We start from the raw sequence: 57,671 nt of genomic DNA on the forward strand, positions 1-57,671 counted from the left end.
CAGCGCCGATGGTACTTGGACCGCAGGGTCCTGGGAGAGTAGGACGCCGCCAAGCGATACATTATATTTTTGTTTCATGCGCGTGTGGCGGAATTGGCAGACGCACTAGACTTAGGATCTAGCGTCTTTGACGTGGGGGTTCAAGTCCCTCCACGCGCATTACTTTCTGTGGGAATAATGTATCAACTTATTTTCAATTAAAAAGCTGTATTCCTTAAATAGGAATACAGCTTTTTTTCATCCGCTATAATTGAAGCAAGTATCGAAAGCAAGGTTCAAAACAGAAAGACCCTCGATTTGGCGGTCAGGGTCAATTTTGTTCGCAGTAGTCTGAGAACGGGCAGCTACCCCTTTTTTTTGTTACATGCCCAGTATATCCGAAATTGGTCTAACTGAAATGGATATGAAATTGTTTTAAATGATGAAAACGTTGCTGATTAAGCTTAGACCTTGAAGTTTCAGTTGTACGCGTATATGTAACTGAAAACTAATGTCCTTATTTAATAGTAGGGTTAAAATGGTATTGCAGTGTGACGGATATAGTTCGATTTTTCTGCAACACTTTTCTACACAACTCCGTTGTAAGATATAGAGTTATTTTTAGGAGGACGGCATGTGGGTGTTGGAAAATGGATCACAGTTGGTGTGGCGTGCATCCTGCTCGTTCTACCTGGATGCAGCGAAGAGGAGATCCCGATCATTAAAGAGGGAGTAAGCAGTATTCGGCTGGAATGTGTACAGGTCTGCTTAGAAAGTCAGAAGGCTCCTTTTATAGTGAAAATGATTGAAGATCAAGAAGAAATCGAAAGATTCGTTCATGAAGTAAATCAATCGGAGGCAATGCTTGGCATGGTGGATTATGCCGCGATATTTGAGATGACCGTAAATTATGATGAGGGGGCTGCTCATCGCTTTCATATAAATGTAAGTGATGAGATAGGAAGGACGGGACTTCTCGTGGACTTAGACGGACATTCCAATACCAATGCCTATGAAATTCCCGAGGATGCATATGATGAATTAAGTAGACTTATCTATGACAACGCAGAATAACATGATGGAAAGGAAGAGAAGTGTACATGATGAATAGGCAACTCGGTATAAAGCCGTGGAGGATATGGGTGCTTGGATTTTTATTATTAGTTGTATTGTTAGCCATACTCCGTCCAAGTGAAGAGGTCTACTATGCTTGGCTCGATAAGGAGCATGGAATCTCATGCGGAGAGTATAATTACATAGATGGCATGGGGTGCATCAAGGACGGACAGATGATCTCTCAATCTGGAAGTATTTTTAGTGGGCTGACTTTTATAAAGAAAGAAATGAAATACAAGGGGATTGAAGACGGAACGGTGTATAAGGTGAATACGGTAGGGTTCTTAAATACCTTTTTTTAAAAAGTCTGGGTGAGCATGAAGTTATCAAGCTGCTTCAGGATAAAGGATATACCATCGTTCGCAAATAAAGGACAGGCATAGAACAGCGTTTGAGCGTTTGAATTTCAACAAAGAGGATACCTCCTATAACAGCTATTGGCACCTGCTGGGTGAACCAATGAGTTATAGGGGGTATTTTTAATGACTAGATAAGGGCAGACGTTTTAAGATATAACCAGGATGGTCTTATCCTTTTCGAGCCGGGGGGATACTTTGCGGATTGCGGAATACATTCTTGGGATCATATTTAGCTTTTACTCTCCGCAATCTTGGGAAGTTAGCTCCATAGTAAACCTTCCCGGAATTTTTAATTCCTTGGTCTGGTACGTTTATATAGGACCCTACGATATAGGGTTGTAATTTTTTTCGTGTATTACGAACTAAGGCGATATTTTTAGCAGCATCGGATTGTTTGATCCATGAGCTATTCCATTCCACATAATATTGCGCCTTACGCCAGTAGAACGCAGTTGCTTTAGGTAATACCCGGCTTACAGCTCCGCCCCAGTTGAGGAAGAAGAACCCAGCGGTGGAGTTTGGCTCTGCCTTCTCTAAAAATTCGCGCATGACCTTAATAGCTTTATCGGGGAAAGGACACCGACCGAAACCAGAAGAAAATTGATTACTGAACTTTTGAGTCAGAACCGGATCAGGAACTAATAAGAAGTTCACTACTTCGGGATAAGGTAATGACTGAATGATACTCTGCGTTGGTGTTCCGACGCTTGTGACAGGTTTTAATAAGCGGATGGCCTCTGATTTTGATCCGAGAAACAGGCCTTCCATTGTGACATTTCCACCTTTTTTCGGGCCAATGTTTAATTCACTGCCCAGCCTGGTATCAACGGAAGGTGCCCATCGTTGCCATGCTTTTAATACCTTTTCGAATTGATTCCATGGCCAAGTAATCTTATATACAGTTGCAGTTGATGGAGATCGGCGCACTTTAAATTTATATCTGGTGTAAATCCCAAAGTTCCCGCCGCCGCCGCCGCGGGATGCCCATAGTAGATCAGAATTTTGGTGTTTATTAGCAATAATTACTTTTCCATTCGCATCGACCATTTCAAGCTCGATCAGGTTATCGCTGATAAGACCGATTGTTCGCTGAAGAGGACCGATTCCCCCACCGAGTGTGATGCCACCAATACCAACCGAAGGGCTATCACCAAAGGGGGCTATAAATCCTTGCTTAGCAAGGGTCCTCGCGATTCTACCGACTCTGTTGCCAGTCTCAACAATGACGGTTCCCTTCTTTTTATTTAGCGTGATTTTCTTCATCTCACTTACATCAACTACAATTCCCCCGTTAACCTGTGAAAGGTTGTTTTCCAGCGCATGTCTTCCACTTCTGGCACGAATGGGGACATGATTCTCGCGAGCCCATTTTATAGCGTTTGAGACATCTTGCGTTGTTTGAGCAAAAACAAACACTTTGGGAAATCTGTCAGTATGGGGATCCCAATTTTTACGAGCCAATTCGTAACCCGGATCTCCTCGGAATATAACCTTTCCAGTCAGCTTTGTTTTAGAATTTACCAATAACAGCAGCTCCTCATCTGATATTTATTACACCGATATTCTGTATATCATATGGAGTACATCCGTCTAAGGTGTAGGTGATTTATAATACCTTATAGGGATGTAGCGACGTCCCTGTAACTTGGTTGTGGAATTTTTTTGTGCGAAATGAACTTTTATCATCACTGAGATCTCTTATCTAGGAAAGGGGGGAGAACATGAAAATAAGCCGTCTAGTCAAACAAGCCAAAAATGGAAACAAAGAAGCTTTATTAGAACTAATCGTAGCCGATCAGGACGCTTATTATCGTCTTGCCTATACATACATGGGAAACGAACATGATGCGATGGATGCAATGGAAGATATGATTGTTACTCTTTACGAAAAGATTGATCAATTGCAAAAAGGCGAAGCCTTCTACAGCTGGAGCAAAACCATTCTCGTTAATCGGTGCAAATCATTACTCCGCAAAAAGGAGCGATATCTTCCACTGGAAGACGAACGAGAATCATCACGTACTGTATTAACTGACGATAATCCATATCGTAATACGGAGTCAGAGATGAATATGGAGGAGATGCTATCTCATCTGAATCCACGGCAGCGCGAAGCAATCGAACTTCGGTACATACATGATCTTCCGTATCAGACAATTGCAGAGATGACCAGTACACCTGTTGGTACGATCAAATCAAGAATTTCGCAAGGCATACAAAAACTGAAATCCATAATCGGAGGTGAGCGTTATGAGAACGATCGAGGAGAGATTGCAGGAGCACAAACAAAGCTTGAATATGGTACAGGCCCCGTCAGATCTTGAGGACAGACTTCGAAATGCACTTGAACATGTTCCTGCTAAGAAAAAGAATAGGAATAGAGCTACCACGTGGTTTGCGTCATCCGCCGCAGCGCTCCTTCTGATTTTTGGAACGTATCATTATCCTGCCTTCGCTTATTACGGAGGGAAGTTGCTTAATAAAATAGAGCTGAGCTCTCTTAGCTTTAGTGAAGTGGCGGAGCAAGGATATGGACAAGCGGTTAACAAAAGCACAACACTCGATGATGGCACAGTCATTACCATTAATGGGGTTATTGCAGACGAAAACGCATTGTTAATGTATTACACCATTGATCGAACTGATGGTTCCATATTTACTGACAACGGTACATCACGTTACGACGTGGGCAGAATAAAAGGGTTTTTAACGGATTCAGGTTGGACAACTGGAGGAGGTACCAAGATCAGCAAAGATGAGACACATTACGAAGGAGTATATAAATTTGAGCCGGTCAGTCCCTTCTCTAGAACATTAACCGTTTCATTCAGTGAGTGGTTAGATAATGGAGAACGGGCATCATATCCGATCTCTTTCAAGTTTGAAGCGAATAAAGCGATGAAGAGTATCATTAAAGAGGATATTTCAAAATCTGTTTCTGTCGATCAGGGGGCTGTCCACTATGACTCCATCACGGCTTCGCCTTCTTCAACCATGGTGAAAGGCCACTATGAATTGGAGGAAGAGGGATATCCGAGATTTCCAGGTAAAACAAAGCTTTATGTTAATGGCACAGAGGTGAAAGAATGGGGAATGCGTTCGAAGGGTTTCCCTGAAACGGACATCCCGGGTTTTGAACTTGAATTTGATGTGCTTCCAACAGACAAGATTGAAACGATTGAACTTGTGCTCGCAAGTTTTGAAGCATATCAGAAAGTAGAAAAACCCATATCTCTTGCTTCGCCATCAGATCAATCGATCCGATTGGGAAGCGAAAAGCTATGGATTCGAAGTGTAACAAGAACCGATACAGGCTATGATATCGTGATCGCTAGAAAAGAATTTACTTTTATAGAAAAGAACAATTTATCCGTACAGGCTGGTGGAAAGGTAGTACCCGTATCATCCATTTCCTTATCACGCCCTTGGGATTTGAAAAACGGTAACATCCTGTGGGAACAGACCTATTCTTTTAATACAAAGGATAAACCTGAACTACTGCTGCTGGACGGATTCCAATATATTAAAACCTACAATGAGACTATCACGGTTCCTATTGCTAACAATAAATAAAATATATTAACCCGGAAGATAGGCACTTTTGAAAAAGGGGCTGTGTTCTCCGGGTTTTTTAAATGTAATCATATAATAATTAATTATTGACTTTAAATGGTTACTGACGTAGAATAAGGAAAATTACATATCGATGTAAATGCTTTGATGGAGAAAAGTAATTCAATACCTTCTTACAGGGAGGAAACGCCGGAGATTGAGAGCGTTTCTAGGAAAAGGTGTGAATGAAGTTCGCTCCGGAGCTGTCCCTTGAAACCATTTTTGGTAAGTAGAGGTGTACCGGTTTAACCGTTATGAATTAAAGTGAGAGTTCTTTCTGCATTTCACAGGAAGGCTCTAATATAGGGTGGTACCGCGGTCTCCTCGTCCCTTTGGACGAGGGGTTTTTTTGTTTTTTATTAAGAAGGAAGCCACCATACATCTAAATATAAGGCTTGGTAGCTCAGTTGGTAGAGCATAGGACTGAAAATCCTAGTGTCAGCGGTTCGATTCCGTTCCAAACCATATGAAGACACTAGTTTTAGGAGGAGATATTATGTTTCTTCATGAAGCAACATTAGTGGACAGAAATAAGGTCTCGTTAACAGATTGTCTAACGAATTTGTATGAACGTTACACTACTGTCGAACCATATGTAAAAGCTTTTATTCATGAAGATGATTTAAATACTCGTTTGAAAAGTGATTATAATATTTTATTAGAAAAGTTCCCCGATGAAAAACCTGCATTTTTTGGTATCCCCTTCGCCATTAAAGATTTAATACATGTTGATGGATTCCCAACTCGAGCAGGTTCTATGCTTCCAGTTAACGCTTTGACCACGAAAGAAGGGTCCTTTATTACGAATCTTCGATCGATGGGGGCTATATTCGCAGGGAAAACCATTACCGAAGAATTTGCCTACCATAGCATAATCCCTACACGCAATCCACATAACATTGAACACACGGCTGGTGGCTCAAGCGCTGGATCAGCTGCCTCTGTTGCCTCTGGTATATGTCCAATAGCAGTCGGAACTCAGACTCTCCGTTCGGTAATTGCTCCTGCATCATTTTGTGGTGTAGTTGGATTTAAACCAAGCTATGCCCGTATTCCATCAGATGGAGTTATCTTATTATCACCCTCCTTTGATACAATTGGATTTTTCACACAGGATATCAAAAGCATGATATATGCATGTTCTCATTTAGTTCCTAACTGGCAATCTTTCCATTCAGATAAAAGACCTATTCTTGGTGTGCCAAATGGGATCTTCATGAATCTTATGTTCGATGATGTTAGACGTGCCTTCGAAAACCAGCTGAAAACACTAGAAAAGAAGGGGTACACCATTCACTTTGTCGATATGCCCTGGGATGAACAGTTAGTATCTGGTGATGCCATGATTAGAATGGTACAAGGTGAAATGGCGCAAGTTCACGAAAATTGGTTCCGTCAGTATGAACATTTGTATGGTTCTTCAGTAAAAACGGCAATTAAAAACGGTCAGGCCATACCACTAGAGGAATTAGAACAACTCCGCAATGGGCAAATAAACTTAAGAATTGATTTGGAAAAAACCAAAATAAAAAATGGTATCGATTTGTGGGTTACACCAGCGCAAGGTGGCGTAGCACCTAAAGGGTTTGAAAAAACAGGTTGGGCAGGAATGACGGCAGTCTGGTCTTACGCAGGACTTCCAACGATAAGCCTACCTTTAATCAAAATAGACGGGATGCCATTAGGGTTCCAATGTGTTGGCAGCCATGGGAACGATGAAGCACTATTATTTTGGACAAAGGAAATCGAACGTGATTTAATACCTGAATAAAGCGAGTTTTGGAGGTATATCAATGAAGAACAGCAAAGATCGCCAGAATGGATTGGAGGGATGAGATGACCAGCAAGAAAGGATGGCTATATGTTTTATTTTTACTGAGCTCATTAATTTTCGTAGGATTCAACCATCGAGGTTCCATAGTTGGAGATGATCTCTTCAGTGCAATCGGAATCCCGCCTTGGAGCGACCCTGTAACGAGCCAAGGGTTTCATTATTCTACAATTTTCGGAATAGTCATGGTCATAATCAGTGGAAATTTAACCATAAAACATTTTAGGAAGCATTACAAAAAATATGTAGGTAGAACTGTGTTGATCTCTAGTATCATTTTTATTTATGTATATCCACTTCTGACAGAGCAATTGTATTATCTTACTCATGCAAAAAAAACAGGAATTGAAGTTGTCGATTTTTTAGAGAAAGATTCGCGGTGCATGTATGATACGGTAGAAGATATCGTGTCGATTCAATGTACTTTAAGGATTGCCAACTATGGTGGGCATGATGAAAACGTAAAGATTCGTCCCATCTTCCAACAATATGGTGATTCCCAAAGTATGTGGTCGTTTATTGAAGTCAGGCACCATGATATTACCTTGACACCAAGATCTATCGGGATATATAGCATTCGTTTTGAAAGTGAACCTGATGATCGGATAGCTGAGTTGGGTGCAAGTGGCAATACCAATTCCTTGGGTTTGGAATTCGTCAAGGATGATCAAGTGAAAAAGATACCTTTATAAGGCAGCCGGACAACACGACCGGATGTCTTTTTTTACATATTTATGCAGTGATTATACGTTTTAATTAATATATGAATCGTAAGATGAAGTTAATCACACATAAATAATATGGCTTAATCATTGTTTTGTGTGTGATTAATTGGATAAACAAACATCTACCTAGGAGGGAAATTATGAAGCTTCATCTGAAAAAACTGGTTATTTCATCGATCTCCGCCGCTACACTCATCACATTGCCATCCCCTGGTCTTCCTATCGTTCAAGCCGAAGGAGTAGCACTGCAAGGAAGTCAATTGAGCAATGCTGTCACGCTTCCCAATGCAGTTCTTGACCTGAAATTTGAAAATGGGGTGGCTGATAGCTCGTCAAGCTCCTTATCGACTAGCGTTTATGGCAGTCCTGAATTTGTCCAAGGGCGAATTGGACAAGCCATTCGGTTTCAATCGAATGAACAATTTGTAGATTTGGGAAATCATGATGAGTTCCGTTTTGGGGAAAATACGGACTTTTCTATTACTTTTTGGATTAAAACAGAAGGAATTACCGGTGATCCATCCATCATTTCGAATAAAGATTGGAATTCCGGGAGCAATACCGGATGGATTTTAGGTGTAAACGGATCGGGTTCACTGATTTGGAATTATAAAACGTCACAGAGTAACAGGTTAGACTCCAGCATACCGAATGTCGCCGACAATAAATGGCATCATATTGTAGTTTCACATGACCGGACAAACGGAAAGGCCCAATTTTATAAAGATGGGGTCCTCGTCCAAACGGTTGATATTTCCCAAATGAAAGGGACGCTAGATTCTCCTTATACAACGAAAATTGGGCAGGACGGTACGGGCAAATATGGCTCTGCATTAAAAGCACAAGTGGACGATATGCAAATTTATAGAAATGTCCTTACGGATACGAATGTCCGTACTTTGTTTGACAGTGCACCTCCGCTAAAACCTACTCCAGTTCAATCCGTCTCACTGGATCGGACAGAGCTTACTTTGAATTCTGGAGCTCCTATGCCGTTGAATGTGACGCTCTCTCCGATTGATGCGACGGTCCAAGATGTGAAATGGAGCTCTAGTAATGAAAAGATCGCAAAGGTACAGATCGTAGATAATCGTCCGACAATCATAGCAGGGGAACCAGGAGAGGCAACGGTCACGATTCGAACGATCGATGGGAGAAAAACGGCTTCCGTTCGTGTGCGTGTAACAAATTCTATGGATCTAACAGGAGATGGTTTACTCACGAATGAGGACTTGCAGGCAGTTTTGAAAAGGCAAAATAGCAAGGCAGGGGATAAGCGCTGGGAAAAATCAAAAATAGCCGATCTTAATAACGACAAAAAAGTGGACCGCGCTGATGTTAAAATAATGGAAGATAAGCTGAAACCTTATAAAAAAGATTTTTTGTATAAACGGGTAGTATTCATTGGGATTGACGGAGCAGGCAATGGAGTAAAGAATCCACAAGCAGGTGCAACGAATATTAACAAACTAATAAAAGAAGGGGCCGTAACCTATGAGGCAAAAGCAATGCTGCCAACGATCAGTGCACAAAACTGGGGCTCCATGTTTCATGGTGTAGATCCTTCAAGACATGGTTTGACGAATGATATCGTAGGTACTACTTATTATCCAGAGGTGAACGATTATCCATCGTTTATGAAGTTGTTGAAACAGGAACGTCCCATGATTAAGCAGGCTTCATTCGCAACTTGGTCACCGATTAACAAAGGAATTATCGAGGATTCTTCCGGAGCTTATAAAGTGAATGGGGGAAATGATGAAACGACAACTCAAAAAGCAGTGGATTACATCAAATCTGAGGGCTTAAATACACGAAGTATCTTTGTTCATTTGGATGAAGTAGATGGAGCTGGCCACACTTATGGATATTACACTGATAAATTTTATGAGCAATTACAAAAGGCAGATCAGCGTGTGGGTCAAATTGTTTCAGCTTTAGAGCAAACGGGACTCATGAAGGATACGCTAATTATTGTGACTACAGATCATGGTGGTAGTGGGACTGGTCATGGCGGCAGTACACCTGAGGAACAAACGGTATTCTGGACTGCGAAAGGAAGTTCTATAAAACCGGGTACCGTGCTGGGTGAAGTGAGAAACATCGATACTGCTGCGGTGATAGCACATGCACTGCGTCTAACGATTCCAGAAAATTGGGATGCTAAAATTCCGACAGGATTATTTAAAAACAAAAAGTAATTACTCGCTTAAGAAGTCGTCATATTGGCGGCTTTTTTGATTTATTCGGAACGAGCCAGTTCAGGAGGACCTTTCCCTTTACTTATTAAGGTGCGGTTCTTATCATTTCTAGAACAGAATAAAAGGTTGATCTTTAAAAAGAAAGATCAACCTTTTATTACACAATACTATTTATAAACTAATCGACAAATTCGAGGTTGATGTCACCATTATTCGTGCTGACATCCAGAGTCTTAGTACCCCCACCTTTACTTTCGGGTAGATTACTTTTCCCTTTGGAGGCGTTGCTTGAAATACTAAAATCATCATATGAACCCTGAACAGTTCCAGTAATGTCGCCATTTTTTGATTTTAATTTTAAAGTGTCGTCAACAGCGACATTTTCCACCTGTATATTCCCATTTGATATGGATGCATCAACGGAACCTTTCGTATTCACTTCAGACAAAATCATGTCATCATTTTTGGTTTCCAATTTTAGAATCTTATCAACCGCTACGTTAGTCATTTCAATTTTACCATCTGAAGTTGCTACATCGATGGAACCTGCTATATCCACTTCAGAAATGACAATGTCACCTTTGGATGTTTTCATTGTAATCCCGCTAGCAATCCCACTTGGAACTGCGATCTTAACATTACGATGCTCTTTCTCTGTGTCTAGCCCAATATAATCTTTCCAATTTTTATTATTTACAGCTTCCATTGTAAGTTCCTTATTATCTGAAATATTAATATCGTAGGATTCCTTATCATTTTCAAAATAATTGATATGAATCTGATGATCAGTTGATTCTACCAATTCAATCGTGCGCCCCCTGGTAGTCAAAGACAAGTTGGAGACCTTCTCCGCATCTACAGTATAACTTTTCTCTTCGTAAGGAGTTGAGGTGTTTTGGGAATCAGAATCTGTTGTACATGCTGAAATGAAAATTGCTAAACCGAGTGCAACAATAACACCCGAAGTTCGTTTAAATGTCTTCTTCATAATGATAATACCTCTTTCTGAATATAGATTTAATTTTTCTCATTACCCTGATTGTCAAACCTATTATCTTTTTGGAGATCAATTTAATAGGTGAGAATGTAAAAATACCAATACCTACGCAAATCAAACCTCCAAAAAACATAAGTAAACTGAATGGAATATTGTCACCAAAATTGATAATTGAAGCAACAACGCCTGTAATACCAGTCAATAAGAAGGCGAGTTCTATTAAAAATAGTGTGATAATCAATAGCCAGACAATGGCATAAAAAGTAAAGATCAGTGCAAACATAATAATGAATAAAGGTGATGCGAAGACTAATAACGCAATGTCTGATTTTGAAAGCGAGGAATTTGGAACTATAAGTTTTAATAGAGACGTACTATCTAGCATTACCTCTCGAGCAATATCCTCAACATTTCCAAGGCCATTCACCGCTTCTTCCTCGCTCATTCCTTCTTCCATGCGATCGTCAATTATCTCAGAATAAAAATCGATCGACTTACTTATTTCACTTTGAGGCAGATTTTTTAATTTCTCAGCAAGCTCAGATAAAAACTTTGATTTAGTCACAGTCTGCTCCTTCCTTAACAAAATTATGTAGTTTTACAACAGAGTCCCAATCGTTTAGAAAATCATTAATTTTTTCTTTACCCTGCTGTGTTATCTTGTAATATTTTCGCAATCGGCTGTTGTGTTCTACCGAGTAAACAGTGACACAATTCTGGGTCTCCAAACGTTTTAGTATTGGATACAGCGTGGATTCTGAGATCTCAATATGCCCCGATAGATCCTTCACTATTTTATATCCATAAGAATCTTCTTTCGTGAGTACCGTTAACACACATACTTCTAGTAAGCCACGTTTTAACTGCACATCCATAGCATCCCCCCCTCAATATACAAAGACCAATAATAAAAGCGTCGAAACAGTCGTACTTTCATCGAATAATGATAAAAGCTATGTGTAGAATTATACTATGCAATACATAGTATTGCAACTGATGCACAATTGGTGGTTTTAGCTAATGAACGATAAAGTTTGCACGCTGATGGATGAGGCCACTTGTTTCTCTCTTCAACCAGCGGGAAGCGTTCATCATAAAATGAACACTAGTGATTATGCTTAGTTCCTCATCGGATTCAGTAATCGGTTGACGTTTGGAACAACTGTTGATGTTATAATAAGTTTTTTCGTAGGTTTTTTCTTTACCTTTACTCCCTTGGTGGTTGTCCAGATGTATTCACTTTGGGATCGGTATTAGTTTGTTTGTAGTGGATATCCAAGTTGTCCTGATAATGTGAGCAGGTATTTTGTCTAACTTGCCGAATACTTTCAATATTTTTATATAGGGAGAGCTGAAGATGAAAAAGAGTGCCTTGTTGGTCATTGATGTTCAAAATGGAATGTTTGAAGAATCAAATCCGATATACGAAGGAAAGCAACTCCTTAGCCAGCTTCAGGACTTAATCAACAAGGCACGTACTGCTAACGTCCCGGTATTTTATGTCCAACATTATGATGAAGAATTCATAAGGGGGACTTTCCCGTGGGCAATTCATCCTTCTATTGCTCCACAGGAGGGGGAAACGGTCATCCATAAAAGTACACCGGATTCTTTTCATGAAACTGAGCTGGATGAAAATCTTAGAGCAGAGCAAATTGAAAATCTCGTGATTGCTGGAAACCAAACCGAGTATTGTGTGGATACGACAGTACGCCGTGCATTCAGTCTTGGTTATCATGTTACGCTTGTCAAAGACGCTCACCGGACATGGGATTCCAATAATCTAACTGCAAAGCAAATTATTAATCATCACAATATAGTATTGGGAAATGCTTTTGCCACACTTAAAGAAACAGAAGAGATTCAGTTTCCAAATACTTCGTTAGCAGATATAAGGCAAACTCAAGATGGATATGTTGCTCGTTTTGAGCGTCATCTGAAGCACTCTGTTGACATCGTGTGGTCTTCTCTTACGGAAAATGACAAGTTAAGTCAGTGGTTTTCCGAGTTACAAGTTGATGACCTCCGAGAAGGAGGGGGAATTAAGTTTGATATGCAAGATGGAACATTCAAGGAACTTGAAATTACCGAACTCAAACTGCATTCAGTCTTGGAGTATACTTGGGGAGAAGACCAAGTACGGTTTGAATTGTATCCTGAATATGAAGGATGTCAGTTAGTCTTGATCGAGAAAATTCATAAGATGACGAGTCACACCCCCAAAGATCTTGCAGGCTGGCATGTATGTTTGGATGTAATCCAAGCCATGCTGGAGGATACGACAATAGAATCACGTAAAAGTGTTTGGTATACATGGTATAAAGAATATGTTCAGCTAGTTAGAAGTTTTACATAGACGGTAGAAGTCAGTTAAGATAAATACTAGAGAATAATAGTGAGGAAAAGCGAATCACTCGAACTTTCCGAATGCAAAAGGAGCAATACAGGCATGGTCACGATTACAGATATAGCCCGATTGTCGGGAGTCGCCAAAAGTACAGTATCACGGTTTCTTAACGGTGGATCAGTAGGAGCGGCAACCGCAGCAAAAATTGAGCGAATCATTCAAGAAACGGGGTATGCCCCGAACTCTTTTGCTCAAAGTCTTAAGGCCAAAAAAACGAATATCATTGGTACGATTGTACCTCGTCTTGATTCGTTTACTGCTTCGCAGACCATGATCGGCATTGATGAAAAGTTAAAAGAAATGGACTGTGAAATGCTCATAGCGAATTCGAATCAAGATGTGCACCGGGAAATTGAGAATATATTCAGTTTTGCTAGACAAAAGGTGGGCGGGATTATTCTTCTCGCTACCCAAATGAGCGAAGCGCATGCTGAAGCCCTTAACTCCTTGAACATCCCGATTATTTTGGTAGGTCAACAGAAGTCCGGTATACCGAGTATCATTCATGATGACGAGCATTCGGCATATGATATGGGGAATCTAGTATTGTCGAAGAAACACCGGAAAATAGCTTACTTAGGTGTAACGGAGACAGACAGAGCTGTAGGGGTCCTAAGGAAGCAAGGTTTTGCCCGTGCGATGCGTAAAGCACAAGATGCCGATGTTACTTATTATGAAACTAGTTTTGATATGGAAGATGCTGAGCAAATGGCTGAAAAAATTATACGGATGCATAAACCTACCGCATTTGTATGTGCAACCGATAATATTGCTTTGGGAGTACTGAAGGCTGCTACACGGCTCGGTATTAACGTACCGGGAGAACTGTCGATTACCGGATTCGGCGGCTATGAAGTGGGAAGCATTGTGCACCCAGGTCTGACCACAGTTCGCTTTTTCTATAAAGAAGCCGGGAAATTGGCTGCGGCCCATATTCTCAAGCTGGTAAATGGAGAAGAGATTGATGCCGTAACGCTTTCGAAGTACGAAATTATTGAGCGGGGCAGCCTTGACACCATTTCAAAGACAGACTTATAATACATGCTAAGGAACCGGTTCCAGTTCAACCGGTTTTATTTTTAATTAATTTAGGAACCGGTTCCACTAATATAAGTGAGTACATTAATCTGTCCTAAAGATTCACCTTTGATGATTAAAATCGCATCTATTTCTATATTTGAAAGAGAGTTGAGCGTAAGTGACAACAAGGATTACCAATACAACACCTATTCAATCTAAAAAATGGTGGAAAGAATCAGTCGTTTATCAAATTTATCCGCGTAGTTTTATGGATAGCAATAAGGATGGAATAGGTGACCTGCAAGGTATTATTTCGAAGCTGGATTACTTGCAAACGCTCGGCATCGACGTAGTTTGGTTATCACCCGTATATTCCTCACCGAATGACGACAATGGATATGATATCAGTGACTATCGCGGTATTTCTGAGGAATACGGCACGATGCAAGATTGGGAAGAGCTGCTTCAAGCGATGCATGAGCGAGGAATGAAACTGGTGATGGATCTAGTCGTTAATCACACTTCAGATGAGCATCCTTGGTTCCAGGAAGCACGTAAATCCAAGGATAATCCCTATAGAGACTACTATATTTGGCGTCCAGGTACGAAAGATCAAGTTCCGAGTGATTGGATTGCATCCTTCGGCGGTTCAGCTTGGGAGTATGACGAAGTGACAGAAGAATATTTTTTGCATATGTACTCTCCGAAACAACCGGACCTGAACTGGGAAAATCCAAAATTAAGACAAGAAATCTACGACATGATCCGTTTTTGGCTCGACAAAGGGGTGGACGGATTCCGGCTAGACGTTATTAATATGATATCCAAAAAAGAAGTTCTTCCCTCTTACGAAGATTATGTGACAGGAAAGGCAGAACCAGGCGAATTTATTCCTAATGCCCCTGGGGTACATGATTACTTACAGGAAATGTTTCGTGAGGTTCTCTCTGGTTATGATATTATGACGGTCGGAGAGACGCCAAAAGTGACTCCGGAACAAGCCAAACTTTACACTGCCGAAGAGCGTGGTGAACTGAATATGGTTTTCCAATTTGAGCATATGGGGCTTGATAAGGTTCCAGGCTTACGCAAATGGGATTTACATCCTTTGAACCTTAAGGACTTGAAGGAAAATCTAAGCAAATGGCAAATCGAACTCGCAGAAAAAGGCTGGAACAGTTTGTATTGGAACAATCATGACCAGCCACGAATTGTATCGAGGTTCGGTAATGATGGAGCTTACCGCACGGAATCAGCGAAAATGCTGGGTACGCTACTCCACATGATGCAAGGTACACCGTATATTTATCAAGGGGAAGAAATCGGCATGACGAATGTTCGATTTAAGACGATTGAGGAATATAACGATATCGAATCGAAAAATATGTACCAAGAGCGTGTTCATGAGCGAGGAATGAATCCAAGTGAAGTGATGGAATCGATCTACGCCAAAGGGCGTGACAATGCACGTACACCGATGCAGTGGAGTACGGAGGAATCAGCAGGGTTTACCCAAGGCACGCCTTGGCTTCCGCTCAATCCGAATTATCATGAAATTAATGTGGAGCAGTCATTGGCGGAACCTGATTCCGTGTTTCACCATTATCGAAAGCTAATTCAGCTTCGCAAAGATAATCTGGTGATCGTATACGGGAGCTATGAACTGATACTCTATGACCACGAATCTATCTTTGCTTATGTTCGTCGATTGGATGGCGAGACGTTACTCGTCATTAATAACTTCTACGATCAGGAGACTGTGTTCGAATGTCCGGCTAATCTAACTACAGATCGTGCTGAACTGATGATTAGCAATTATCCAGTGGAACAAGGGCAAAAGTGGGATCTTTCCCAAATGGTTCTTCGCCCTTACGAATCTCTCGTATTGAAATGGCAGAATTAATTTATATTTCTTAGGATCATAAAAAAAACTTCCTATTATTAAATAGGAAGTTTTTTTATCTATTCATCTTTCGTCATTTTCTCAAAAACAACGCGCAATACGAGTATCACTACAATAATGCCAATCGCAAAAAATATTCCTGCATAGCTCACAGTTGTCATTATCCCCCTAAAATTCATCTTAATCTAAATAAAAAACATACTCCTGTACATAGTATAAGTCACTTTATTAAATAGAAAACGGAATAAATATGTGAATTTGTTGTCCATATATTTGTGGAAATAAAAAGCCAATTATCGATTCATCGTAATTAACTCAATTAACTTTTGAGCGGATTTACTAAGATAATGCTGTTTCAACCAGATTACAGCCGAACTGGAGGTGTCTTGGGGGCCATTAATTTCATACGCCTGAATATCGTGATTATGGTATCTGTGCAGCGAAGATCTTGGAAGTATCGAGGCTCCGAAACCGGAAGCTACCAGCTCTATCAACATTCCAATATCTGAACATTCACCAACGATGGTGGGTGAGAGCCCCCTGGCCTGGAATTGATCCAAAATTAAGTGATACAGTCCAAGTCCTTCTGTGCTTGGAAGAATAAGCGGGTATTCTGAAATGACCTCATACGAAATGGCTGTGTGTGAATCATCAGTAGAGAGATTGGCTGATTGTTCTTTTCCGGTCACGAAGTATAGAGGCTCTGCGCCCAGCATGGTATAATCAAAAGCTTCTAATGAAATTGGAAGGCGGACGATGGCCAGATCAAGCATCTTGTCTTTAATTAATTTCGCAAGCGTATTGGTTTCATTCTGTTGAATTTTAAAGGTGACTTTGGGATAAAGCGTGCGAAATGTATTGAGGACGCCGGGAAGTCGCTCATCAGACAGCGTATTAATTCCGATCGATATTTTTCCTCGTACTCCAAGCCCGGATTCTTTTACTTCTGCTTTTGCTTCTTCAAGCATGCGAGTAATGCCGAGCGCGTGCTCGTATAGCGTTTTACCGGGAGCGGTAATTTCAAGGTGACGCCCATTACGACGGAACAAGGGTACTCCTAATTCAGTTTCCATCATTTTTAGCTGCTGACTAAGCGGTGGTTGTGACATGTGTAATTTTTGTGCTGCAGAAGTCACCTGTAGTTCTTCAGCCAGCGCAATAAAATAACGTAATTGTTTAATATCCATACGAACGTACTCCTTATCGGAAACTATATGATTTTCATATACTTTTGCAAGGTATTAAATATTTTTAATATAGTTATGCCCATGATAACATGAAAACATAGCTGATGATGGAGGGATAATGTGAGGTTCTTTGGAGTTGGTATGATATGTACAATGTTATTATTGCTCCTAGGCTGTAGTGAAAACAAAGGACAGAAGTTCCTATCAACGGGAATGGCTGAAGAAATGCAGCAAACCGATATAGAGAAGCAGAATACTGATATTAGAAAAGGTGGGGATGGAATGACTACAGAATTGATCATGGCTGCAGAACGCGGAGATACTGATCAGGTGCTCGCGCTGTTGCAGCAGGGAGTAGATATGAATGCTACAGATGGTAGCGGGCGTACAGCGATCATCGCTGCTACACAGGAGAATAAGCCTGAGACCGTCAAAGCATTAATCAAAGCAGGAGCTGATATGAATCTTCGAGATCATCGAAATGATAATCCGCTCCTTTCTGCTGGTGCTTCCGGTATGCTGGAGATCGTCAAGATCATGGTGGAGGCAGGAGCGGATACGAGCATTACGAACCGTTTTGGCGGCACCGCACTTATTCCTGCAGCAGACCGTGGACATGTGGATGTAGTAAAGTACCTGCTTGAGCATTCAGATGTGAATATTAACCATGTTAATAACCTAGGGTGGACAGCTTTGTTAGAAGCTGTGATACTTGGGGATGGTGGAAAAAAACACACTCAAATTGTGGAGATGCTCGTTTCTCATGGAGCGGATGTAAATCTGGGAGACAGCGAAGGGATTACTCCATTACAACATGCGGTGAGCCGAGACTACCGAGCCATGGTATCTATTTTAGAAGAAGCAGGGGCCAAGTAGAGAAAAGCAGATATAGAAATACGTAATTAAGATTTGAAAGATGGGAAATGAAATGATGAATGGATTGAAATCGAAGTTTTCACTTAGTGTGCTACTTGCCGGTGTGCAGTGGCTTTTCTTTTTGTTTACAAATACAGTCATGGTGCCGCTCTCGATCGGCCATGCATTAGGGCTTGCACCTGATGAGATTGCCGGTTCGATGCAGCGCTCCTTTATTCTGACCGGGATTCTTTGCATCGTCCAAGTGATTTGGGGACATCGTTATGCGCTGATGGATGGTCCGGCCGGTGTATGGTGGGGACTCGTTCTTAGTATTTGTGCGTCTGCGCCTGCGATGGGGCTGGACCTTGGAACCGTGGCAGCGAGCTTAACCAGTGGATTTATTTTGTCCAGTGTTCTCGTTATTATTTTAACATTATGTGGTTTCCTTAAAGTGTTACAGCGTATATTTACGCCGATCGTGATGGGCGTTTATTTGCTGTTACTTACTTTTCAGCTGGCAAACACCTTTTTTAAAGGCATGATTGGTTATGACCAAACTGGAAAATGGGATTTGTCACTTGCCGGGTTGTCTCTGTTTATTATTATTGTAGTCGCACTGATTCACATTAAAGGAAAAGGGAAATTTGGACAGTTCTCTTTGCTGAGCGGAATTGTTGTAGGTTGGATCGCTTATGCGATCTTGTTCGGAAGTCAGGGCGGAGCAGGTAATACTGCCGCAGAAGGGACGAATCTCATGTGGCAATGGCTGCCGTGGGGTACACCGGGTTTGGAACCGGGGATCATTATGGTAGGTCTTATTGCTGGTTTGGTGAATATGACGAACACGTTAACGAGCTTAATTGCAGCTGGTAAAATGTATCAGCGTGAAACGACGGAGAAACAGTACAAAAGATCGTTTATTTTCACGAATTTATTTACGATTCTGGGGAGTTGTTTGGGACTGATTCCCTTTGGTACATTTGCTTCGTCAATCGGTTTTCTGGAAAATACGAAGGTACTGCGGCGTGCTGCTCTATTTGCCGGTTCCGTCATGTTTATCTTTGTAGGTGTATTTCCTTCTCTAAGCGGATGGTTAGCAAAGCTTCCTTTATCGGTAGGTAATGCGGTGCTGTTTGCAGCTTATCTGCAAATGTTTGGTACGGCCATTCGTTCTTTCCAAGGGGCGGTTTTCAATCCGAAAACGATCTATCGTGTTGCCATTCCGGTACTAACGGGGATTAGTATTATGAATATACCGGCTTCTGCGTTTACGGAATTTCCACCACTGCTTACGCCGATTCTGTCCAACGGTCTTGTGATCGGTGTAATGCTGGTCATTATACTGGAGAATGTGGTCCGGTGGGATAAATATGAAACGAAGGTGTCTGAAAAAGAAATGAAAAATTCTACGCCTCAGCCTGTTGTTAAGGACAAGGCCGCCGCACCATCATCTGCAAATTAATGTGTACGAATGATTAAAGAATAGACATGGAACGCATTATAGTAAGTATGAATACTGCACGATAACAAACAGCCGTTTCCGGTACGTATCCTGGAGACGGCTGTTTCCTTACATAAAATCAGCTTCAAACACGAAACAAAATGTTTAAAGGAATATGGGTAGCAGTGGAAAATGGAAAATGCTTTAAAATAGGATATACTGAAAGGTACATTTAATAAAAGACATATTTAGTTTAGAGATATGCTTCAGGAGGATACAGATGGGAACTACAGAAGGATCGCTACAAAAGAAATTAAAACCAAGGCATATCAGTTTAATGGCCATGGGTGGTGTTATTGGAACAGGCATTTTCAAGGGAAGTGCAGAAACGATCTCCTTGGCAGGGCCAGGAGTTGTATTGACATATATTTTAGCCGGACTATTGCTACTTATCGTCATGGGAGCTATGGCTGAAATGGCGACGGTATATCCGAACCGCAACATGAAGGATTTTGTCCGAGAGGCCTTTGGAGAAAAAGTTTCCTATATTATGGGCTGGATGTACTGCTTCATGTGGTTGTCCGTTTGTGTTATTGAAATTATCGCTGCCGGTAGTTTTTTGCAGTATTGGTTCACAGATGTACCTCTATGGACACTGAGTCTCGTATGTGCCGCTTTTGTGATCCTTATCAATTTCATGAGTGTAGGGACATTTGGGGAATTTGAATTTTGGCTTGCTGGAATTAAAATCACGATGATTATTATTTTTATTATTCTTGGTGTGTCGCTGATGTTTGGAATCATTCCGAGTGATCATACGCCTTATTTATCGAACTACATGAATTCTGGCGGTTTTCTACCGAATGGTTGGACCTCGATATTCTCTGCTTTGCTTGTGGTCATGTTCTCCTATGGTGGTTCGGAGATGATTGGTCTCACTCTGACAGAAACAGAGAATGCAGAAAAGATATTGCCAAAAGTCGTGCGCAACTTTATTTTACGAATTATTTTGTTCTTTACCCTTCCGATTCTGATCATTTGCGGCTTAATTCCGTGGAATGAACTGGGACCGGAGAGCAGTCCTTTCGTACAGGTTCTTTCATCAACAGGGTTATCAGGCGCGGCCCATGTTATGAATTTTGTCCTGATTACCGCCGTTTTGTCCGCAGCCAATTCTGGGATATACGGTGCTTCACGAATGTTGTATTCCATGGCTGTTGCTGGAGAAGCACCCAAAGCTCTGACGAAAACAAATCGCAAAGGAAGTCCGGTAAATACACTTCTGCTCTGCGCTATTATTTTGTTTGCAGGTTCGATGTTAGGGTTGTTTGCACAAGATCAGCTGTTCCGTGTATTAATGGCAGTTCCGGGGTTCGCTGTACTTCTCGTATGGATGTGCATTGCGTCGTCCCAACTGAAACTGCGTAAGCAATATCCCGTAAAACCGGCTTTCAAATTATGGGGTTACCCTTATCTGACTGGGTTTGCTATCGTATGTCTTGCCCTAATTGCTGTCGGGTTTGTGCTCGATCAGCAGAATCGGTTCAGTATTGGAATATGTCTGACTGTTCTAATTATTCTTATTTTGTCCTCGTTTATGAAATTCCGTAAACAGGAGTAGATCAATTTCATTATATTCATGCCTGCCAGGTCGATATTTATGGATCTGGCCTTTTTTTTGTTAAGGGAAGTATAGTTACACGATGGGCTCTATATTCAAATTTAGAAATGAATAGCGAAATTTTTATTTTGTATAGCATAGGGGGGCTAAAGTATAATAAAGGGATGAAGGAAGGAGCGATCAATGCATGGAAAATCTAGCTGAAGGGCAAGAATCATGTCACACGGATGATCGAAAAAGTCATCACTCTGAAAAAACGAAAAAGAATTTAATCAGTCGTCTTAATAGAATAGAAGGTCAGGTTAGAGGATTAAAAGGGCTTATCGAAAAAGATACGTACTGTGATGATGTCCTTAATCAAATCTCCTCTGTCCAAGCTGCTTTGAACGGTGTAGGAAAACTTCTATTAGAGCATCATATGAAGAGTTGTGTCGTGGAACGTATTCAAGAAGGCGAGAACGAAGTAATAGATGAGTTGTTAATTACGATTAATAAATTAATGAAATAATGTACTATGCGAGGGTTCGAAAGAACCTTTTTTTAGATTCAAATATAGACTAGGGGGGTAATCTAATTTAGTGTTGACATATATAGAGTAGGGGGGTATCCTAATAATCATAAATGGAGTGCATTGGAAGTTTCTTGAGTGGATAATAGGGAACCATCCTGTCCGCTTGATGACGGTGAAAAAGTCACCATTCATGTACAGTAAACGAACTTTGATGAAATCATCTGAAAGTAAATCACAGGTAAAGGGAGATTAAAGATGAAAAATATACTGTTGAATGTTGAAGGTATGTCGTGCGCGCACTGTGTAAATTCGATTGAAGGGGCTTTAAAAGAAATTGGAGCAAACGGAAAAGTTGACCTTGCGAATGGGACAGTAGCAGTTGAATTTGATGAAAGTAAGCTAACTCTTCCGGTTATCAAAGAGGCTATTGAAGAACAAGGCTACGATGTAGCTGAATAACCCCAAATACGAAAGTTGAAATATTGGAGGAGATGAACCATATGAACGTAGAGGTATATACAACGCCGACTTGTGAAGATTGCAGGAATTTCAAAAAATTTCTGAATGAAAATCAGATTGCCTATACTGAGTTTAGTATCGCAGATCATCCGGACCATGCAGATGAGCTTTTTAATCGAACTGGAAAAAGATTAGTTCCTACCATTTTCATTGATAACGAAGTGTTTTTTGGATTTGTATTTAATCGTGAAGTAATTGAGAAAAAACTGCTTTCTTAATGTTTGGGCACGAATAACGAAGACGCTAAAGGAGTGATATGAAATGAAAAAACAATGGATCTTGTTAAGTGCGGCAGCCATGATTGTTTTGACATTAAGTGCGTGTGGAACGAACAATAGTAACACCTCCCATGATAATATGGAGATGGGTGAGATGAATCATTCCAGTTCTGGTGAACTTCCTGCCGGTTTAAAAGAAGCGGTGAATCCTACATTTAAAGTGGGGAGTGAGGTCACGATCCATTCAGATCATATGGAAGGAATGAACGGAGCTGAAGGTAAAGTTGTAGGTGCTTATAGTACAACAGTGTATGCAGTATCCTACACCCCTACTACGGGCGGAGAAGAAGTGAAGGATCACCAATGGGTCGTTCACGAGGAACTGAAGGATAGTGGAGTAGAAGCGTATAAAGTGGGAGATGAAGTAGTTTTGGAAGCATCTCACATGGAGGGAATGAACGGCGCAACAGCTACTATTGATTCAGCAGAGCAAACAACGATTTATATGGTTGATTATATGCCGACTACAGGTGGGGATGAAGTTAAAAATCATCAATGGGTTACGGAGAGTGAGATCTCCAGTAAGTAAAAATAAGTCCTCAAACAAATAACTCTCCAATCTTTGGAGGGTTATTTGCATAGTGATTTACCTATGAGAAGTTAAATAAATTAATTCGGTTCAACATGATAAATTATCTCGAGACGGGGTATATATAGAGTAGGGACCTACCCTAAATATACGAATGGAGAGGAGTTGCGTATGATGACGCATCAAAATTACAAAGAGTGTATAGAAGAGTGCTTAAAATGTATGGTAGCTTGTAACCACTGTTATTCATCCTGTTTGGATGAAGATCACGTTGGAATGATGAAGGAATGCATTCGCCTTGATCGGGAATGTGCAGATATATGTGAATTTGCGGCTCGTGCGATGTCAATGAACAGTAGATATGCGAAAGAAATATGTCTAGCTTGTGCAGATGCCTGCGAAGCATGCGGTAACGAATGCAAGAAACATGATCATGATCATTGCCAGCAATGTGCAGAAGCATGTTTTAGATGCGCCAAACTTTGCCGTGAAATGGCTGCTTAATACAGTGAATTTTCTTCAAAGAGGATTAAACAAAGAGGGGGTTTCTCAGAAGCAGATGTATTTGTTACTGAGAAGACCCCTCTTTAACGTTTAAACAAAATCTAAGTTTGTGAGAAAAAGAGTATTCTTATTTTCTTATTTTCAAGCAGTGCGATTAAAAAGGAGGAGAAATTAACTTGACACATTATAGGGTAGGGGGGTATACTAAACTTAATAATTCTACTGAATTAAATGAAGGAAATCAAAATGTAATCTAACAAAAGTGAGGTGTTTATATAATGGCAACAACTGAGGCGGGAAAATCACAAACTTCCCTACAGATCACAGGTATGACCTGTGCTGCTTGTGCAAACCGCATTGAAAAAGGATTGAATAAACTGGAAGGTGTATCAGAAGCTAATGTAAACTTCGCTATGGAAAGGGCCACCGTAACTTATGACCCGAGCAAAGTGGATGTTAGTAAGATGGAAGAAAGTATTGGAAAACTTGGCTACAGTACGGCTAAAGAAGCAGTAGATTTGCAGCTTGTAGGTATGACCTGTGCCGCATGTGCTTTGAAAATTGAGAAGGCTTTGAACAAATTACCCGGCGTAAGTACAGCCACCGTTAACTTCGCTATGGAAATTGCCCATGTTGAATATAATCCGGTTGACGTTTCTGTTGCCGATATGCAGCAGCGAGTGGAGAAGCTTGGTTATAAAGCTGTTTCAAAACAGGAACAAGGTGACCCTTCGGAGCATCGTGAAAAAGAATTATCAAAACAAAAACGGAAACTTCTTATCTCTGCAATTCTTTCACTTCCGTTGCTGTGGGCAATGGTGAGCCACTTTTCGTTTACTTCGTGGATATGGCTGCCGGATCTCTTTATGAATCCATGGTTTCAATTGATTTTGGCAACTCCGGTTCAATTTTATATCGGTAGACAATTTTACATCGGTGCATATAAATCCTTACGTAATGGCAGTGCCAACATGGATGTCCTAGTTTCACTTGGGACTTCAGCAGCTTACTTTTACAGCCTATATCTAACGATCGTTTGGGCTGTCGAAGGGGGACGTCCGCATCACGGTCCAGAGATGTACTACGAAACGAGTGCTGTACTCATCACCCTAGTGCTAATGGGGAAATTGTTCGAATCTCTGGCAAAGGGCCGGACTTCTGAAGCTATAAAGTCTTTGATGGGATTACAAGCCAAGACAGCAATGGTCGTTCGTGATGGTCAAGAACTGACCATTCCGGTAGAAGAAGTTATTGCAGGTGATATTGTACTTATTCGTCCAGGTAATAAAGTGCCTGTGGATGGAGAAGTTTTGGAAGGTGTCTCATCGGTAGACGAATCCATGCTGACAGGCGAGAGCCTCCCTGTTGAAAAGAAAGCAGGAGATGCTGTTATTGGAGCGACTATTAATAAAAATGGTGTGCTTCGGATTAAGGCAACAAAAGTAGGTAAAGAAACAGCTCTTGCGCAAATCATTAAAGTTGTAGAAGAAGCACAGGGTTCAAAAGCTCCTATTCAACGGGTAGCCGACGTCATCTCTGGAATCTTTGTACCGATTGTTGTGGGGATTGCTGTAGTTGCTTTTTTGGTGTGGTACTTCTTGTTGACACCTGGAGACTTCGCAGGGTCTTTAGAAAAAGCGATCGCTATCCTTGTTATTGCTTGTCCATGTGCTCTAGGTCTGGCAACACCAACCTCCATAATGGCTGGTTCTGGTCGTGCAGCTGAACTTGGGATCTTGTTCAAAGGCGGAGAGCACTTAGAACAAACGCATAAAATTGACGCGATTATTCTGGACAAAACAGGGACCGTGACGAAAGGTAAACCTGAGCTTACCGATGTTTTGACCACTCGAAATGAAACAGAATTTCTTAGACTTGTGGGTGCAGCTGAGAAAAACTCAGAGCATCCCCTCGCAGAAGCAATTGTTGCCGGCATTCTGGAAAGAAATATTGAACTGCCAGGATCTGAAACCTTTGAAGCAATTCCGGGATTTGGAATCAAGGCTATTGTGGAAGGGAAAGAATTGTTGATTGGTACCCGCCGCCTTATGGACAAATTCGGCGTAGAGGCTAAGGCTGCTTACAGCGTGATGTCCACTTTAGAAGAAACCGGAAAAACGGCCATGCTTGTTGCCATCAATAAAGAGTACGCGGGTATGGTGGCTGTAGCAGATACCATCAAAGAAACATCACAGGCTGCTGTCAGTCGGTTGAAGGAAATGGGTATAGAAGTCATTATGATTACCGGTGATAACGAGCGGACCGCGATGGCAATCGCAGCTCAAGTTGGCATTGATCATGTTCGTGCTGAAGTTCTACCGGAAGGTAAAGCGGAAGAAGTGAAGAAGCTGCAAGCTCAAGGCAAGAAAGTAGCGATGGTTGGTGATGGTATCAACGATGCTCCAGCCCTTGCCACAGCAGACATTGGAATGGCAATTGGTACAGGTACCGATGTGGCTATGGAAGCTGCAGATGTAACTTTGATGCGTGGTGATCTATCCAGTATTCCAGATGCCATCTACATGAGCCGTAAAACCATGGCTAATATAAAGCAAAATCTATTCTGGGCGCTCGGTTACAATACACTTGGTATTCCGATTGCTGCCATCGGCCTCTTGGCTCCATGGGTAGCAGGTGCAGCGATGGCATTGAGTTCCGTTTCCGTAGTTCTTAATGCTCTTCGTTTACAACGTGTAAAGATACACAATTAATATTGTAAGTAAATGGGGATGAGCTTTAATGTCTATTAGAAGTGAAGAGGTCGTGGGAGAAACGACGAGAATCGCAGTAGCACCTCCAATTCAAGTGGGAGGAAGTTTGTTTACACCAGAGCAACTTGCAAAAATAGGGCATGTGGCAGGGACAGGTGTCAAAATTGAAATGACGCCTTTTAGGCAGCTTTATTTGGAAGTCCCCCTCGAACAACGAGAGGTGATTAAGGAAGAACTCGAGCGTTCTGGATTGGAAGTATATCCAGCGGGTTTTGTGACCAAAAGCTTAATCGCCTGTAATTTTTGTAAAGGGGCAAAGGAAGCAGGCCTAGAAACAGCACAAAAATTAAATCAGTCCATAGCAGGCATTGAAACACCCATGCCACTTAAGGTTGGTTTTGCAGGGTGTGCCCTCGGGACTAGCGAGCCTTTGTTGAAAGATATCAGCGTTGTGAAAATGCGTAATAACTATGAGGTTTTTGTTGGAGGGGAACCGAAAGGTCTTAAGACTTCAATAGCTCAATCGCTGGTATCCGGGTTAACGGAAGATCAAATCGTTCCCGTTGTTATCACATTAATTAACTTTTATAAGACCCATGCCAAAGGAAAAGAAAAATTCAGGAGATTCATTGATCGGGTTACGCTGGAGCAGCTACAACACATTGTGTCTTAAATAAACTGAGATGAAAGGAGGTGAATCCTATGCAAGAAGTAACCGTTAAAGTAGAGGGTATGTCATGCCGTTCGTGCATTAAAAAAATAGAAGGCGCATTGGATACCATCGGCGCTGAAGGTAAAGTTAACTTTGATGAAGGTACGGTAGACGTGAAATTTGATGAGACGAATACAGAAGTATCCACAATTAAAGAAGCTATTAAAGCAAAAGGATATGACGTTGCCATACTTAATAAGTAAATCATGATGGCTGAATATGATAAATAACAGTAAACAACCGCTTTCCGTTAGAATACCGGGAAACAGCTGTTTACTGTTATTTTTGTAGGCTATCTGTTTGGATTAATATTTAGTAATTGAAACTGCATCTTCTGATGTTTCTCCAGTACTTAGAACTTCCTGTACATACGCTTTAAGTTCATCTGAGTCTTTAACTGCCAGAACAGCTGCACCGCCAACTTTTTTCTCCTCGAGCATATTCATTGGTGGGATTTGTTCACTTGCTTGAAGACTGCTTTGAAACCCAAGGGAAGCAAGTTTCCAGATATCATTAAATTTCAGATTCGTATCAATGTATGGATTAACTTCATTCAAGATGGAAGGAAGCTTGGCGATCGATGTCGTCGTTTTCAGTTTGTCAGCAATCGCTTTTAGCAGGTCGCGCTGGCGTTCCGTTCTAGAGAAGTCGGACATGGCATCATGTCTGAAACGTACATACATTAATGCTTTTTCACCATCAAGATGCTGCATTCCCTGCTTCAGATCAATATCATATTCATGGTTATCTGCCTTGCTTACATAGTACAAATCTTTTTCTACCTCAAAATCAACCCCGCCTACTGCATCCACGAGTTTGATAAACCCTTGAAAATCGGTGTAAACATAATACTGAACGGGAATACCCAAGAGATCGCTTGCCGCTTGCATAGCTATGTTTGGACCATGCGTAATGGCAGTATTAAGGCGGTTATTTCCATGCTCCGGAACGGCAACATACGTATCACGTAAAAGAGAGAACAAGGATATTTTTTTGGTTACAGGATTTATGGAAGCAACGAGCATGGTATCAGACCTCGGAATCTCCCCTTCGGAGAAACCTCTTGCATCTACTCCCATGAGGAGCACGTTTACGGGTTCATCGCCTTCCCATACCGGGGGCTCTGTGGCAGATTCTTGATCTACCTTTTCAAGGTTATAAAACGGGGAGTCAGTCCCTGTTTTTTGCAAATCGCCGAGTTCATTAGCAATAGAGGTGAAATAATAACCTCCAACAAATAAAGCAACAAGTGTAATCAATGCGATAACGGTAAAAATAGTCTGCTTTTTTTTCTTGGTCATCAGGTGATTATCCTTTCAAATCAAGTAAGATTAATTACTAAACTTAATTATAAAAAATGCGGCGATGACGAACTAATGGTTTAACTTACAGTTATCTTACGAAATTGTAATAAAAGTAAGTTAAGAAAATTGTTGATTTTGTGGTATTGTTGAAACACTCAAACCGTGACGTTTTACTGTATGGTTCGAGTATTTCATTCCATCTAGATAACGAAAGAGGAGGTAGAGCTATTGGGAAGGCGTTTGTACATTTTTATCAAATTACGGATGTAAACCGTTTAAAGAATGGATTATGGATAAATGCATATCATATGTATTTCAGAGCGGGTTGTCTTCTTTATGCTACCGACAATCTGAAAATCACTTAGAATGAAAACTTGTGGAGGTGAATCCCTCATCTGAGGGAACTTGTTGGACATTGTAACGATAACGAATTTATTTTTGCTTGTTATTTTGCTTGGACTTACGGCTTTTTTCGTTGCATCGGAATTTGCTGTTGTTAAAATACGTATGTCTCGAATCGATCAAATGATTGCAGAAGGCAATAAAAAAGCGATTGTGGCAAAAAAGGTCGTTGCCGATCTTGACTACTATCTTTCCGCCTGCCAATTAGGTATTACCGTTACGGCACTTGGGCTTGGAGCTCTGGGCAAACCGACGGTTGAACGTTTATTATATCCACTTTTTGATTATTTTCATGTATCTGCCTCGATTTCTTCTGCTGCTTCATATGCCATTGCTTTTATCTTCGTAACCTTTCTGCACGTTGTAGTGGGAGAGATGGCACCGAAGACGTTAGCGATTCAGTATGCTGAGAAGATGACGATGCTACTTGCGGGACCTTTGTATTGGTTTGGTAAGGTTATGTATCCATTCATTTGGGCATTAAACGGATCTTCACGTATCCTTCTTCGTGCTTTTGGTGTTAAGCCGGCAGGACATGACCAAGCCTATTCGGAAGATGAGCTGCGGATTATTATGAACCAAAGTTTTGAAGGTGGCGAAATTAATCAAACGAAGCTTGCTTACATGGAAAATGTATTTTCTTTTGATGAGCGTGTTGCCAGAGACATTATGGTTCCAAGGACGGAACTGATTACGTTAGATATGGATATGCAGTATACAGATATTATCCGTATTCTAGATGAGAATAACTATTCCCGTTATCCTGTCATTGAGGCAGGGGACAAGGACCGAATTGTTGGGGTTGTCAATGTGAAGAAAATGCTGCCCTTTATTGTTACTAAAAAAGAACGGAAGCTTGCTGATTTTATCCGGGAACTTCCCTATGTAGTTGAAAACACGCGGATTCAGGATGCCATGATCAAAATGCAGCAACAACAAGTGCATATGGCCGTCGTTATTGATGAGTATGGCGGTACCTCGGGCATTCTTACCATGGAAGATATACTAGAAGAAATTGTTGGCGAAATTCGTGATGAATTTGATGCGGATGAAGAAGCCGATATACAGAAAACAGGGGATCGGGAGTATGTAATAAACGGACGTGTACTCCTTGCTGAACTGGAGAAACAGTTTGGACTCTTGTTTGAGGGAAATGAAGAGATGGATACCATCGGAGGCTGGATTCAATATCAGAAAGGGTCGACCGTTACAATCGGCGATGAAATTGTACATGGAGAATATGTGTGGACTGTAGCAGAGATGGATAACTACCAGATTAAAAAAGTTATTCTTCGGCATAGCTAGAGGGATTCTCTTTTAATGAAAAGAAGTAAGAACAATTTCTTGGAGGTGAATCCCTCAGTTGAGGGAACGAATTGGACGGAATAATTGCGTTAAACTTATTTTTGGTTGCTGTATTTATTGGACTCACGGCTTTCTTTGTTGGAGCTGAATTTGCGATTCTTAAAGTTCGGATGTCGAGGATCGATCAACTGATCGCCGATGGGAATAAAAAAGCAGTTATCGCCAAAAAAGTGGCTCATGATTTGGATTATTATTTATCAGCCTGTCAGTTAGGTATTACAATAACAGCTCTCGTACTTGGTGCGCTGGGTGAACCGACCGTTGAAAAGATATTGCATCCGATATTTGATCATTTTAATGTACCAGCAGCTGTGGCAACTGTACTTTCATATACGATTGCCTTAGCTATCATTACGTTTTTGCATGTAGTCATAGGCGAATTGGCACCGAAAACGTTGGCTATTCAATTTGCTGAGAAGATGACATTACTACTTGCGACACCACTTTATTGGTTCGGTAAAATCATGTATCCTTTCATATATGCACTGAATGGGTCTGCCCGGCTCTTGCTTCGTATGTTTGGGGTAAGACCTGCTGGCCACGAGTCTGTGTATTCTGAAGAGGAACTGAAGCTGATCGTGACTCATAGTTATGAGAGCGGAGAAATCAACGAAACGGAACTTGATTATTTGGAAAATATTTTTGCATTCGATGAGCGAGTGCTCAAAGAAATTATGATCAAGCGAGATAAGATCGTCACCTTAGACAAAGAAATGTCTTTTGATAAGATGATGGAAGTTCTAAACTTGCATGAATACACCCGTTATCCTGTTATAGAAGAAGGACATAAGGATAAATTTATCGGATTTATTAACACTAAAGAAATGCTGACGAGTATCGCTGCTGGAAGAGAGTGTAGAATGAGTGACTATATTCATGATATGCCTCGCTTTTCACAGAAGGCTTCAATTAAAGATGTTCTAATAAAAATGCAGCAAAGTCGTGTTCACATGGCAGCTGTAACGAATGAAGAAGGGGCAATCATTGGGCTCGTTACGATGGAAGATATCTTAGAAGAAATTGTAGGAGATATTCGTGACGAAGCTGTGTTGACCTAAAAAAACCTGCTAGATCATTTGATGATCTGGCAGGTTTTTTTCATCATGCTCCTCGATATATCGATTCAAAAAAAACAAATGAATATATTTTTATACCATGATAGCATTCGAAATAGGTTAACCATCTGAAGAGAAAGAAGGGAAAAGAAATGATGAATATGAAAGTCGAAATGATTCCAAACTATCGTATTGCCCATGTACGACAAGTTGGTCCATATGGTTCTACTAACACTCAAGCGATGGGAAAGTTAAAAAAATGGGCAGAGGGAAAAAATCTACTTACTGCATCGACAATCCTACTTGGAATTCCACAAGATAACCCTACAGTAACACTTCCTGAAAACTGTAGATATGATGCATGTATTGTCATCTCAAAAGATTTTCAAATGGATGATTCTATTACCGAAGGTGAATTTGCTGGTGGGGAATATGTGGTTTGCCAAGTCAAACATACGGCGGAAGAGATACAAAAAACTTGGGCTGAAATTTTTCCAGCTATACAAAACAGCGGGTATCAAATTGACGACAAACCGATATTAGAAAGATACATTGGCGATATGAATAATGATTTTTGCGAAATCTGTGTACCTATAAAGTCTTAAATTTAAAATAAAAAGCTTGCTTATTTATCAATTGAGTAGTAAAGTGATAATAGAAACAACGATTCGAGGTGATGAAAATGCAGAAAAATACACTAGGTTCACTAATATGGTTACGTCTAGTGCGCTTTACTCACCAGAGCAATCAATTATCGAATGAGTTTTTAAAACAGTTTGATCTAACGACAGCTCAATTCGATGTTCTTATGCAGATATCGGTTTATCAGCCACTGACACAGTCAGAACTTGCTGAGAAAGTAACCGTGACACAGGGAGGAATCTCCCGCATGCTGGTAAGGCTCGAGAAAGAGAAGTATATTGAGCGTCAGCAACAATGGAAAACGAAGACCATTCGTCTAACGGAAAAAGGCGAAAAGGCTTTGTCAAAAGCAACGTTACACCAAATTGCATTTCAATCTTCCTTCTTTGATGAAGTACTAGATGAAGAAGAGAAGAAGACACTATATCGTTTAATGACACGTGTTCACAAGCATAGTCAGAAAAAAGAGTTACCATAGAGAATCAATTTTATAATACCTTTAGTTGCTTCAATCAAGAGTATATATAGATCAAAATGGTTTAGTTGGTCTCTATATACTTTCGATTTCATCGTTGTAATGAGTTATGAAATTGATTCATAGAGGTAATTTTTTTTACAACATCACTTGATTAGTCAATTAATAAAAGGAGGAATAATTATGTATACCATTTCTGGTCATCATCATGTTTCCATGCTAACTAAAAACGCAAAAGAGAATAATCGGTTTTATGAGCAAGTATTAGGCTTACGCCGAGTGAAAAAGACGGTCAATCAAGATGACCCGAGCATGTATCATCTTTTTTACGGGGATTTAACCGGTGGGGCAGGTACTGAGCTTTCCTTTTTTGAAATGCCTCGGGCAGGAGGAACGATTCGTGGAACCAATAGCATTAGCCAAATTGGGTTACTTATTCCTTCCTATGAGAGTTTGGTTTTTTGGAAAAATCGATTCGAGTTACTAGACGTACATCACGGGGAATTCACAAAATATGCGGGGAAAGATGCGCTGCATTTTGAAGATAACGAAGGCCTGCGAATGGTGCTGCTCAATAATGAGGGCAAAGAAATTCCTGAACATTGGTCCGCATGGGAAGATTCCACGGTGCCTGTAGAGCATCGTATTTTGGGGCTCGGCTCCATTGAACTAACGGTACGTTATGTAGATAGATTAGGTAAAACATTGAAGGATATGCTCGGTTATGTAGAGGCATCCCGTTCGGAGCATGAAGTGATATATCAATCCGTAGCCGGACAGACTTTGGGGGAAATTGTAGTTAAACAACAAGATGGCCCTACTGAGAAACCCGGTAAAGGAAGCGTTCATCATATCGCGATTCGTGTGAAGAACGAAGAAGAGCTACGCTACTGGGATCAAGTCGTAAAAGAACATGGTTTCCGTTCCTCGGGAATCGTAGATCGTTTCTACTTCCAAAGTTTATATTTCCGTGAATCTAACGGTATCTTATTCGAAATGGCGACAGATGGGCCGGGATTCACTGCTGATGCAAGTGTGGAGTCACTAGGAAAAGCTCTGGACCTACCCCCATTCTTAGAAGAAAAACGTGCTGAAATTGAAGCGAAATTACAACCAATCGATTGATTACGAAGGAGAGAGATAAAGATGGAACAATATCGTATTGACGCAAACAAAGGTATCGAATTTGGCTTATATTCCATAGGGGATCATTTAATTGACCCCATGACAGGGAAACGTGTTCCTGCCGGGCAACGTATTCATGAATTAATTGAAGCTAGTAAACTGGCAGATGAGGCTGGTCTGGACGTATTCGCCGTTGGTGAAAGCCATCAAGCTGATTTTGCGACACAGGCACATACCGTTATTCTTGGAGCTATCGCACAAGCTACAAAAAATATAAAAATAGCGAGTTCAGCAACGGTACTAAGCACATCCGATCCTGTCCGTGTGTATGAGGATTTTGCAACGCTTGATTTGATATCGAACGGCCGAGCAGAGATTGTTGCAGGACGCGGGTCCCGAGTTGGAGCTTATAGTTTACTTGGCTATGATGTTCAAGATTATGAGGAATTGTTTGAAGAAAAAATGGAACTGCTGATGAAACTAAATGAGGAAGAATCCGTTACTTGGGAAGGCCAGTTCCGGGCACCGCTGAAAAATGCGGGCATATTACCACAACCTTTGCAAGGTCGAATGCCGATATGGCGTGCAGTAGGTGGACCTCCAGCTAGTGCAATAAAAGCAGGACTTGCAGGTGTGCCCATGATGCTGACTACGCTTGGAGGACCTGCAATGAACTTCAAGCCATCCGTGGATGCGTATCGTAAGGCAGCAGAGCATAGTGGCTTTGATCCAAAAATATTACCGGTTGCAACAACAAGCTTGCTGTATACGGCAGAGAACTCTCAGGATGCTTTGCGTGAATATTATCCTTATATCAATGCAGGGATGAGAGCCTTGAAAGGTGGGGGCTATCCGAAGCAACAATTTGCTCAAGCAACGGATTATAGGGATGCCTTAATGATTGGCAGTCCACAGCAGATCATTGAGAAAATGCTATATCAACACGAACTATATAATCAACAACGTTTCATGGCTCAAATCGATTTTGGTGGTTTGCCAATGGATAAAATAATGAAAAATATTGAGCTGATTGCAACCGTAATTATGCCTGAAGTTAAAAAACACACTGCAAAATGAGTAGGGAGGAATAGACATGAAAATTGTAGGAATTGCAGGATCAAGTGTAGGTACCAAAACAAGAACAGCGGTCAATTACACACTGGATAAAGCACGGGAGCAATATCCAGATGCCGAGATTACATTGGTTGACTTATCACAATACGATATGGTCTTCAGTGATGGCCGCAATTATTGGGAATATGAAGGGGATACCAAATATGTAACGGAAACGATTATGGCAGCAGATGCTCTGATTATCGGTACACCTGTATTTCAAGCTTCGATTCCAGCAACACTGAAAAATATATTTGATTTATTGCCTGTAAATGCTTTTCGCGATAAGGTCGTTAGCATACTCGTAACCGCAGGAACACCAAAGCATTATTTGATGGTGGAACAGCAACTGAAACCGATATTAGCTTATATGAAAGCTCAAATCGTGCCGACTTATGTATTCATAGAAGAAAAAGATTTCCACCGCAAAGAGATTGTAAATGATGATGTTCTTTTCCGGCTGGAACGTTTAGTCGAAGACACCGTATTACATGTTCATGCGGTGAAGGTAATGCAAGAAGAAAAAAATGCGAAGTATGATTTTTAAATCGATGTATGAACAGAGAAGGTCCTTGCAATCTTAATGCAAGGACCTTTATTAATAACTACGTTTAATCCGTTTGTTTAATCATCGCAAGCAGCTGTTCTGCCATATAGCTCGGACTGTATGTAAAGTCATGGTTAATCCACTCGACGATCATTCCGAAAATCGCATAGGCTACATAGCTTGCTTGAAGATCACGATTTATTTCTGTGTTCGGTTGATGTTCTTCCGAATTCTCTAAGACTAAATTTTTGAGGGCAGTACATATTTTCGTTTGTCCTCCGCTAAACTTGTTGTTTTTAACGATAAGCTCATAGAAATTCGAATGATTATATACATGGTCAAACACTTTAATTGCGGCCGAGGTTAAATTTGAGATGCTGAAGTGCTCCATATTTTGATAAGGTTCTCGGTAGGAAAAGATTAAGTCGGAGATCACATCATCTATAATTTCCTCTAATAGATCTTCTTTATACTGATAATGTTTGTAGAAGGTTCCTCGATTTAGGTTAGCTTGTTTTACAATATCGGTAATTGAAATCTCTTTGAATTCTTTTTGCTGCATCAAATGTAACAGCGCATCATGCAAAGCATCTTTTGATTTGATAATTCTTCGATCCAGTTGATTGTTTGGGCTACTCATTCAGCAAACTCCTTATATTTCCTCTATTGATAATAAACAGTATTGACCAGAAATGTACGTTAGTGAACAATTCGCAAACCTTTTGATGATTGAAGAGCATCGTATGCTGTTATTATAATATAGATGAGGAAGTTAATGAACAATTGTTCATTAGGCACCTCTATCTGAAAACGCATTCAAAACTAGGAGGAATATAAAATGAGACTTCAGAACAAGGTCGCAGTTGTCACAGGAGCAGCTTCTGGTATGGGCAAAGCAATTGCTATTCTATATGCAAAAGAAGGAGCAAAAGTAGTTGTATCGGATTTGAATCTAGAAGGAGCAAACACCACGGTAGAGGAGATCAAATCCCAAGGCGGAGAAGCGTTCGCTATCAAAACGAACGTAGCTTCACAAGAAGATATCGATACGTTGATTGATACGACGGTAAGTACATTTGGTACTGTAGATATTCTTGTTAATAACGCTGGTATTATGGATAACTTTGAACCTGCCGGCGATATTGAAGATGATAAATGGGAACGTATCTTTGCAATTAATACAACAAGCGTTATGCGTTCTACCCGTAAAGTAATGCCTATTTTCTTAGCAAAACAAAAAGGGGTTATTGTTAACATTGCTTCCGCAGGCGGACTGAATGGTGCTCGTGCAGGTGCAACGTATACGGCTTCTAAACATGCAGTAGTTGGTTTCACGAAAAATACAGGTTTCATGTATGCTCCACAAGGAGTTCGCTGTAATGCAATCGCACCTGGTGGTGTAGAAACAAACATTAACTCTTCTATGACAAGTATCAATGAGTATGGGATTGGTCGTACCCAAGCAGGTATGGCATTAAGTCCTCGTTTTGGTAAACCAGAGGAAATTGCTCAGGTTGCTTTATTCCTTGCTTCTGACGAATCCAGTTTTGTAAACGGAACGGTAATTACTGCTGATTCCGGTTGGACTTCTTATTAAGATAAAGTTTAGTGAATCTCACCCAAAATCCTGCCAAATTCGGCGGGATTTTTTTATTTACGTATGGATAAAATAGCGCTGAATCTCCTGATTTATAATAATGAAATGATGTTATATTAAAAAGAAAGCAGCATCTACTTTTTAAGGAGGAACGTTTATAATCCTTTCATTTCAAAATAAGACACCACAGATTGATCCTAGTTGCTTTATTGCACCAAATGCAACGATTATCGGGAGTGTAGCGATTGGTAAGGATTCTTCTGTGTGGTTTCAGGCCGTACTACGGGGAGACTATGATTCCATCTATATTGGAGATCGGGTCAATGTGCAGGACGGAACGGTTTGTCATACCGATGAAGGCCTCCCCTTACTTGTGAGTGATGAAGTGACGATAGGGCATAACGTGATTCTGCATGGATGTGTCATTGGCAAGGGAGCATTAATCGGGATGGGCTCCATTATTATGAACAAGGCAAGGATTGGAGAAGATTCGTTAGTAGCAGCGGGTTCATTAGTAACGGAAGGGAAGCAATTTCCGCCCCGGTCACTCATTATGGGCACACCTGCCAAAGTTGTGCGTGAACTCAGTGAAGAGGAGATCATTCAGATGCACAGCAATGCCATGCGTTATGTAGAGAATGGTAAGAACTATAAAGCGCAGATGGAACCATCATAGAAATATCTGTATGTTCCTGAAATGAACTTCACTCTAAAGAGCCCTGTCTCAATAGACAAGGCTCTTTTTCAAAATATGCCAAGGTCACATCAACCTCTATGGATAAGAGAGTAAATAAATGCATGATGAGATGCCCCTTGATGGACCATGTAGTCACGTAGCACGCCTTCTTTTTCAAACCCCAGTTTCAATAACAACTGACCCGACGCTTCATTATCGATAAAAGTGATGGCTCCGATCCTGCTTAAGTTCATGGTATCGTGACCAAAGGCGATGGCTTCTCTAATGGCTTCAGAGGCGTAGCCCTTTCTCCAGTGATCGGGATGAATTTCATATCCGATCTCTGCTCGGCGGTGTCTTGGGACCCATGAATGAAAGCCAACGGTTCCAATAAACTGTCCGGTATCTTTTCTTTCGATTCCCCAGCGAATCCCCCGTTTGTCCCTATAATTCGTATCAAACAAGGCCACAATTTCTTCAGCCTGCTCTAAGCTTTCCATACTTTCTCTCCCATAATAGCGAGTCACTTCATCCAAGGAGAGATAGCTATAGATAGGAATCGCATCCTGCATCGTTATCTCTCGTAAGAAAAGTCTTTGGGTTTCTAGGACCGGAAACAAGGGATCACTCCTTTGGTAAAAAGATATATTTCCATCTTACCAGAGAGTGATCTACTGGAAGTAAATTATTGGGAATTTAAGAAAATGAATTTATTCAGGATTGTTCTCTGATCCAGACCTGCATTTCCCCTGGTGTCCGGTTCCCCCATAGCGTATACGGAATAGCAAGAAGGCGCTGCGCTTGTTGTTTCGGCGGTGCAGTAGAGTACAGCGATTCTTTTTGTCCCGTAATTTCTTCTTGCCGGATGCCGTCCATTTCTAAAAACACGACTTCATCATTCCATACGCCCGTTACTTCCCGAATTTCGGCATCGGCAGGCAGACGAACGGTCGTCAGCGGTGAAACGTTGTCCATTTCTTCAAGGCAATATACGAGAGGACCGCGCTGAAGAGCGACTCGCCCTGCATTTGCCCGTACTTTTGAATGGGCATACAGCCGCTTAGGTTGCATATCAAAGTGTATCGCTAGTTGATCGCCTTGTTCCCATGTACGCTTGAAATAAGCGTACCCATCAATTAGGTCAGCCGTCACCTTTTCTCCATTCAGGGTGAAGGAAATCTGCTCAGACCAAGATGGCACACGTACTGCGAGGGTAAACAAGCCGTCACCTTCGACCGTCTCCATTTGTAAGCCTGCAAGGCCATTCCAAGGTAGTTCACTTGTGAGCTTTATTGTAGCTTTGCTAGAACCAAGCGCCACCTGTGTTTCATTGCCGATATACAGATGGGTATACAGCGTGTCATCGCTTGATGTGAAGATATAAGAGCCAAGAGAAGAGATCAAACGGGCAACGTTTGGAGGGCAGCAAGCACAACCATACCATTTTTGACGAACAGGCTTCACATGATGTTTGCCCGGATTTCCTTTGCTAGCTTCTGGCCATACTTCCATCGGGTTAACATAAAAATAATGTTTACCGTCTCCTGCAATGCCGGCTGTCACTGTATTGTATAGTGCCCGTTCCATGACATCGGCGTACTCACTCTTCATCTCTGCCTGAATCATGCGTCTAGCAAAGAAAATAAGGCCAATGGATGCACAAGTTTCCGAGTAATTTGTATCATTGGGCAGATCATAGTCAAAGGTGAAGGCTTCCCCGTGATGTGTAGAGCCGATGCTTCCATTGATGTACATCTGCTTGTGAACAATGTTATTCCATAGCCTTTTACAAGCAGAGAGCAGTTCACTATCTCCTTTTAGGATGGCTAAATCGGCCATAGCTGTGTACATATAGACGGCACGCACGGCATGACCTACGGCTACTTCCTGTTCTCTAACCGGTTTGTGTGCTTGCCAGTATTCGAGGGACGGAGCCTCTTTTTGTACCGCATTTCCTGTCCAGTAAGAGGTACGTCCACGGCTTTCCCATTCGGCGTGAAAGAAGCTAGGCTCCGTACCTCTCTCGTCGATAAAGAAGGAACTGAGATTCAAATATTTATCGTCACCAGTAACTTGATGCAACTTAATCAGGGCAAGTTCAATTTCCTGATGACCATCGTAACCTCGAATCTTGCCAGGCTCTGGGCCAAAGTGAAGATCAATATAGTCAGCTAGTCGTTTCGCAACGTCCAGGATTTTTGTTTTACCTGTGCCTTCGTAATAAGCTACTGCGGCCTCAATGAGATGTCCGGCAGAATACAGCTCGTGACAGTCATGCAGATTGGTGAGACGTTTATCAGGTGCAACGACAGTGAAATACGTATTAATGTAACCGTCTTCATCTTGTGCAGCGGCAATGAGATCAATTACTCCATCCGCTACTTTGGCAAGATCCGGATCAGGCGTAGTCGATAAAGAGAAGCCAACAGCTTCCAGCCATTTATATAAGTCGGAATCCTGAAAAACAAAACCATGGAAGTCGCCTTCTTCTAATCCTGCAGCAATTCGGAAGTTGCGAATCGCACTGCTTGGTTCCGCATCAGGGATAGCATCATTGAGCGCATCCCACTGGTATGGAATGACCGTGCCTTTGACAAGATCGACATAAGGAGCCCAATAGGAATCGTTAATCGTTACGCTTTTTAATGGTAAAGGCTGAGAAGCAAATGGGCTGAATAACTTGTTCATGGTTACACTCTCCATTTCATTGGTTATTTACCTCATCATAAGCGAGAATGATATCTTTGTCGGTAGAAGGTAAGGTATAATAGGTGTCAAAAACTGACCTCATTAAAGAAGAAGGGGGAAATAGAACTTGCTGCCTCTATATTTACAGCAACCCTACAATTTTATTAGAGGAGGACATTTTTTATCGGATGAAACATGGTCACATATGGATCGAACCATTGAAGATTACGAATTGATCATCGGCGTATCCGGAGTGATCTTCATGGAAGTCAACGGGCTCATGTACGAAGTGAAGGAAGGAGATATACTTCTCCTTGAACCGGGGGAAAGACATCGCGGGTACAAGCTTTCTCAGCCCGGAGTTTCTTTTTACTGGTTTCATTTTTTATTGCCTGAACAGGTTCCTTCCGGAGTAGAATCATACGGTCAAATTCCAAGATATTCAGGATGTCCCAATTCGACGAGAGTTCATATTCTGGCTCGTCAACTTCTACATGCTGCGAGCGGGGGCTACCGAATTCGAAGAGCTGGGGACTATTTTCTGACCTCACTTCTCATTGAATTGGCAGAACAGCTTCGGGATGCGGATGAATATACAGCACTTGATCCACAGCTCCCCGAGCTGCTCGAATGGACTCGCCTGCATGCGCTGAGTGAAGATATTTCTGTTGAGAAAATTGCGAATCATATGGGATATAACAAAGATTACTTGTCCCGTATGTTCAAGAAAAGATTCGGCTTTGGGTTGCTAAATTACATTCATCGATTAAAACTGGATGCAGCTAAGGAAGCGTTAACGGGTACAAATTTACATATAAAAGAGGTCGCGGTGCTCGTAGGTATTCAGGATGATAAGCAGTTTGCCAAATGGTTTAAGCGTTTAGCCGGTGTGACACCTACCTCTTACCGAAGGGCGTTCCGTCTGACAACACTGAATAAGGAGTAAGATGATGTACTGAGAGAGTAGGTAGTTAGAAACAAGGGAACCGGTTATGTGTTAAAATAAAGTGAAACTTGTGTGGAACAGGTACTGAAAGGAAAGATAAAGGATGACATATACAGCTGAACAGGTAGCGGAGTGGATGGTTGAGGAAATCAGGTTTAAGGGCAATTTATATCAAGAAGATGCCATTAAATATGTACGGGAGCATTTTGGTGAGGAATTTGTTTTTGTGAATGAGAATGGAAATGCGTCACTTGAGAAAGAAGTGAAGAAAGCTTTTCGTAAACTTCATAAGGGCCGGATTGCATGGGATCGTGATGGATTCATGTGGGGATGGACATAGAAGGGCTGAACGAAAACTTTTAAAAACGTAACATATGATATTGAGATGGATCACCACGACCAGCGTATATGGGCGTGGTTTTTTTGTATGTTAATCGAATGAACTGTCACATATCGAAGTTTTGGATTGTTATATAGATAAAAAAGAAAGGAGGGACTATGTTGAACTCATCTGAACACGGTACGAATGATAACGAGGATATAGAAAATAGAATAGCAGCGATCAAGCAGGGAGATACGGAGAAATACAGGTTGATCATTGAACGCTACCAGAAATCGCTGTATATCTACTGCTATTATTTACTTCAAGATAAAGGACAGGCTGAGGATGCGGTTCAGGATATTTTTCTTAAAGCCTATCAACATATTACGGAATATGAAAAAAAGGTTTCTTTCACGGCCTGGATCTACCGAATTGCCTACAATCACTGTATGAATATTAACAAAAAGCATGCTCGAGACAAACGGCTGTTTCGCATTTTTCAAAACACACAAACCGTTAGACCCTTTGTTCAGCATCAGTCGGATGATTTGCTTGATTTGATCGAAATGCTAACGTTTGATGAGAAACATATCTTGGTCTTACGAGCAGTTGAGGAGTACTCCTATGAAGAGATTGGTCAAGTACTTCATATTACTTCTGCCAGTGCGAGAAAAAGATATGAACGGATTCGAAAGAAACTAATAAAAAAGAAGGGAAAAGGGGGGCTAACACATGAACCTTCGCTCAAAACTACAAGAGGATGAATTGGACGAGTACATGGTTCGTATTCGCCATACGATGATGAATCGAGATCTGTCAGATGACATTATGGCAAAAGTACATAGAGAGCAACGTATAGAATCTCCTAGACGATTGAAAAACTATTTTAAGTTCCTTCGACCGATGATTCCTCTGACAATAATAGCTGCTTTGCTTATTCTCATTGGAAGTATAGTGGTTTCTCCAGCAATGGCTCAATCTTTGCAGCAGGCTCCTTTCATCCGAAGTATTTTTGAATTTGCCGGCGATTTAGGTCTTAATGTTGCGCATAAGCAAGATCTGACGATCCATCCTGCAGTCAGTGCGACTCAGGACGATACGACACTCACGATTCCGGAAATTATTTATGACGGTACGCGGGTATCCTTCAGCTTAGAGCAGACGAATCCTAGTCTGACTGACATCAAAGAAATGCGAGAGCTACAAGATGATATTCAGCATATGGATGTTCAGATTAACGGAAAGGATGTAGACCAATATGCTCCTCGTTATAGCAACATTCCGATCATTACGAAACCAGGAGTCGATGATGATTCTGTTATTGTTGAACTCATGACCATGCAGAACCGAGGCGGAAAACCATTCCCGAGTTCCTTTGAAATGACGGTAACGATTCAAATGGCACAGTTTAAAGAGCCTTTTCTCTTCACCGTACCTGTCAGTGTAAGTACGGGTGAAAAAGCGGCGCTCCTAACGAACGAGCAATCAAAGGCTTATAAGATATTTACGATTACCCTAGAGAAGCTAGAGTTAACACCGATTACAACGAGTCTGATTGTCCGTCAATCTTTTCCTGGTGGTACTTCGTACGATTTTCTAACTACAGGTCTAGATTACGAAGTGTGGGATGAAAAGGGGAATGAGCTTAGCCAGATAAATGGCAGTGGCGGCCAGTTGTCAGATGAAGGCGATTTTATATATGATTTGCGGTTTGAGCCGTTTCCTTCAAAACCAGAGAAAATCATAATCAAGCCGTACTTACCCCAATATAGTAAAGTAGAAAAAGGAGCTTACCTCTATGATCAAGACGGGGAAATTGTAAAGGAAATGATACCTGAACTTGAATTTGAAATTCGTGTGGATTAGAACAATATGATTTATGACGAGCCACGAAAAAAACCTCCAGATTGTGTTCTGGAGGTTTTTTTACGTTGTTATCTTGTTTAATTGTATTGTAGCTTATCCGTACATCTTATTCGTACACGTTACCTGCCCCATAGACGTCATAACTTAGGTTCGTTATTCTTACCCTAGCATCCGTGATCGGTGAAGCACTGAGCGAAATTTGACTACTATACCAGGAGCCATTTTGCGGATAAGAACCTGCTATTGTTTTTTGACCATACCAGTTAACCGCTCCGCTTGAAAGAGGCTTCACGATTTCATACTTTACAGATGCTTTGGAACTTGAGACACGGTCTGACTGATAGCCGTTAATTGTAACGGTCCCTTGCGTGATGTTAAAAGAGCTTGATCCAAGCAACGGAGTACTGCTTTGTAAATCAAAAGAATAGTAGGCAACAGCTGCTCTTGGCGCGGCGAATAACTTACCTTCATCAGGTGTCATTTGGTATACCGGGACCCCATCTTTTATACTCATATATTCGGATGAGTCTGGATTTAGATTGACTTCAAGCGGTTTAATAATGACCTTCCAGCCATCATTCGTGTTGAGGACGGTATAAGGAATGAGCGGGTAGGATTGGACATCCGTATATGTATATTGGACTTCAATTTCATATTCCTGATCATCGACCTTGCTAATACTTTCTACCCTGTAATGATCCAAACTATCTGTAGCAAATCTGTTATAACCTTCTCTTCTACTTTCTTCGTTGATATAATTCAAATCATAAGAATACCGCATCATACGATCTACATCGTTGTTCTGTAATGCATCAAGATATGCATTAGCGATTTGTAGAGCTTCTTCTTGGTTTGAATCTACGGGTGCTGCGGTTACAGCTGTACTCATTGATGTATTCAAGATAAGAAATAATACCAAAACATAGCAAAATCTAGTCGCGTATTTCACATGTAATACCTCCATTATTTGTATAATCCAAGTCATATTAACACTGTATTAAGTAGAGTGTCTATCATTTTCATATATTTAGGTAACTAGAAAGGCTAGGTTTTAAGAATGAGATGCTTAACTACTTCTCAGATGGAGAAGTTTATAACGGATGAGTTAACAGATGGAGAAATTAGTGAGCATATAGAGTCGTGTGAGCATTGTTATATGAATTATCAGGAGATGAGCAGGGGAAGAGGGAAGTACATATCGCTATTTTTAAAAAATCAGGCGGTTTATCAACCCGGCTATTTAAGCCCCGAAAACCTTCACGAGGATAACGTAACAAGTATAGATAAATATCCAAAGAAGCGATTATCAAAATCTGTACGGATTAGAATCGCTGGATATGCATTATCAGGAGTGGTCATTTTGACCCTGCTTGTCCTCATTTATATTGCGTTCCCTAAACCCCCGGACTCTTACGTCGCACTGACCGCCACAGGTATAACAGACGAAGGCTTGTTGCGCGGGCAAACGGCAGGATCCATGTTTAACCCAGAAATTTCCGTAACGGATGGGGGATATCACCTTGAAATCAAGGAAGTGAGTGCAGATAATTTAAGGATCGTAATGGCACTCCAGATTACAGACAAAAAAGGAAATCCTGTACCTGATAAACTTCGTCTTGGTAAAGATAATCATATTGTTGTTAAGGATGGAGAAGGCAATGTGGTGGCAGAACTGTCGGACGTAGGTAAAACCAAGGAGTTCTATTTGTTAAGTGCGGTTTTCCCTGAAGTAGTTAGGACAGATAAGCTTGAAATTGAGGGGAATATTTATTACTTGAATGAATCTGGAACGAATCATGAAGTTCAGAATGGAGACTGGAGTTTCCATTTTACTGTAGACATGACGAATATGAATAAGATAATTGAAGTTCAACCTGTAGATAAAGAATACGAAGTAACGAAAGGTGTTTTTATAAGGGTAAAAGAACTCATTAATACGGCAACCTCCACTAGAATCAACGTAGAGTCGGTATCTCGTGGTAATAAATCCATGGACGTTCAGGAGCTCATGTTTCACTTTGAAGATTCCGATGGTAAAGAGATTCATAATGTGGGTAGTACGAAACCTGGCCATATCAGTGCTTTGCTGGATGTAAGCAGGACAAAGGATCAGAATGCGGGAATAGCTCTTTTCTCATATACGTTTATCGATATTCCGCAAGGTGCCACATTTGTGCTGGATGGAGCGTCTTTGTCTGTCAAAGATGATTCGATGATCGAATTTCGTTATGAAGATCTGACTGACGGAGAAGTGATGTTTGATCGGGAAGGAGATCAAATCTATCTACGTGATTTAGTGATAGATGCAGGAAATAAAGACTCTAATCCAAGCGCGTTCTTAAAAATAGACGGTTATACGACCGGCAATATGTTGGAAGACCAATGGATACTGCAAAAAAAGTACTCCCAAGAAATATACAAGCTGACTTTCCGAGGAGCCTTCTCACCTTCGGGAAAAGGGCAGAACATAGATGAAGGTTCTGAATTTGTAATTGAAGGACTGAATAAACGAACTGATGGTGATATTTTGGTACTCAAGCGAATAGGACGATACAAAAACATAGGAAATATAGAATGGTCTTTTCCGCTATAAGTTTGCTAAATTTTATCCCAATATAAACAAAAACAATAAAATGAATTCCATATGTAAGGGTTACCAGCAGGCAAAATCTATGTGATTAGTGTATAATTTGATTAGGTTTCTTCGTTCTTTATTTTAATAGAGGTGAACTATGATCGAGAAAAAATCACGTTTCTTTCAAAATTTTGAAGAGGCTGCTAGTCATATTATTGATGTATTAAAGTCTCTGATTCACGCAGAGGCTATTTTTATAGCTACGAACGACGGAGTAACAAATAAAATATTAAAAGCATTTAATAAATCGGATGTGCTTGTGCAAGAGGGGCTTTGTCTTCCATATGAACAGTCCTATTGCAGCTTGGTTACTAGAGGGTCCATTGTGATTCCACACACAGCAGAGCATCCCATGACGAAAGATTTGGATATCACTCAAACCATAGGTGATCATACTTTTATAGGGGTGCCTATCAACTACAAAAGTGGGCAACTATACGGAACGCTATGCGTTTTGGAAAACAGTATGACGGTTTTTAGTGAAGAGGATGTAAGAATGCTCTCTTCTATGGCGATGTTTCTGTCCTATATTATTGAACTTGAACGATTGATTGATCTTCAAGTAGACCGCAATCAGAGCTTGCACCAAGATAAGAAAAAGGCTGAATTTCAAGTCCAGAAATTGCGTGATAAAGTACAAGTAGCAGATCAGATGACACAACATAAATCTGAATTTCTAGCCATGATGACTCATGAAATAAGGAATTCGATTAACGGAACAATCGGTATGTCAGAACTACTAGAGACGACGGATCTCACGGAAGAGCAGCGGCAATATATGGATTTGTTGCAATCGAGTAATAACTCGCTTCTCGTACTTGCGAATAATATTTTGGATTTGAGTAAAATAGAAGCAGGCAAAACCGTATTGGAAGAGGACCCATTTGATATGGTGTCTACGGTAGAAGACTTGATCTACACCATTGTTCCCAAGACACTAGATAAGCAAGTAGAGATAATTCTTGATGTCGCACCGGATATCCCTACTTATTTATTGGGTGATGCGGATAAAGTACGGCAGATCCTGCTCAATTTCCTTAGTAATGCGGTGAAGTTTACCCATCACGGTGAAATTCTCGTATCCCTCTGTCTTGTAAACGCCTCGGACGAAGAGCAAGTATATGTGAAATTGACCGTTCAGGATAGCGGTGTGGGAATCTCCGAGGACAAAGTGTCCCAGCTATTTCAAAATTACTATCAGGCTCATGAGACCGACCACGTCCATCATTACGGAGGGACAGGACTCGGACTTGCGATTGCTCAAAATTTAGTCAACCTCATGGGTGGTTCGATTGAAGTTCAAAGTAAAGTTGGAGAAGGGACGAAGATCGATGTCATACTCGGCTTCAAAGAATACATCGGATATGAAAACCTCCCTTTTTCTTCTTCTGTTCTCCAAGGGATGAAAGTACTTATTATTGATGATAATGTCACGAGTAGGAACTCGTTAGGAAGACTGCTGAAGAGTTGGGGAATTGGTTTGGCAGAGGCTGGATCAGCAGAAGAAGCTTTACAGCAGCTACAATCGGGGTTATCTTATGATTTGATTCTGATGGATATTAGTATAGAGGAATCTTCAGACATCAGAACGTATCTTGGTGGGGATGTGCCGATCGCACTTCTTGCTCCTATCGGAACGACGCTGGATGCAGAGCAGAAGAAGAGATTTGAGTTCTTAACATTCAAACCTGTACGTAGATTGCAATTATATAATGCCCTCATCGCCTATCAAACTAGAAAATTGGTAAGCAAATAAATCGAACGAGAATAGATAACACAGGCTCTGAATGTCCAAGGTGGAACATTGAGAGCCTTTTTCTTGGTTTATTTTTACTAATAATAGATTGACAGTGAGTGGTGGGCTCTTTACAATAAAATAGTCTTCATAATAAGTAGACCAGTCACTATATTTTATGGGAATGGGGTATGAAATTGAATTCCAAAAACGACTCGAGAGAGAACATCCTTGCCGCAGCTACGCGTCTTTTTCACCTGCAAGGGTATCATGCGACCGGGTTAAATCAGATTCTGAAAGAAAGTGGAGCTCCAAAAGGTTCCCTGTATTACCATTTTCCGAATGGCAAAGAACAGCTGGCAATTGAGGCAGTACATATGATGGCCGATTTTGTAGAAGCGGATATAAAGAAGAGTATGAATCAAGAAATTAGTGCAGTAACGGGAATTCAGAATCATATTTTTAAGATGGCAGATTGCTTTAACAAGGTAGATACATTGGAAGGAATTCCGATCGGCATCGTTGCTGCAGAAACTTCGCTTATCAGTGAACCTTTACGTTTAGCTTGTCTGGCAGCCTTTGAAAAGTGGGAAGAACTTTATCGCGTAAGCTTGATTAAGGAAGGTTTTGAACCTGACCGGGCTTGCAAGCTGTCTGTGCTCATCAATAATATGATTGAAGGGGCCATTACACGTTCTCTCACCAATAAGAATGGTCAGCCATTGCAGGTAGTAGCGGAGTACATACCGATTTTGCTTAAGAAATAACAGCCTAGGGGCAGGAATTTCATATTCCTGTAAGCATATTATATAGACTGGTCTAAATATAGAAAAATGAATTGGAAGAGGAGTGTTTTTTTGAGTCAGCAAATAATGTCATCTTTAGAACAACCTAAAATCAAGCCGATTCCCATTACGATTGCACTGATGATTGGTGCCTTTATTGGGTTGCTTAGTGAAACAGCTTTGAACATGGCATTTACTGAAATCATGAGTGATTTTGGTATTCAAACCCATGCCGTACAGTGGTTAACTACAGGTTATTTACTTGTACTTGGTATTCTTGTTCCCATCTCAGCCTTGCTGCTGCAGTGGTTTTCCACAAGGCAATTATTTAGTGCGTCTTTACTGTTTTCGATACTTGGCACGCTTGTTGCTGCCATTGCACCAAATTTTGCAGTACTGATGATTGCTCGTGTCATTCAAGCGATTGGAACGGGGTTACTGTTACCGCTGATGACAACGGTGATTCTCGTGATTTTCCCGGCACACAAGCGCGGAACCATTATGGGAACCATGGGACTTGTCATTACGTTTGCTCCGGCTGTCGGACCGACATTGTCTGGTCTCGTCGTCGATAAGCTTAGCTGGCACTGGATCTTCTGGATCTGTCTGCCACTGCTCCTATTTACATTTTTGTTCGGACTGAAATTTATGCAAAATGTATCTACCATTACAAAACCGAAGATTGATATTCTGTCTGTTGTGCTTTCGACTATTGGTTTTGGCGGCATCGTATATGGATTCAGTAATGCAGGAGAAGGAGCAGGATCCTGGGGAGATCCGCTCGTTATCATTCCACTGCTTCTTGGAATCATCGGTCTAACTTTGTTTACAATAAGACAACTCCGCATGGAGCAGCCGATGCTCAACTTGCGCGTATTTAAATTCCGTATGTTTACTTTTGGGGTGCTTATTGTATTTATCTGTATGATGCTTATCCTTTCGGCTTCCATCTTGCTTCCGTTGTACTTGAAAGGCGGACTGATGTTAGCAGCTTTCTCTGCTGGTTTAATGCTGCTTCCAGGAGGAATTATAAATGGACTCATGTCCCCGATTACAGGCCGACTGTTTGATAAGTTTGGACCAAGAGGACTTGTTATGCCTGGATTCATCATTACAACGGTGTTTACGTACCTGTTCTCGAATGTAACGACAGAGACTACTACCATTGCCGTTATTGTGATGCATACCTGTCTCTTTATTGGGGTAGCGATGATTATGATGCCAGCACAGACAAATGGTCTTAACCAGCTGCCAAAAGAACACTATCCAGATGGAGCAGCCGTGATGAATACATTGCAACAAATTGCTGGTGCGATCGGTACAGCAATTGCGATCAGTATTATGTCGGCAGGTCAGACGAAGTATATGACAAGTAATGCTGGAGAAATGACTGATCCGATCTTCATGTCGAAGGCACTGGCGGCAGGGGTACAAAATGCTTTTATGTTCGCCTTTATAGCCTCCATGATTGGACTGATCATATCGCTCTTTGTAAGAAGAGTGAAGGTGTAAAAGAGATTGAAGTGAAACCTGTTGGCTTAATGCCAGCAGGTTTTTTTGTTCTGGAAAGCGTGGCGGAGGAAGAACATTGGATATATAAATTGGATTCCTAAGATGTCTTTCGTTTACCCTTCACAAAAAGGCACTCTGCCATTGTCTTAAAGAGACGCTGGCAGAGTGCCTTTTTATGTAGGATAACCAGTCAATTAACAGGTTGTATCCATACCGGTATTGGAGCGAACGAGAATCTCATCATAACTCGTCTGATTATCTTCGCTGGCGGTTTTTTTGCGAGACACGAGGGTCCCAACGACACCGGCCAGGAAACCGAGCGGGATCGAGATGAGCCCTGGGGTGGAGAATGGATAGATCGGATCACCGACAAAAATGGCTTTGCCTGCTTCCGGATTAAATACATTGGGTCCGATCAGTACAAGACCTACCGAAGTGACAAGTCCGACGACCATAGCCCAGATCGCACCGTTCGTATTGAATCGCTTCCAATAGATCGTATACAGAATGACTGGCAGATTGGCGCTTGCTGCCACAGCAAAAGCAAGGGAGACCAAGAAAGCCACATTCAAGTTCCGAGCGACAAGAGCAAGCAGGATGGACAGAATGGAGATGACAATGGAAGCATAACGAGCCATGTTCACTTGTTGTTTTTCCGTAGCCTGGCCTTTACGTAGAATCTGATTGTAGAAATCGTGGGAGAATGCAGTTGCAGCAGTCAGTACAAGTCCCGCAACGACAGCCAGAATGGTGGCGAATGCTACAGCTGAAATGAAGGCAAACATCATATCACCACCAAGAGCCTGGGCTAGTAATGGAGCTGCCATATTTCCGGCTTTGTCCTGCGCAATAATGTTGGCATTACCTACAAAGGCCGCTGCACCAAATCCAAGGAAGATGGTCATGACGTAGAAGATACCGATGACCCAAGTTGCATACACTACGGAACTCCGCGCTGTTTTGGCATCTTTCACGGTGAAGAAGCGGACGAGAATATGTGGTAAACCCGCTGTACCTAGAACGAGTCCCATAGTGAGCGATAGCGTATCCAGCCCGTCTTTGTATTTAACTCCGGGGTTCAGGAAGTTTTCGTTCAGCGGTGTTGCTGATTTCATATGCTCGAACATGCCTGTGATACTGAATCCGAATTTGTAAAGTACCATGATGGAGATGACAAAAGTTCCACCCATGAGTAGAAAAGCTTTTACAATTTGTACCCAGCTGGTCGCATGCATCCCGCCAAAAATAACGTAAACGGTCATAAGAATACCTACGATAATAACGGAGGTCGTAAAATTAATGCCTAGCAGCAGTTTAATCAGAGCACCTGCTCCAACAAGCTGTGCAATCATATAGAAAATAGAAATCGCAATGGTATTAAATGCAGCAAATCCACGGATTCGCTTGGCGTTAAAGCGGACGGCAATCATATCAGCAAAAGTGTATTTACCAAGGTTCCGCAGAGGTTCTGCAACGAGAAATAGAACGACGAGATAGGCAACTAGAAAACCGATACTATAAAAGAAGCCATCAAATCCGGAAAGAGCGATCATGCCTGCAATCCCTAAGAAGGAGGCTGCCGACATATAGTCACCTGCGATGGCAAGTCCGTTTTGCCAGCCCGTCAGACCACCGCCCGCAGTATAAAAGTCACTTGCAGAATTCGTTTTTTTGGATGCCCAGAAGGTGATGAGCAAGGTGAATGCGACGATGACAAGAAACATGGTAAAAGCAGCATAATTCATAGGTTCGTGCGCTCCTCTTCTACAATTTGGCTGGACAGCTGATCAAATCGGCTTGCTTTTTTGTAGTAGATCATGCAGAAAGCCCACGTCATAATAAATTGCAGGAAGGCCAGAACCCAGGCCCAAGTAATACTGCCGATAAACGGCTTATTTAGTATGGTCGTGTAGGAGGTAAGAATGGGTAGGGCAAAATAGAAGCAGAAGAAGAAGATCGTGAAAGGGATAATGAATTTTTTCTTTTCCTGGAGAAGTGTCTGGAAGTAAGTAGACTTTGCGATGGCCGCATATTCTTCGGGTGATCTTTTTTGGACAACTTCATTTGGTGCACCTTTACTATCCATAAGAATCCCTCACATTCTCAGTATTGTAAGCGCTTTTACAAAAAAGCTCCGTCAATGCATCGTATCCCCACCTTTAACGTAATATACGATTTGCAAGTTTGTGTCAGGATTGTAATTACAGTCATTATACTGAGTGATTGGAGACATGTAAATATTTAATTTTATGGAAGTAAATGTTTAATAATTCACTATTTCTTATTTTATTCATAGTTCAAAAGAAACAGGGGGGCAGCTTTTTTGTATATAAAAGCTGCCCCGGAGCGTTATCTTTTTTATTTAGGTAAGGTCAGAATTTGTTTGCTCCTTCTGTAATCGCTTGGAGTAAGACCGGTATCTTGCTTGAATAGTTTTGAGAAGTAAGGATAATTTCCATAACCGACTTTGGTACCCACGGCATAGACGGACAGGGAAGTCATTTCCAGTAGTCTTTTGGCTGCTTCAATACGGGTTTGGATGATATAGGTACCAAGTGATATTCCCGTTTCTTTCTTAAAAATTCTAGCCAGATAATCCGGATTCAGATATACAATCTCTGCAAGGCTGATTCTTGTCAGATCTTGACCATAATGGAGATGAATATATTGCTTGATTTCCTCTACGACGGAGTCCTGTTGCTCTGTGAAATGTCGATATTCTTTAGCCGTATGCACCAAATATTCAGCGTATTTCGCCATATCCGAGATGGAATGAAGGGACTGTATCGAAAGTAGATCATTGGTTTTACCTGTGTACAATTTATGCGCCTCGATCTCCTTACTCTTAAGGTAGGAATACACCAGCTGAATGAGATCAAGGCGAAACAACCTGAGTATCGAAGTATTCAGCATGGGATGGCTTGTTAGCGAATTCAAATAATTTTGTATCTCGCTAAGAAGTACTTCCGTATGGTCTTGAATAAGGAGCTGTTCCCACCTTTTTAGATCCGGGGACGGATAAGTAATATCTTGATTTCCAGCTTCATAATCGGCCAGATACATCGTTTGATTCCGATGCTTAATAATCTCTTCATTCATTTGAAACAGACCGCCAATGACCGGATGAATCTCTTGCAAAGGGGCGGATATGCCCACGGCACAGAAGGCATCACTTTTCAGGAAGCGATTCGCTTTTTGTACAAAGGAATCACAGGAACTGTCGATAATGGAGAGCAGTGGCGCTTGATTCCACTTAAGCATAATGACCCAGTTATTCTCCTTCGCTTCGAGGATGGCTTCTATAGAATAAAAGGGGTGCTGAAATAACTCAGTGAATACATTCAGAAACGCATAATTAAATAAATCCTCATCATTTTTGCCAAGGCTTTGATCATAAGGGAAGAGCTGAATGTAGACAGGGAGAAATAGATCCGTTAGCTTGTAGGATAACTTTTGTTCCTCAATGGCCTCTTCCATAAAGTCCACGCCGGGAGCACTGCGCTTTTCCATGATTAGTTTCCGCCAGAAGTGTTCCCTCATTTTATTATGGTTTTTTTGCCAGAGCTGTCCTTCTTGAACCGCAATTTCTTTTTTCTCCTGTTCCTTGGCTTTATAAATAGCTTTGGATAGGATCAGGGTCAGCTTATCAAATTCGATTGGTTTAAGAAAATAATCAAAACTTTGCAGCTCAATCGCTTTCTGAGCATAGTTAAAGTCTGCGTAGTTGGTTAGAAAAATCGCTTGTACCTGATAACCTTCCTCACGAACCCATGCAAGGAGATCCAAACCGCTTCCTTGCGGCATTTCAATATCGCAGACCAGAATTTGTATGGATTCGGTTAGTAATATTTCTTTCGCCTGAGCAATGTTATAGGCAGAATACACTCGTTCAATGGAAAGAGCTTCCCAGTCAATTTTTTTCTCCAGGGCGGCTACAACAAAATAATCATCATCTACAAGGAGGATATTCATGGTCATTTCTCCTTTAGTAAGGTAGCTGCTTGCATGGGCTGCGGAAGCAGAAGCCGAATGCAGGCACCCCCATCTGTTTTATTTGAAAATTCCACTACTGCCTTACCATCATAAATAAATTCGAGACGCTGCAAAGTGTTCTTGATCCCGATTTGGTGTCCATCCCCAGACTCGAGTTGTTCCTTATGCTGGAGTTTAGCAAGTATGTCGGTTGGGAATCCAGGTCCTGTATCTTGAATCTCAATGACTAGCAAACGTTCTGCTTCCTTGTGAAGTGCACTGACTTCTACGGAAATCTGGAGTGAATGATCTCTTGAAACAGCATATTTCACGGCGTTTTCTATGAAGGTTTGTAAAATAAGCGGCGGCAGTACCATTCTTTTGGTATCATCCGCTTGTTCAATCTCGTACGTAAAAGCATCCCTGTATCGATGTTTTTGGATCCCAAGGAAAGTGCGAATATGGTCCAGTTCATCATCCAGATCTACATAATCTCCGTCATTTTGAAAAATATATCGGAAGTATTTAGAGGTGGATAGGCTCATGTATTCAATCTCTTCATACATTTCCATTTGAGCCATGCTGTAAATATTGGTCAGGCAGTTCAGAAAAAAGTGAGGCCGAATTTGAAGCTTCATATAATCGAGCTGAATCTTTTGTTTGGACAGCTCCTGCTCATATACTTCGATTTTGAATTTTTTAATCTGCTGAACAAGATTATGGAATTCCATGTTTGCCTGCTCCAGTTCAATAATCTGGCTGTTTCTAAAATCCAGAGACTCCTCTTCTTCCTCAAGGTAACGCAGATTTTTAGAAAAGTTCTGAATGGGTGTGAGCACCTTGTTTTTGAAGTATAAGATGACAATACAGAGTGTACAGGCAAGGATGAGAAACAGCAGAATGATCAGCAGCTGAGCAATCATAATCTTCTCAAAGGCACCAAAGCGGATTACCATTTTCACACTGACGGGTGAATTAAGAAATGGTTTCATCACTGTGGTCCGAGGCAGTATTACATTTTCTAGTGACAGTCCTTTTTCTTCTGTTGCCATATTTGGGCTGGAGAGGGTAAGACCGTCCTGATCTACCAGCGAGGAAAATCCGTTCTTTCCAAGATTAATCTGGCGCAGTGGATCGATGAGATCATCGGCAGAAATTAAGCAGATGAAATATTTATCGTGATAAGGAACGAGATTGATCATGTAATACTTTTGTTTTATTTGAATCGGGGTCCAGTTGGAGTAGTACTTCTCATATAAGTTCGGATCTTCTGTGTACGTCATCATCTGCTGCCTTAGCTCTTCATATTCGGGATAGGAGAGCTTCATAGGAGCGTAGTTAAGAAACAGATCCTTTTCTTTATAGTAGAAAAAAAACTGGTATTCCGGACCGTAATTTTTTTGAAGCTCCGTATATCTTTTGCGGAGTTTATCGCTGGATTCAAGGAACTCGTCGTAAGTTATATTTTTATCGTCCAGGGATTCGACGCTTTCGTCATTGGCGAGTGTCCAACCCATGTAGTGATTAATGTAGGCAAAATCATGATTAATCCGAGTCAGATACAAATCGGCGGTATCCTGCAAATATTGAGTAGATTGTTGCTTCACAATGGAGATCGAGGCGACGCTGATAATGAGGTCAAGGAGAAGAGCTGAGGCGGTAACGATCATCATGATTTTGACGTAATGCCGGATGGGATAAGATTTTTTATCGGTATGTTTACTCATTGTACGAGACGCCGCTTCCTTTCGCATGACCATTTTTGTAAGCGTTTTATGTAACCATATTATAGTGCGTCTCCTTGAAAAAGAACATAACCGAAACTGCGCATAGATATAAAAGTCCGAATAGGTACGGTACGAAGTCTGGATTGTTGCATATACGTTAGACTTGTCTATTTGATAGCCCCTTTGTTTTGATAAGGCTAAAGTCCGCATTGTCGCTTGAATAGGTCCAAATAAGCGAAGGGAAGCAAGGTACACTAGTAACTAACAAAGACATCAACTATTGAAAGCGCAAACATAATAGTGCTGTAGCGGAAAGATGATACCACGCAGGCACGTATAGAAGGGGGATCTACCGTGAAGACACAAGTGACAGAAGGAATCAGGGGAGAACCGGACCTGACGCATGTGAGAAGAACATCGTGGACCAGTCAGGTCAAAAAGAACTGGGGACTGTATTTACTGCTGATGCCAGCCGTAGTCCTACTCTTATTATTTGCTTATATTCCGATGTACGGCATTGTCATTGCATTTAAGGATTACAGTCCTGCGCTTGGAATTGGAGATAGCCCTTGGGCAGGATTTAAATATTTTGAGAAGTTTTTCAATTCATATCAATTTTCAACCACCATTAAAAATACGCTTGTAATTAGTCTTTACAGCATTGCTACGTTTCCGATTCCGATCATGCTGGCCTTGATGATTAATCAGATGAGAGAAAATCGATTCAAGCGATTTTTCCAGACGGTGACGTATATGCCACATTTCATATCGACCGTCGTTATGGTCGGATTGATGTTGATTCTGTTGTCCCCGAGTACGGGTCTTCTCGGAAATATCTACCGACTGTTTGGGGCAGAAGCTCCGAACCTGATGGGCTCTACCTCGATGTTTAGCAGTGTGTATGTCTGGTCTGATGTATGGCAGCATACCGGCTGGGACAGCATCATTTTTATCGCGGCTTTGTCGGCAGTAAGCCCAAGTCTATATGAAGCTGCAACGATGGATGGTGCGAGCCGCTGGCAGAAGATTCGTTACATTGATATTCCGATGCTGATCCCGACAGCGATTATCTTGCTGATTCTTCGGGTGGGGAGTCTCCTCGGTGTTGGATTCGAGAAAGTGTATCTGATGCAGAACAACTTGAATATTACATCTAGCGAAGTGATCTCCACTTATGTATACAAAATTGGGATGTTAAGCAGTCAATATAGCTTCTCTTCCGCGATCAACCTAGCGAATACCATTATTAATTTTATTTTGCTTATTATGGTCAATCAGATTTCGAAGAAATACAGTAAAAACAGTCTGTGGTAGGAGAGGAGGCCTCCGTTATGGAGAATGTAGAAGAAGTAAAGGTCAGACCTAGAACCATCAACAGCAGGTCCTCTGATCGGATACTGGAAATCGTGATGTACGGTATTGCTGGGGTTCTGCTAATTTTGCTCATCTACCCGATTTATTTTATCATCATCGCTTCGTTCAGCGATCCCGCTGCTGTAGCGAACGGTCAGGTGTGGCTATTTCCCAAGGGATTTACCCTAGCCGGTTATCAGGAACTGCTGAAGCATGAAAACATCTGGATTGGATATAGAAATACGATACTTTATACCGTGATCGGGACAGCAATTAGTCTAGTTGTGAATCTGTCGGCCGCCTATGCTTTGTCGAGAAGAGACCTGTTTGGGCGCAAAACCATCTCATTATTTTTCATTTTTACGATGTTCTTTAACGGCGGTCTAATCCCGACCTTTCTGACGATTCGTGATTTTCACATGTATGATACGTTTCTTGTTATGGTTCTGCCGTTTTCGGTTGCTGTCTATAACATCATCGTAGCAAGGACCTTCTTTCAGAATAGTATTCCCGATGATCTGTGGGAGGCTGCTCAGCTCGATGGCTGCGGTAATCTCAGATATTACGTACAAATTGTACTTCCTTTATCCAAAGCCATTATTTCCGTCATCGCTTTGTGGACTGCAGTAGGACACTGGAATTCGTATTTTAACGCACTCATTTATTTGAAAGATGCTGATTTATATCCATTGCAGCTCATTTTGCGGAATATTCTCATCATGAACCAGATGCAGTCTGCCATGGGTACGGGAGAAGCGGCAGCAGTGGCCCTTAGGCTCGCCAACATTATGCGATACTCCGTCATTAT

General features: G+C 41.3%; 54 protein-coding genes, 2 tRNA genes, 1 pseudogene and 1 other annotated feature (1 of these 58 running past the window's edge). Of the genes and pseudogenes, 43 read left to right on the top strand and 14 right to left on the bottom strand.

From position 1 onward, the window contains the following. Positions 1–78: 78 nt before the first annotated feature. The 3 genes from KFT32_RS19910 (at position 79) to KFT32_RS19920 (ending at position 1,397) form a co-directional block, all read left to right on the top strand. A tRNA-Leu gene (locus KFT32_RS19910) sits at positions 79–159 on the top strand. Between the two features lie 456 nt (positions 160–615). Continuing rightward, on the top strand, positions 616–1,053 hold the full coding sequence (locus KFT32_RS19915; protein ID WP_211749212.1) for a hypothetical protein: 438 nt from the start codon (positions 616–618) through the stop codon (positions 1,051–1,053). A gap of 26 nt (positions 1,054–1,079) precedes the next feature. Then, positions 1,080–1,397: a hypothetical protein gene (locus tag KFT32_RS19920; protein ID WP_211749214.1), complete on the top strand. Its 318-nt coding sequence runs from the start codon at positions 1,080–1,082 to the stop codon at positions 1,395–1,397. Positions 1,398–1,622: 225 nt separating this feature from the next. Here KFT32_RS19920 and KFT32_RS19925 read toward each other — a convergent pair whose 3' ends face one another. Then, positions 1,623–2,978, bottom strand: a complete 1,356-nt coding sequence (locus tag KFT32_RS19925) for an FAD-binding oxidoreductase (protein WP_211749216.1) — start codon at positions 2,976–2,978, stop codon at positions 1,623–1,625. Positions 2,979–3,175: 197 nt separating this feature from the next. Here KFT32_RS19925 and KFT32_RS19930 point away from each other — a divergent pair, with 197 nt between their 5' ends. From KFT32_RS19930 to KFT32_RS19955, 6 genes are all read left to right on the top strand, one after another. Further along, entirely contained in the window at positions 3,176–3,778 is a 603-nt protein-coding gene (locus KFT32_RS19930) for an RNA polymerase sigma factor (protein WP_211749217.1), read from the top strand. Then, positions 3,705–5,027 carry a DUF4179 domain-containing protein gene (locus KFT32_RS19935; RefSeq protein WP_211749219.1) on the top strand — a complete coding sequence of 441 codons (1,323 nt, stop codon included), beginning with the start codon at positions 3,705–3,707 and terminating at the stop codon, positions 5,025–5,027. The genes KFT32_RS19930 and KFT32_RS19935 overlap by 74 nt, the downstream gene beginning before the upstream one ends. 135 nt (positions 5,028–5,162) lie before the next feature. After that, positions 5,163–5,401, top strand: a binding site (T-box leader). Positions 5,402–5,458: 57 nt separating this feature from the next. Next, positions 5,459–5,531: transfer RNA gene (locus KFT32_RS19940), tRNA-Phe, on the top strand. A gap of 31 nt (positions 5,532–5,562) precedes the next feature. After that, complete coding sequence (locus KFT32_RS19945; RefSeq protein ID WP_211749221.1) at positions 5,563–6,837, top strand: amidase; 1,275 nt, start codon at positions 5,563–5,565, stop codon at positions 6,835–6,837. 65 nt (positions 6,838–6,902) lie between these two features. Further along, the gene (locus KFT32_RS19950) at positions 6,903–7,589 is read left to right on the top strand and encodes a hypothetical protein (protein WP_211749223.1); all 687 of its coding nucleotides are present in this window, start codon (positions 6,903–6,905) and stop codon (positions 7,587–7,589) included. A 173-nt stretch (positions 7,590–7,762) separates the two neighbouring features. Next, positions 7,763–9,823 (top strand): alkaline phosphatase family protein, encoded by a 2,061-nt coding sequence (locus KFT32_RS19955; RefSeq protein WP_211749231.1) that lies wholly within the window; start codon positions 7,763–7,765, stop codon positions 9,821–9,823. 178 nt (positions 9,824–10,001) lie between these two features. On the opposite strand, the gene KFT32_RS19960 is transcribed toward KFT32_RS19955, so the two are convergent. From KFT32_RS19960 to KFT32_RS19970, 3 genes are read right to left on the bottom strand one after another with little or no spacing between them, the layout of a single operon-like run. Continuing rightward, the gene (locus KFT32_RS19960; protein ID WP_211749233.1) at positions 10,002–10,811 is read right to left on the bottom strand and encodes a DUF4097 family beta strand repeat-containing protein; all 810 of its coding nucleotides are present in this window, start codon (positions 10,809–10,811) and stop codon (positions 10,002–10,004) included. Next, positions 10,795–11,385, bottom strand: a complete 591-nt coding sequence (locus KFT32_RS19965; RefSeq protein ID WP_211749234.1) for a DUF1700 domain-containing protein — start codon at positions 11,383–11,385, stop codon at positions 10,795–10,797. The genes KFT32_RS19960 and KFT32_RS19965 overlap by 17 nt, the downstream gene beginning before the upstream one ends. Next, on the bottom strand, positions 11,378–11,695 hold the full coding sequence (locus tag KFT32_RS19970) for a PadR family transcriptional regulator (RefSeq protein ID WP_211749235.1): 318 nt from the start codon (positions 11,693–11,695) through the stop codon (positions 11,378–11,380). The genes KFT32_RS19965 and KFT32_RS19970 overlap by 8 nt, the downstream gene beginning before the upstream one ends. A 482-nt stretch (positions 11,696–12,177) precedes the next feature. Between KFT32_RS19970 and KFT32_RS19975 the strand changes: the two are divergent. The 4 genes and pseudogenes from KFT32_RS19975 to KFT32_RS19990 form a co-directional block, all read left to right on the top strand. Next, a pseudogene (locus KFT32_RS19975) lies at positions 12,178–12,651 on the top strand (cysteine hydrolase family protein); the annotation flags it as partial. 30 nt (positions 12,652–12,681) lie between these two features. Then, positions 12,682–13,176: an SRPBCC family protein gene (locus KFT32_RS19980; RefSeq protein WP_211749293.1), complete on the top strand. Its 495-nt coding sequence runs from the start codon at positions 12,682–12,684 to the stop codon at positions 13,174–13,176. 93 nt (positions 13,177–13,269) lie between these two features. Next, a complete protein-coding gene (locus KFT32_RS19985; RefSeq protein WP_211749236.1) occupies positions 13,270–14,265 on the top strand; it encodes a LacI family DNA-binding transcriptional regulator in 996 nt (331 codons plus the stop codon). Positions 14,266–14,425: 160 nt separating this feature from the next. After that, positions 14,426–16,150 (top strand): glycoside hydrolase family 13 protein, encoded by a 1,725-nt coding sequence (locus KFT32_RS19990; RefSeq protein WP_349304931.1) that lies wholly within the window; start codon positions 14,426–14,428, stop codon positions 16,148–16,150. A 293-nt stretch (positions 16,151–16,443) separates the two neighbouring features. Here KFT32_RS19990 and KFT32_RS19995 read toward each other — a convergent pair whose 3' ends face one another. After that, the gene (locus KFT32_RS19995; RefSeq protein WP_211749237.1) at positions 16,444–17,337 is read right to left on the bottom strand and encodes a LysR family transcriptional regulator; all 894 of its coding nucleotides are present in this window, start codon (positions 17,335–17,337) and stop codon (positions 16,444–16,446) included. 120 nt (positions 17,338–17,457) lie between these two features. Here KFT32_RS19995 and KFT32_RS20000 point away from each other — a divergent pair, with 120 nt between their 5' ends. The 11 genes from KFT32_RS20000 (at position 17,458) to KFT32_RS20050 (ending at position 27,224) form a co-directional block, all read left to right on the top strand. After that, positions 17,458–18,213, top strand: coding sequence for an ankyrin repeat domain-containing protein (locus KFT32_RS20000; RefSeq protein ID WP_349304932.1), 756 nt, complete (start codon positions 17,458–17,460; stop codon positions 18,211–18,213). 52 nt (positions 18,214–18,265) lie between these two features. Then, positions 18,266–19,657, top strand: a complete 1,392-nt coding sequence (locus tag KFT32_RS20005) for a uracil/xanthine transporter (RefSeq protein ID WP_211749238.1) — start codon at positions 18,266–18,268, stop codon at positions 19,655–19,657. Positions 19,658–19,916: 259 nt separating this feature from the next. After that, positions 19,917–21,257: an amino acid permease gene (locus KFT32_RS20010; RefSeq protein WP_211749239.1), complete on the top strand. Its 1,341-nt coding sequence runs from the start codon at positions 19,917–19,919 to the stop codon at positions 21,255–21,257. Between the two features lie 187 nt (positions 21,258–21,444). Then, positions 21,445–21,765, top strand: a complete 321-nt coding sequence (locus KFT32_RS20015; protein WP_211749241.1) for a metal-sensitive transcriptional regulator — start codon at positions 21,445–21,447, stop codon at positions 21,763–21,765. Positions 21,766–22,023: 258 nt separating this feature from the next. Next, positions 22,024–22,227, top strand: coding sequence for a cation transporter (locus tag KFT32_RS20020; RefSeq protein WP_211749243.1), 204 nt, complete (start codon positions 22,024–22,026; stop codon positions 22,225–22,227). Positions 22,228–22,268: 41 nt separating this feature from the next. Next, positions 22,269–22,505: a glutaredoxin family protein gene (locus KFT32_RS20025; RefSeq protein WP_211749244.1), complete on the top strand. Its 237-nt coding sequence runs from the start codon at positions 22,269–22,271 to the stop codon at positions 22,503–22,505. Between the two features lie 43 nt (positions 22,506–22,548). Further along, positions 22,549–23,094: a YdhK family protein gene (locus tag KFT32_RS20030; protein WP_211749246.1), complete on the top strand. Its 546-nt coding sequence runs from the start codon at positions 22,549–22,551 to the stop codon at positions 23,092–23,094. Between the two features lie 174 nt (positions 23,095–23,268). Further along, a complete protein-coding gene (locus KFT32_RS20035; protein WP_211749296.1) occupies positions 23,269–23,598 on the top strand; it encodes a four-helix bundle copper-binding protein in 330 nt (109 codons plus the stop codon). Positions 23,599–23,876: 278 nt separating this feature from the next. After that, positions 23,877–26,309 carry a heavy metal translocating P-type ATPase gene (locus KFT32_RS20040; protein ID WP_211749248.1) on the top strand — a complete coding sequence of 811 codons (2,433 nt, stop codon included), beginning with the start codon at positions 23,877–23,879 and terminating at the stop codon, positions 26,307–26,309. A gap of 28 nt (positions 26,310–26,337) precedes the next feature. Then, positions 26,338–26,982, top strand: a complete 645-nt coding sequence (locus KFT32_RS20045) for an NAD(P)/FAD-dependent oxidoreductase (protein ID WP_249436013.1) — start codon at positions 26,338–26,340, stop codon at positions 26,980–26,982. Between the two features lie 29 nt (positions 26,983–27,011). After that, positions 27,012–27,224, top strand: a complete 213-nt coding sequence (locus tag KFT32_RS20050; RefSeq protein WP_211749250.1) for a cation transporter — start codon at positions 27,012–27,014, stop codon at positions 27,222–27,224. A gap of 102 nt (positions 27,225–27,326) precedes the next feature. Here KFT32_RS20050 and KFT32_RS20055 read toward each other — a convergent pair whose 3' ends face one another. Beyond that, positions 27,327–28,322: an LCP family protein gene (locus tag KFT32_RS20055; RefSeq protein ID WP_211749252.1), complete on the bottom strand. Its 996-nt coding sequence runs from the start codon at positions 28,320–28,322 to the stop codon at positions 27,327–27,329. Between the two features lie 411 nt (positions 28,323–28,733). On the opposite strand from KFT32_RS20055, the gene KFT32_RS20060 reads away from it, so the two are divergent. The 7 genes from KFT32_RS20060 (at position 28,734) to KFT32_RS20090 (ending at position 35,049) form a co-directional block, all read left to right on the top strand. Beyond that, the gene (locus tag KFT32_RS20060; RefSeq protein ID WP_211749253.1) at positions 28,734–30,032 is read left to right on the top strand and encodes a hemolysin family protein; all 1,299 of its coding nucleotides are present in this window, start codon (positions 28,734–28,736) and stop codon (positions 30,030–30,032) included. A gap of 71 nt (positions 30,033–30,103) precedes the next feature. Next, positions 30,104–31,150, top strand: a complete 1,047-nt coding sequence (locus tag KFT32_RS20065; RefSeq protein ID WP_211749255.1) for a hemolysin family protein — start codon at positions 30,104–30,106, stop codon at positions 31,148–31,150. Between the two features lie 152 nt (positions 31,151–31,302). After that, complete coding sequence (locus tag KFT32_RS20070) at positions 31,303–31,752, top strand: AraC family transcriptional regulator (protein ID WP_211749298.1); 450 nt, start codon at positions 31,303–31,305, stop codon at positions 31,750–31,752. 77 nt (positions 31,753–31,829) lie between these two features. Then, a complete protein-coding gene (locus KFT32_RS20075) occupies positions 31,830–32,267 on the top strand; it encodes a MarR family winged helix-turn-helix transcriptional regulator (RefSeq protein ID WP_211749257.1) in 438 nt (145 codons plus the stop codon). Positions 32,268–32,447: 180 nt separating this feature from the next. Then, positions 32,448–33,389 carry a ring-cleaving dioxygenase gene (locus KFT32_RS20080; protein ID WP_211749259.1) on the top strand — a complete coding sequence of 314 codons (942 nt, stop codon included), beginning with the start codon at positions 32,448–32,450 and terminating at the stop codon, positions 33,387–33,389. 21 nt (positions 33,390–33,410) lie between these two features. Continuing rightward, on the top strand, positions 33,411–34,466 hold the full coding sequence (locus KFT32_RS20085; protein WP_211749261.1) for an LLM class flavin-dependent oxidoreductase: 1,056 nt from the start codon (positions 33,411–33,413) through the stop codon (positions 34,464–34,466). Positions 34,467–34,482: 16 nt separating this feature from the next. Next, positions 34,483–35,049: an NADPH-dependent FMN reductase gene (locus tag KFT32_RS20090; RefSeq protein ID WP_211749263.1), complete on the top strand. Its 567-nt coding sequence runs from the start codon at positions 34,483–34,485 to the stop codon at positions 35,047–35,049. 64 nt (positions 35,050–35,113) lie between these two features. On the opposite strand, the gene KFT32_RS20095 is transcribed toward KFT32_RS20090, so the two are convergent. Next, positions 35,114–35,689 (bottom strand): TetR/AcrR family transcriptional regulator, encoded by a 576-nt coding sequence (locus KFT32_RS20095; RefSeq protein WP_211749265.1) that lies wholly within the window; start codon positions 35,687–35,689, stop codon positions 35,114–35,116. Between the two features lie 198 nt (positions 35,690–35,887). On the opposite strand from KFT32_RS20095, the gene KFT32_RS20100 reads away from it, so the two are divergent. Together KFT32_RS20100 and KFT32_RS20105 are read left to right on the top strand one after the other, a co-directional pair. Continuing rightward, positions 35,888–36,646, top strand: coding sequence for an SDR family oxidoreductase (locus tag KFT32_RS20100; RefSeq protein WP_211749266.1), 759 nt, complete (start codon positions 35,888–35,890; stop codon positions 36,644–36,646). Positions 36,647–36,908: 262 nt separating this feature from the next. Next, positions 36,909–37,322, top strand: a complete 414-nt coding sequence (locus tag KFT32_RS20105; protein WP_481856356.1) for a gamma carbonic anhydrase family protein — start codon at positions 36,909–36,911, stop codon at positions 37,320–37,322. 89 nt (positions 37,323–37,411) lie between these two features. Here KFT32_RS20105 and KFT32_RS20110 read toward each other — a convergent pair whose 3' ends face one another. Next, positions 37,412–37,942: a GNAT family N-acetyltransferase gene (locus tag KFT32_RS20110; protein ID WP_211749267.1), complete on the bottom strand. Its 531-nt coding sequence runs from the start codon at positions 37,940–37,942 to the stop codon at positions 37,412–37,414. 94 nt (positions 37,943–38,036) lie between these two features. Continuing rightward, a complete protein-coding gene (locus KFT32_RS20115; RefSeq protein WP_211749268.1) occupies positions 38,037–40,010 on the bottom strand; it encodes a glycoside hydrolase family 127 protein in 1,974 nt (657 codons plus the stop codon). A gap of 127 nt (positions 40,011–40,137) precedes the next feature. On the opposite strand from KFT32_RS20115, the gene KFT32_RS20120 reads away from it, so the two are divergent. The 4 genes from KFT32_RS20120 to KFT32_RS20135 all read left to right on the top strand — a co-directional run bounded on the left by KFT32_RS20120 (position 40,138) and on the right by KFT32_RS20135 (position 43,144). Then, a complete protein-coding gene (locus tag KFT32_RS20120; protein WP_211749269.1) occupies positions 40,138–40,956 on the top strand; it encodes a helix-turn-helix domain-containing protein in 819 nt (272 codons plus the stop codon). 103 nt (positions 40,957–41,059) lie between these two features. Next, positions 41,060–41,296, top strand: coding sequence for a DUF6953 family protein (locus KFT32_RS20125; protein ID WP_211749270.1), 237 nt, complete (start codon positions 41,060–41,062; stop codon positions 41,294–41,296). Between the two features lie 158 nt (positions 41,297–41,454). Next, the gene (locus KFT32_RS20130) at positions 41,455–42,042 is read left to right on the top strand and encodes an RNA polymerase sigma factor (RefSeq protein ID WP_211749271.1); all 588 of its coding nucleotides are present in this window, start codon (positions 41,455–41,457) and stop codon (positions 42,040–42,042) included. Continuing rightward, positions 42,011–43,144: a DUF4179 domain-containing protein gene (locus KFT32_RS20135; RefSeq protein WP_211749272.1), complete on the top strand. Its 1,134-nt coding sequence runs from the start codon at positions 42,011–42,013 to the stop codon at positions 43,142–43,144. The genes KFT32_RS20130 and KFT32_RS20135 overlap by 32 nt, the downstream gene beginning before the upstream one ends. Before the next feature lie 106 nt (positions 43,145–43,250). Here KFT32_RS20135 and KFT32_RS20140 read toward each other — a convergent pair whose 3' ends face one another. Then, positions 43,251–44,093, bottom strand: a complete 843-nt coding sequence (locus KFT32_RS20140) for a hypothetical protein (RefSeq protein WP_211749273.1) — start codon at positions 44,091–44,093, stop codon at positions 43,251–43,253. A 207-nt stretch (positions 44,094–44,300) separates the two neighbouring features. Here KFT32_RS20140 and KFT32_RS20145 point away from each other — a divergent pair, with 207 nt between their 5' ends. The 4 genes from KFT32_RS20145 to KFT32_RS20160 all read left to right on the top strand — a co-directional run bounded on the left by KFT32_RS20145 (position 44,301) and on the right by KFT32_RS20160 (position 49,811). Continuing rightward, the gene (locus tag KFT32_RS20145; protein ID WP_211749274.1) at positions 44,301–45,737 is read left to right on the top strand and encodes a hypothetical protein; all 1,437 of its coding nucleotides are present in this window, start codon (positions 44,301–44,303) and stop codon (positions 45,735–45,737) included. A gap of 139 nt (positions 45,738–45,876) precedes the next feature. Further along, on the top strand, positions 45,877–47,535 hold the full coding sequence (locus KFT32_RS20150) for an ATP-binding protein (protein ID WP_211749275.1): 1,659 nt from the start codon (positions 45,877–45,879) through the stop codon (positions 47,533–47,535). A gap of 176 nt (positions 47,536–47,711) precedes the next feature. Continuing rightward, the gene (locus KFT32_RS20155; protein WP_211749276.1) at positions 47,712–48,281 is read left to right on the top strand and encodes a TetR/AcrR family transcriptional regulator; all 570 of its coding nucleotides are present in this window, start codon (positions 47,712–47,714) and stop codon (positions 48,279–48,281) included. A gap of 105 nt (positions 48,282–48,386) precedes the next feature. Next, positions 48,387–49,811 (top strand): DHA2 family efflux MFS transporter permease subunit, encoded by a 1,425-nt coding sequence (locus KFT32_RS20160; RefSeq protein WP_211749300.1) that lies wholly within the window; start codon positions 48,387–48,389, stop codon positions 49,809–49,811. A gap of 194 nt (positions 49,812–50,005) precedes the next feature. Here the strand turns inward: KFT32_RS20160 and KFT32_RS20165 are convergent, their stop codons facing one another. The 4 genes from KFT32_RS20165 to KFT32_RS20180 form a co-directional block, all read right to left on the bottom strand. After that, complete coding sequence (locus KFT32_RS20165) at positions 50,006–51,556, bottom strand: solute symporter family protein (RefSeq protein ID WP_211749277.1); 1,551 nt, start codon at positions 51,554–51,556, stop codon at positions 50,006–50,008. Further along, positions 51,553–51,897 carry a DUF485 domain-containing protein gene (locus KFT32_RS20170; RefSeq protein ID WP_211749278.1) on the bottom strand — a complete coding sequence of 115 codons (345 nt, stop codon included), beginning with the start codon at positions 51,895–51,897 and terminating at the stop codon, positions 51,553–51,555. Before KFT32_RS20170 ends, KFT32_RS20165 begins: the two co-directional genes overlap by 4 nt. Before the next feature lie 272 nt (positions 51,898–52,169). Beyond that, positions 52,170–53,783 (bottom strand): response regulator, encoded by a 1,614-nt coding sequence (locus tag KFT32_RS20175; RefSeq protein WP_211749279.1) that lies wholly within the window; start codon positions 53,781–53,783, stop codon positions 52,170–52,172. Between the two features lie 2 nt (positions 53,784–53,785). Beyond that, a complete protein-coding gene (locus tag KFT32_RS20180; protein WP_211749280.1) occupies positions 53,786–55,510 on the bottom strand; it encodes a sensor histidine kinase in 1,725 nt (574 codons plus the stop codon). A 465-nt stretch (positions 55,511–55,975) separates the two neighbouring features. Here KFT32_RS20180 and KFT32_RS20185 point away from each other — a divergent pair, with 465 nt between their 5' ends. Then, the gene (locus KFT32_RS20185) at positions 55,976–56,824 is read left to right on the top strand and encodes an ABC transporter permease (protein ID WP_211749301.1); all 849 of its coding nucleotides are present in this window, start codon (positions 55,976–55,978) and stop codon (positions 56,822–56,824) included. A gap of 17 nt (positions 56,825–56,841) precedes the next feature. Continuing rightward, positions 56,842–57,671, top strand: the 5' portion of a protein-coding gene (locus KFT32_RS20190; RefSeq protein ID WP_211749281.1) for a carbohydrate ABC transporter permease. It continues 88 nt past the right edge of the window; the window shows 830 of its 918 coding nt (coding positions 1–830); it begins with the start codon at positions 56,842–56,844; its stop codon lies off the right edge, out of view.

It is taken from the genome of Paenibacillus sp. Marseille-Q4541 (genome assembly GCF_018310695.1).
Classification (GTDB): Bacteria; Bacillota; Bacilli; order Paenibacillales; family Paenibacillaceae; genus Paenibacillus.

Bases quoted from the DNA above. Each gene is read 5' to 3' on its own strand.
- KFT32_RS20050 (WP_211749250.1), top strand. From the start codon at position 27,012: ATGCAAGAAGTAACCGTTAAAGTAGAGGGTATGTCATGCCGTTCGTGC.
- KFT32_RS19930 (WP_211749217.1), top strand. From the start codon at position 3,176: ATGAAAATAAGCCGTCTAGTCAAACAAGCCAAAAATGGAAACAAAGAA.
- KFT32_RS20185 (WP_211749301.1), top strand. From the start codon at position 55,976: ATGCCAGCCGTAGTCCTACTCTTATTATTTGCTTATATTCCGATGTAC.
- KFT32_RS19960 (WP_211749233.1), bottom strand. From the start codon at position 10,811: ATGAAGAAGACATTTAAACGAACTTCGGGTGTTATTGTTGCACTCGGT.
- KFT32_RS20100 (WP_211749266.1), top strand. From the start codon at position 35,888: ATGAGACTTCAGAACAAGGTCGCAGTTGTCACAGGAGCAGCTTCTGGT.
- KFT32_RS19970 (WP_211749235.1), bottom strand. From the start codon at position 11,695: ATGGATGTGCAGTTAAAACGTGGCTTACTAGAAGTATGTGTGTTAACG.
- KFT32_RS20095 (WP_211749265.1), bottom strand. From the start codon at position 35,689: ATGAGTAGCCCAAACAATCAACTGGATCGAAGAATTATCAAATCAAAA.
- KFT32_RS20175 (WP_211749279.1), bottom strand. From the start codon at position 53,783: ATGAATATCCTCCTTGTAGATGATGATTATTTTGTTGTAGCCGCCCTG.
- KFT32_RS19985 (WP_211749236.1), top strand. From the start codon at position 13,270: ATGGTCACGATTACAGATATAGCCCGATTGTCGGGAGTCGCCAAAAGT.
- KFT32_RS20045 (WP_249436013.1), top strand. From the start codon at position 26,338: ATGTCTATTAGAAGTGAAGAGGTCGTGGGAGAAACGACGAGAATCGCA.
- KFT32_RS20130 (WP_211749271.1), top strand. From the start codon at position 41,455: ATGTTGAACTCATCTGAACACGGTACGAATGATAACGAGGATATAGAA.
- KFT32_RS20135 (WP_211749272.1), top strand. From the start codon at position 42,011: ATGAACCTTCGCTCAAAACTACAAGAGGATGAATTGGACGAGTACATG.
- KFT32_RS20170 (WP_211749278.1), bottom strand. From the start codon at position 51,897: ATGGATAGTAAAGGTGCACCAAATGAAGTTGTCCAAAAAAGATCACCC.
- KFT32_RS19920 (WP_211749214.1), top strand. From the start codon at position 1,080: ATGATGAATAGGCAACTCGGTATAAAGCCGTGGAGGATATGGGTGCTT.
- KFT32_RS20085 (WP_211749261.1), top strand. From the start codon at position 33,411: ATGGAACAATATCGTATTGACGCAAACAAAGGTATCGAATTTGGCTTA.
- KFT32_RS20080 (WP_211749259.1), top strand. From the start codon at position 32,448: ATGTATACCATTTCTGGTCATCATCATGTTTCCATGCTAACTAAAAAC.
- KFT32_RS19995 (WP_211749237.1), bottom strand. From the start codon at position 17,337: ATGGATATTAAACAATTACGTTATTTTATTGCGCTGGCTGAAGAACTA.
- KFT32_RS20180 (WP_211749280.1), bottom strand. From the start codon at position 55,510: ATGAGTAAACATACCGATAAAAAATCTTATCCCATCCGGCATTACGTC.
- KFT32_RS20025 (WP_211749244.1), top strand. From the start codon at position 22,269: ATGAACGTAGAGGTATATACAACGCCGACTTGTGAAGATTGCAGGAAT.
- KFT32_RS19955 (WP_211749231.1), top strand. From the start codon at position 7,763: ATGAAGCTTCATCTGAAAAAACTGGTTATTTCATCGATCTCCGCCGCT.
- KFT32_RS20160 (WP_211749300.1), top strand. From the start codon at position 48,387: ATGTCATCTTTAGAACAACCTAAAATCAAGCCGATTCCCATTACGATT.
- KFT32_RS20150 (WP_211749275.1), top strand. From the start codon at position 45,877: ATGATCGAGAAAAAATCACGTTTCTTTCAAAATTTTGAAGAGGCTGCT.
- KFT32_RS19935 (WP_211749219.1), top strand. From the start codon at position 3,705: ATGAGAACGATCGAGGAGAGATTGCAGGAGCACAAACAAAGCTTGAAT.
- KFT32_RS20125 (WP_211749270.1), top strand. From the start codon at position 41,060: ATGACATATACAGCTGAACAGGTAGCGGAGTGGATGGTTGAGGAAATC.
- KFT32_RS20040 (WP_211749248.1), top strand. From the start codon at position 23,877: ATGGCAACAACTGAGGCGGGAAAATCACAAACTTCCCTACAGATCACA.
- KFT32_RS20115 (WP_211749268.1), bottom strand. From the start codon at position 40,010: ATGAACAAGTTATTCAGCCCATTTGCTTCTCAGCCTTTACCATTAAAA.
- KFT32_RS19945 (WP_211749221.1), top strand. From the start codon at position 5,563: ATGTTTCTTCATGAAGCAACATTAGTGGACAGAAATAAGGTCTCGTTA.
- KFT32_RS20055 (WP_211749252.1), bottom strand. From the start codon at position 28,322: ATGACCAAGAAAAAAAAGCAGACTATTTTTACCGTTATCGCATTGATT.
- KFT32_RS20090 (WP_211749263.1), top strand. From the start codon at position 34,483: ATGAAAATTGTAGGAATTGCAGGATCAAGTGTAGGTACCAAAACAAGA.
- KFT32_RS20030 (WP_211749246.1), top strand. From the start codon at position 22,549: ATGAAAAAACAATGGATCTTGTTAAGTGCGGCAGCCATGATTGTTTTG.
- KFT32_RS19950 (WP_211749223.1), top strand. From the start codon at position 6,903: ATGACCAGCAAGAAAGGATGGCTATATGTTTTATTTTTACTGAGCTCA.
- KFT32_RS20075 (WP_211749257.1), top strand. From the start codon at position 31,830: ATGCAGAAAAATACACTAGGTTCACTAATATGGTTACGTCTAGTGCGC.
- KFT32_RS20020 (WP_211749243.1), top strand. From the start codon at position 22,024: ATGAAAAATATACTGTTGAATGTTGAAGGTATGTCGTGCGCGCACTGT.
- KFT32_RS20145 (WP_211749274.1), top strand. From the start codon at position 44,301: ATGAATTATCAGGAGATGAGCAGGGGAAGAGGGAAGTACATATCGCTA.
- KFT32_RS20035 (WP_211749296.1), top strand. From the start codon at position 23,269: ATGACGCATCAAAATTACAAAGAGTGTATAGAAGAGTGCTTAAAATGT.
- KFT32_RS20005 (WP_211749238.1), top strand. From the start codon at position 18,266: ATGATGAATGGATTGAAATCGAAGTTTTCACTTAGTGTGCTACTTGCC.
- KFT32_RS20010 (WP_211749239.1), top strand. From the start codon at position 19,917: ATGGGAACTACAGAAGGATCGCTACAAAAGAAATTAAAACCAAGGCAT.
- KFT32_RS20070 (WP_211749298.1), top strand. From the start codon at position 31,303: ATGAATATGAAAGTCGAAATGATTCCAAACTATCGTATTGCCCATGTA.
- KFT32_RS20015 (WP_211749241.1), top strand. From the start codon at position 21,445: ATGGAAAATCTAGCTGAAGGGCAAGAATCATGTCACACGGATGATCGA.
- KFT32_RS20165 (WP_211749277.1), bottom strand. From the start codon at position 51,556: ATGAATTATGCTGCTTTTACCATGTTTCTTGTCATCGTCGCATTCACC.